We start from the raw sequence: 57671 nt of genomic DNA, 5'->3' as shown, positions 1-57671 counted from the left end.
CCTCTTTTACAGTAAATAGCGACAAACAGTTTTATCACTGTTTTGGTTGCGGTGCGCATGGCAATGCTATTGATTTTTTGATGAACTACGACAGACTTGATTTTGTCGAAACCATTGAAGAGTTAGCAGCAATGCATGGGTTAGAAGTTCCTTATGAATCAGGAACTGGCAGTAGCCCGATTGAGCGACATATAAGACAAAATCTCTATCAAGTGATGGAGAAATTGAATCAGTATTACAAAAGCACCCTCAATACCCCTGACGCTCAGGAAGCAAGAAATTATCTTGCGCATCGCGGGCTAAGTGAAGAGGTTATTACCCGCTTTTCTATCGGCTTTGTACCTACGGGTTGGGACAATATCCTAAAACGTTTTGGGCAAAATCCCGATAATCAAGCCCTGTTACTTGAAGCAGGAATGGTAATAACAAACGATAAAGGTCGCACTTATGACCGTTTTCGTCAGCGCGTTATGTTTCCGATTAGAGACAGACGAGGTCGTGTTATTGCATTTGGTGGACGTGTATTAGGTGATGATTTACCCAAATACTTAAACTCCCCAGAAACAGAGATTTTCCATAAAGGCCGCCAACTTTACGGGCTTTATGAAGCACAACAGACTCACCCTAACCCAGCTAAGTTATTAGTGGTTGAAGGTTATATGGATGTTGTGGCATTAGCGCAGTTTGGTATTGATTATGCTGTCGCCTCGTTGGGTACATCAACAACCGCAGAGCATATCCAGTTGCTGTTTAGAACTACGGATAACGTTATTTGCTGCTATGATGGTGATAGAGCAGGACGAGATGCCGCATGGCGAGCATTAGAAACTGCACTGCCTTTTTTAAACGATGGCCGTTCTTTACGTTTTATGTTTTTACCTGAAGGCGATGATCCTGATTCACTGGTTCGCCGCGAAGGGAAAGAGGCATTTGAAAAACGAATGGAACAAGCACACTCTTTATCTGAGTTTTTATTTGATTCGCTGGTTCCACAAGTGGATTTGAGCACCCAAGAAGGCAATGGCAAACTCTATAGTTTAGCGCGCCCATTAATTGATCAGATCCCAAGTGAGACTTTACGTCTATATTTATTAAGAGAGCTTGGAAATTTAACGGGAAATCCCGATATTGAGCAGATGGATCGTTTATTTGGTAGAAACTCGCTACATCACGAAACATCGTATCAACCGACAAAACTACGTACTACACCAATGCGTATTTTAATTGCCTTGTTGATACAAAATCCCGAGTTTTGCCAATTAGTGCCACCGCTTGAGGGGCTAAATACAGAAAAAATAGCGGGTTTATCGCTTTTTATTGAATTAGTTTCTCTTTGCCAAGCACAGCCAGGCTTGAATACAGGTCAGATTATCGAACTCTATCGAGAGAATAAATTCGGTAAACAACTTGAAAAACTGGCGATGTGGAACGATATAGATATAGATGAGATAGCTGAAAAAACATTTACAGATACGTTAGATCATCTCTTTTTAACCGCAATGGATGAACGTTTAAACGCCCTCATTGCCAAAGAGAGAACTGAAGGTCTAACACAAAATGAACGCGAAGAAGTCCAATTGATAATACAGGCTCGCGTTAAAAAGTAAAACCTAAATTAAGATTAAAAACACGGCTTAATTGCCGCTATCGGTAGGTATAAAAAATAACCTACATTTGCTACGCTGAGGGGATCGTAGCAATCGACAATGAAAATGCCCCTCCGTAGTTATTGTTGGCTGAACCGTTTATCGCCGACCGACACCAACCCAAATTACTTTGAAGTGTGGATACCGTCTTATGGAGCAAAACCCGCAGTCACAGCTGAAGCTACTTGTTACGAAAGGTAAGGAGCAAGGCTACCTGACCTATGCTGAGGTCAATGACCATCTGCCGGAAGATATCGTCGATTCAGATCAAATCGAAGACATCATCCAGATGATTAACGACATGGGCATTCAGGTCATGGAAGAAGCACCTGATGCCGATGATCTGATGTTGGCAGAAAATTCAAATGACACTGATGATGATGCTGTCGAAGCCGCTGCTCAGGTACTTTCTAGTGTAGAATCTGAAATTGGCCGTACAACCGATCCTGTGCGTATGTATATGCGCGAAATGGGAACCGTTGAACTGCTCACCCGGGAAGGTGAAATTGATATCGCAAAACGCATTGAAGATGGTATTAACCAAGTTCAATGCTCAGTTGCTGAATATCCTGAAGCAATCACTTATCTTCTTGAACAATATGATCGTGTTGAAGCCGGTGAAGCGCGTCTTTCTGATTTAATTACTGCCTTTATTGACCCTAATGCCGAAGAAGTGGCAGAAAGTGATGATGTCAATTTAGGCAAAGACGACGATGAAATCGACAACAGCGCCGATGACGAAGATGAAGACGAAGATGAAGATAGCGACACAGACAGCGATAGCGATGATGATAACAGCATCGATCCTGAACTTGCTCGCCAAAAATTCACCGAGCTTCGTGAACAGTACGAAAAAACGCGTCAATCTATTAAGGCCAAAGGTCGTAATCATAAAGATACCGAACTGGAAATTTTACAGTTATCAGAAATTTTCAAACAGTTCCGCTTAGTGCCAAAACAGTTTGATTATCTGGTTAACAACATGCGTGAAATGATGGACAGAGTCCGTGCTCAAGAGCGTCACATCATGCGTCTTTGTGTTGATCAGGTCAAAATGCCTAAGAAAAACTTCATTACTCTGTTTACAGGAAATGAAACTAACGACACATGGTTTACTGCCGCTCGTGCGATGAATAAACCTTGGTCTGAAAAACTGGCAGGTATTGAAGAAGAAGTACAACGTAGCTTACAAAAGTTACAGCAAATTGAAGTTGAAACAGGACTGACAATCGAACAGGTTAAAGATATTAACCGTCGTATGTCTATCGGTGAAGCAAAAGCACGCCGTGCGAAAAAAGAGATGGTCGAAGCGAACTTACGTTTAGTTATCTCTATCGCGAAAAAATATACCAACCGTGGCCTACAGTTCCTTGACCTGATCCAGGAAGGGAATATTGGTCTAATGAAAGCGGTTGATAAATTTGAATATCGTCGTGGTTATAAGTTCTCAACTTATGCAACATGGTGGATCCGTCAGGCTATTACTCGTTCAATCGCCGATCAGGCACGTACCATTCGTATTCCGGTACATATGATTGAAACGATTAATAAGCTAAACCGTATCTCGCGCCAAATGTTGCAAGAGATGGGACGTGAGCCTTCACCAGAAGAGCTTGCAGAACGTATGCTGATGCCTGAAGATAAAATCCGTAAGGTACTAAAAATCGCTAAAGAGCCTATCTCCATGGAAACCCCAATTGGTGACGATGAAGATTCACATTTAGGTGATTTTATCGAGGATACTACCCTCGAATTACCTCTGGATTCAGCAACATCAGAAAGCTTACGTTCAGCGACACACGAAGTATTAGGTGGTTTAACACTGCGTGAAGCTAAAGTCCTGCGTATGCGCTTTGGTATCGATATGAATACCGACCATACATTGGAAGAAGTGGGTAAACAATTTGATGTTACCCGTGAACGTATCCGTCAGATTGAAGCAAAAGCGTTGCGTAAATTACGCCACCCAAGCCGTTCTGAAGTGCTACGTAGCTTCCTTGATGAATAATCAATCTCTTTGATTTTGGTAGTAATACAAACGCCTGTGCCTCACAGGCGTTTTTTATTATCCGGTCTAAACCATATCTGTTTTCAGCGCTGATAATTTGCTTTTATCATCCCTATTCTCTTTTGGTCTATCTTAAGTAACCGCTATCGTCTTCGCTAAAAATTTGCTGATTTTTTCTACCTCTATTTACAAAAAATCACCCTTTTATTTTTACCCTTGTCGATTTTTTACTCATCAAGTCTTTCTTTTTAGACTATCTTATTGAAATAAAAGATTATTATTTAATTTATTTTTTCTGCTCTATATTGAACACAAATTGCGCATACAGTCACACAAAGGCTAGACCTCGCCTCAAATGGCACGTATAATCTCACACCATTAAGGCCCCTTAGCTCAGTTGGTTAGAGCAGTCGACTCATAATCGATTGGTCACTGGTTCAAGTCCAGTAGGGGCCACCAAATTTTAGCTGTTAAATCAGCATATTAAGCCACTTTGAGAAAAGTGGCTTTTTTGTATCTAAGGGTTATTGCCCCCTTTTTGCCCCCTGAGATTTTTTTACTGCCCTAATTTTTTTCATGACATGTTACGACGACTTTTATTTTCTCAAAGTATGTCATGCTAATTTTCCCCAATATATTTGTAATTCATTTCAGTTTCAAAAATCTATATAGCCACCAGCTTAACGGACAGTTCGCCAGCACGCGGAAGCGAATCACAAAACCGACCATGTAGTTTGGTGTATTTGTGACAAACTGTGCTCAGCATATACAGATCCCCTGTGGTTTATTACTCAGGACTTTCAGTATCCCCCTCCTTACTACTGACGAAATTTGATGGAGATGTAGGTAAATCGTCCCAATATAAAAACCAGATTTTTGTTTTTTTAACTACATAAAAAATATAATTAATTTAAGGTAAGTATTATTTTATTATAAAAAATTGTAATTATTATTTTATAAGGGTCGGTATGTATTTTTTTCTTGGTTTTTTGTTGTTTCTAATTGTTTTGATGGTTATTTGCAGGATTAGAGTTTTATGGTTGGCAAGAAAAAACACAATAACTGAAAAGGATTTTAAAACCTTCAAAGAGTATAACAATATTGAAGATTATGAAAAAGAAGCAAAGCAAGCTGTTTATGCAACAACAATAAGCAAAACTATTTTTGAAAAATGCCAATGTCTCATAACATTAAGAACAATGCTTGAATCCCTACACACTGATTATGAAAAATATGAAAAAGTAAATCCGTTATTAATGGAGCTATTACGCAAAAAATTTACTTTTACATACTCCGCTTTCATTACTATCTATCCAGAACCCATCGAAGAAAGCGGGCTAGAACGATTTAGTTTAATTAATACAAAAAAATACTGTCCAGAACATGTATGGAAACATATTCTCAAATCCGCTATTTATACCAATGAAGAATTGGATGACTATTTTGGGTCGCAGGAATTACCCCCACTGGAGCGGATGTGTACAGATATGGATTTATATAACGAGTTTAAAGGAACGGTTTTATTTGATGAAGTGATCGGGTGCTATGTTAATGAAGAAAACGAAGGATCTCAAATTTTTGATAATGAGGTTTATTCTGTTACCGAAGAACAGTTACGCCAGTGGCTAGATGAAGAGCTTGCATTTCTGAGTTATGTCACTGAAGGTCTTTTGAATATTTGTATTGAATACATAAGAAAAGAGAATGGAATTATAAGGGTTTGAAGTGATGGACAAAAACAAACTTAAAAATCTTAAGTTTTTTGAAAATACCCCATTGGTTCAGCATTTGAATTATTCCCTTTCTGAAGATGAGGAAAGAAATTAAGTGTATTATGAAAGTCTGAACTTTCAGGCTGGGCTATATCAATTATATTGTTGATATAACAACCTTAATCTTTCAATAGAATTAATTAGATTATTATTTATTTTATTGCGATAATAACTTAACAAACTTTCTTTTTATATCACTACTATTATGGTCATACGTCCTAATCAACACTGGTTTTTTCGGTTATTTGATTGGCACGGTTCAGTGCTATCAAAAATAATCTTTCGCTTATGTCTTAATATTGCAATGTCTATTATCGCTATTTTAGTTTATCAATGGTATGAGTTATTAGGTATTCATTTAACTGTTGCCCCATTTAGTTTATTAGGTATTGCTATCGCAATATTTCTTGGTTTTAGAAATAATGCAAGTTATAGCCGACTTGTGGAAGCAAGGACATTATGGGGAAATATGTTAATTACCCATCGCAACATATTAAGAAATATAAAAGCCTTATTACCGGAAGATAAACAATTTAATCGTGACTTTTCTAATCTACTTATTGCTTTTAGTTGGAGTCTAAAACATGAGCTAAGAAAAACAAACCCAATGGTCGATCTCTATCGCCTCTTACCCCGACCTTTATTTGATGAGATAATGAATAGCCCTTACCCCACTAATCGGATTTTATTGCATATTGGCCTAAAAATTGGCGAATTGCGAGATAACAAAGTAATAAGTGATGTTATCTTTCAATCAATTAATAAAGATATTAATAACTTATCTGATGTATTGGGTGGCTGTGAACGTATTTCAAATACTCCTGTACCTTTTGCCTATACGCTCATATTGCAACGTACGGTATATCTATTCTGTGCTCTGCTACCTTTTGCATTGGTTGCCGATCTCCACTATATGACGCCATTTGTTTCCGTATTTATCTCTTATACTTTTTTATCTTGGGACTCATTAGCTGAAGAGTTAGAAGATCCATTCGGTGTTTCTGCCAATGACTTACCATTAAATGCAATATGTAACACCATAGAAAGGAATTTATTAGAGATGCAAGATATCACCCCACTCCCCATCAAAGTTAAACCCGACCAATATTATAATTTATTGTAATTAATAAAATAAAAACAAATAAAAAAGGCAGTGTTAATTAATAACACTGCCTTTTTTATTAACAATACATTTTTTATGTTATTAATGCGTTCTCATTCCTGCGCTGTACATTAATAATTTAAATAATGAGGCGATAATTGCAAGACTTAATACACTTAAAGACCAAATAATTATCATCCATCCGATTTGTTGATACCAACGAGCTTTATTTTTCGTTGGTTTTATTGTTAAAAAATGACTAATGATAACTTTCATTGGCATTTACCTTTCCACGAAATACATAATAACTCCAACTGGTATAGGCTAATATCACAGGAATAATTATAACCGCTCCAACTAACATAAATTGCTGACTTAAAACAGGTGCTGCCGCCTGCCAAATCGAAATAGAAGGTGGAATAATATAAGGAAAGATACTGATCCCTAATCCTGCAAAACCAATAAGTACCAATAAAAGTGATAATAGAAAAGGCTGATAATGACCATAATTATAGGCACTACGAACAATGCCCCAAGCACAAGCCAATACGAGCAACGGAACAGGTAATAAAAAATATAAATTAGGTAAACTAAACCAGCGTTGTGCAATATCTGCATGTGTGAGTGGTGTCCATAAGCTTACTATTGCAATCACCACCAGCAATGTAATAGCCAGATACACCGTTATAGTGCACATTTTACGATGCAGTTGATGCTCTGTTTTCATAATCAACCATGAACTGCCTAACAATGCATAAGTGACTAACAAAGCAAAACCACAGAAAATAGGGAATGGTGTTAACCAATCCAATGCCGAGCCACTGAAATGGCGCCCTGTCACATTAAAACCATTAATAACTGCACCTACTGTGATCCCTTGGCAAAAAGTAGCAAGAAAAGAGCCACCAATAAAAGCTGAATCCCAAAATAGGCGATGTTTAGGAAGTGCGTTAACGCGAAATTCAAATGCCACACCACGGAAAATAAGCCCAATAAGCATCAATGTCAGTGGTATTGTTAACGCATCAATAATAACTGCATAGGCAAGAGGAAAAGCACCATAGAGCGCAGCCCCTCCTAATACTAACCATGTTTCATTGCCGTCCCAAACTGGTGCCACACTATTAATCATGGTATCTCTTTGTATTTTATCTCGGGTAAAAGGCAAAATAATGCCAATCCCCAGATCAAATCCATCTGCAATAATATACATAAGTGTGGCAAAAATAATGATCGCAAACCAAATCATCGAAAAATCAATATTCATTATTTTTCACCCTGTGTTAATTGGTCGGATTTAAGCACTACAGGGCCTTTCTTCATCAGATGCACCATATAAAAATACCCAATGCCAAATACTGAAAAATAAACCAAAATAAAGGCCAATAAGCTCAAACTCATTTGAATATCACCATGAGCAGAAACGGCATCTTTGGTACGTTGTAGACCATAAACAACCCAAGGCTGACGGCCAATTTCTGTGGTAAACCACCCCGCAAGGATCGCAATCAGTCCTGTAGGCCCCATTAATAAAGCAAAGCGTAAGAAAAGGGGTGAGTGATAGAGTCTTTTCTTCTTACGTAAAATAACGCTCAACAAACCTAAGCAAATCATCAGCATACCTAAACCTGCCATGACTCTAAATGACCAAAATATAATGCTAGAATTAGGTCTATCTTCCGGCGCAAAACTTTTTAATGCCGGAATTTGCTTATCTAAACTATGGGTAAGGATCAGGCTACCTAAATAAGGAATTTCAATCGCATATTTTGTTTTTTCTTCCGCCATATCTGGGATGCCAAATAAAATCAGCGGAGTCGCTTCTTTCGTTGCATTATCCCAATGCCCTTCTATAGCTGCGATTTTAGCCGGTTGATGTTCTAGTGTATTTAATCCATGAGCATCTCCTACAAACGCTTGTATGGGGGCAATAATTAGTACTAACCATAAGGCCATAGAAAACATTTTTCGTACAGGTGCTGTATTTTGTCCTTTTAATAATAACCATGCGGCACAAGAGGCGATAAATAAAGCACTGGCTAAAAAAGCCCCAATAGACATATGCAATAAACGGTAAGGGAAGGAAGGATTAAACACGACCTGTAGCCAATCAACAGGCACGACAACACCATTTTCAATAGTATAGCCTTGTGGTGTTTGCATCCAACTATTGGATGACAAGATCCAAAAAGTAGAAATTAATGTGCCAAGCGCTACCATACAAGTTGCAAAGAAGTGAAGTTTTCGCCCCACTTTATTCCAACCAAACAACATAATGCCAAGAAATCCCGCTTCTAAGAAAAAGGCGGTCAAGACTTCATAAGTTAGCATCGGCCCTGTGATACTACCGGCAAATTGTGAAAAACCACTCCAGTTAGTCCCGAATTGATATGCCATCACTAACCCTGATACCACCCCCATACCAAAGTTTACGGCAAAAATTTTTATCCAAAAATGATATAAAGAAAGGTAACTTGGTTCTTTTGTTTTTAACCATAAGCCTTCTAATAGGGCTAGAAAGCTAGCTAATCCTATGGTGATAGCAGGGAATATAATATGAAATGAAACGGTAAACGCGAATTGTATTCTTGCTAGGTGAAAAGCATCTAATCCAAACATAATGCCTCTCTCAATATAAATCTATATTCTATAAATTTATTCATTTTCTATTATCCTAATTATATTTTCTCACAAAAATCTTATTTGTTTTTTATTATGAATGCTGATTAATTTCACTTTATTTTCAGAAAGTAAAAACTGAAGATAGTGAGTTTATATAGATATACTATTTAAATTCCCCTATCTTAATTACTAAAAAAGAGAACAACAAAAAATCATTACGCAATAAATCACATAACGATGCCATAGTAGCCAACAAACTGTTATTTAGTCATTTTTTCAATAAATCAAGTTTAAAAAACTTGTCCATTAGCGTATTAACATTTTTAACCAAGTAATAACAGAGAGTCAAATAAATTGATTTTATCACACGATAGATATGCTCTATCATCATATAAAATAAAGTTATAAAGCGTCATTTAGCCTATTTTACTCATTGACAATATAATTACATTATTTTAACTTCTTAAGTAACAGAAGAATTGCAGATTATATAATTTTAATACCAATAACTTATTATTTATTGGTATTAACAAGTTTGAATATATCCTTTATTCCTAGTAAGAAATATATTTTAAATTATATAACCATATTGCTTTTTATATTCACCTGCCAACTATTCATCATTAAATATTATTATTAACGTTTTAGGAATGTCTATATGAGTAAGAAAAAATCACCTATTCCTGGAGTGAAACCCTATAATGGACCCGCAGGAGGATGGGGGGCATTAAAAGCAACAGCAATCGCGGTACGCACTCAAATGGATGCTTTTATTGCACCTAAAACATTGCTTAATACTAATCAGCCTGATGGTTTTGATTGCCCCGGCTGTGCATGGCCAGACAAAGAGCATCATTCTACTTTCCAATTTTGTGAAAATGGAGCTAAAGCGGTCACATGGGAAGCAACAAAAAAAAGAGTCACACCTGAATTTTTAGCACAACATACCGTAACAGAATTGCTGACAAAGTCAGACTTCGAATTAGAAGGCTACGGTCGTTTAACCCATCCTCTCGCTTATGATGCAGATACTGACACTCTTCGTCCTGTGACTTGGGAGCAAGCATTTACTCGTATTGGTGAGCTATTAAGAAATATGCCATCACCTGATAGTGTTGAATTCTACACCTCAGGTAGAGCTTCCAACGAAGCCGCGTATCTATTCCAACTGTTTGCGCGAGAATATGGCACCAATAATTTTCCTGATTGCTCAAATATGTGTCATGAACCGACTAGTGTAGGCTTACCTCAATCGATTGGCATAGGTAAAGGCACAGTTTCTTTAGATGACTTTGATAACACTCAACTCATTATTGCCATTGGACATAACCCTGGAACTAATCACCCAAGAATGATGGGAACACTGCATGAAGTAGCTCGTCGTGGTGTACCTATTGTTGTATTTAATCCATTGAAAGAACGTGCTTTAGAGCGATTTACCGACCCTCAAAGTGTTATTGAGATGGCGACTTATAGCTCAACCAATATCGCATCATCTTATTATCAAGTCAAAGCCGGTGGTGATGCTGCGGCGTTAAAAGGCATTATGAAAACCTTAATTGAGTGGGATAATGAGCGTGGAGACATTCTCGACCACGATTTTATTGCTGAGCATACACTAGGTTTTGAAGCCGTAGTTGAAGATCTTAAACAAACTTCTTGGCAAGATATTGAAAGTGAAAGTGGCCTTTCGCAAGCAGATATTGAGAGTGTCGCACTCCTTTATGCCAATTCTCCGGCCACCATTATTACCTATGGTATGGGGATCACCCAACATAACAAAGGTACAGCGAATGTGCGTCTGATTGCTGATTTGTTATTAATAAAAGGGAATATTGGTAAACCGGGTGCTGGCATATGTCCATTACGTGGGCACTCTAATGTGCAAGGTAACCGAACTGTTGGGATCACAGAAAAACCATCTGTCGAATTTTTACAAAAAATAGAACAAACTTTTGGTTTTAAACCACCTTATAAACATGGTCACGATGCAGTTAACGCAATGCAAGCGATGGTTGATGGCAAAGCAAAAGCGTTAATTTGTTTAGGGGGTAATTTTGCCGTAGCATTACCCGACCCTCAACAGTCATTTGCTGCAATGAGAAAGCTTGATTTAAGTGTACACATCGGCACTAAATTAAATCGCTCACATTTATTAACGGCAAAAAATACCTTTATATTACCTTGCTTGGGGAGAACAGAATTAGATGTACAAGCATTAGGTCGTCAATCCATCACGGTCGAAGACTCAATGTCAATGGTGCATGCCTCTTCTGGTAAATTAACACCCGCTTCACCATTATTAAAATCAGAGCCTGTCATTGTTGCAAAAATGGCTGCTGCAACACTGACAGATAGCAAAACCCCATGGCTAAGATTTACGGAAAGTTATGATCTTATTCGCGATATGATTGAAAAAACCATTCCCGGATTTGATAATTACAACCAACGAATTCGTGTCCCCGGGGGTTTCCGTATGCCACTCCCTGCCGTTGAGAGAGTTTGGAATACCCCCACAGGTAAAGCCATGTTCTCGGTATTTAAAGGTGTAAAAGAGAATAAAATGGTCATGGGTGATGATGTTCTTCGTTTAGTCACTATTCGTAGTCATGACCAATATAATACGACCATTTATGCACTTGATGATCGCTATCGTGGCATCTTTGGTAGACGCGATATACTGTTTATGAATAATGTCGATATGATAGCAAGAGGCTTAAACGAAGGTGATAAAATCACCATTGAAACGGTCAGTGAAAATAGAAAACTACAACTTGATAATATTACAGTTGTTTCATTTAGCATTGCCCCTGGCACAGTGGCCGCTTATTACCCAGAAGCCAATGTCCTTGTACCATTAGATTATATTGATAAAGAGAGTGGTACCCCCTCTTATAAAGCAATACCTGTCAGAATTTATGATAAAAAAACACAAGTCGCTTAATCATAATTCATACGCAAAACAAAAAACAAAGGCGAGCTATTTATTAATACTCGCCTTTTTATCTCTATCCATCTATAGACCTGTACTTTCTAAGTAAGTACGCATTTGTGCAAAGCATTTTTCAATTAATATAGAGCGCGGCTCTTCTTTGCGGATCACAATCCCCAATGGGGCATTAATGGTTGCATCAACAATAGGTACAACATCTAGATCTTGGCTGAGATTTTCCATACCTTTAGCAATAGGGACAATCGAGGCGCAAAACCCTGCATTAACTGATTGTATAAGATGTAATGTAGAACTACTTTCGACCAACACCTTGGGGTGTAAGTTATAACGCTGAAAAGCTAAATCCACGGATTGCCTAAAGTGATTCTCTTTATTTAATAAAGCCAATGGTTGTTTAACCGCTTCATGCCACGAGATAGTTCTTGTTGAAGGCATAAAGTGATTGCGATGAAATAAAAGCCCTAACTCCGTTTGTTTTAATGCATAAATTTCATGCTGTTGAGTATTCGCTTTTTCCAAATAGCAGATACCAATATCAAGACTATTACTATTAAGTCGATCTATAATATTTTCACTATTCGTTGAGAGCACTTGAAAACTTATCTCAGGGAATAGTGCCGATATTTTCTGCAACATCAGCATAGGATTTAAATTGGTTAAAGGCACAATACCTATACGCAGTTGCCCAAATAGTTGCTGTCGAAAGTTAGCGGCTTCTGCTTGTAATCCATCGTAAGCAGATTGCATAGTTTTCGCCCATTTTAATATTTTCTCGCCTTCTTCGGTAAATCCCTCAAAGCGAGAGCTACGCTTGATAAGAACCACATCAAGCTCTTTTTCTAAATTACGTAATCGCATTGATAAGGTAGGTTGCGTAACATGGCACATCTCGGCAGCTTGACCAAAATGTTGCGTTTTATCCAAAGCGATTAAATAAAATAACTGTTTAATATCGATACGCAATAACCTCGTCATTTGCAGGTGAAGGGAATAGTTATCTGTTTTTATATTGCACTATTAACAACACTAAAGTTTGCGCTGTCTATAATTATTTTTCAATAATAAACGAAGAGAAAAGAAATAGTCGCCTTATCGATTAGCCATAAAATAAAAAAAACTCACCCTAATATTGCAACTAAGGTGAGTTTATTTTTACTAGAATATTAGTGTATTAATTAAAGATAAGCTTATTCTTTGATTTGAAAAACTGATACTTTATCGGTCAGATTTTGTGCTTTTTCATCTAACATCATGGTTGAGGTGGCTCCTTGTTCTACTAAAGCCGCATTTTGCTGAACCACAGAATCCATTTGGTTTATCGCGACGGCTATTTGTTCAATTCCCACTTTTTGCTCTTCCGATGCAATGCTAATTCCCTGCATAATATCGCTTACTTTGGTAATTGAGGTGACAATTTCTTGTATATGCTCACCGGTTTTATTAACCAGTTCACGACCATGTGCGACATCCGCCACAGAAGCTCGAATAATCTGATTAATTTCACGAGCGGCTTCCGCACTTCTGGCCGCTAAATTGCGAACCTCTGTTGCAACAACTGTAAAACCCCGCCCTTGCTCCCCTGCACGAGCGGCTTCCACTGCCGCATTCAACGCAAGAATATTGGTTTGACTGGCAATATTGTTTACCACATCATTGATTTCAGCGACTTTTAACGTACCGACTTCAATTTTTTTCATCGAAGTAATAGCATCATTCATAATGCTAGCGCCATCGATAGCCAAATCACGCGTTTGTGCTGTGATAGAGTTTGCTAATACGGCATTATTAGTATTATTCACTACCGCAATTTTTATCTCTTCCATGCTGGCTGCGGTTTGTTGCAATGCACTCGCTTGCTCCTCTGTACGAGAAGAGAGATCTTGATTACCCGCTGCGATTTCTGCTGAACCGCTTTTGATCACTAATGCTTCTTCTTTCACCAAACCAATAGTCGATGTCAGTGCATTTTGCATATCACCGACATGAGAAAATAGTGTACCAAACTCATCTTTTCTATTTTTGGGTAACGAGAAGTTTAAATTCCCTTCTCCCACTTTTTGCAAAATGGCAGAGAGCGTATTGAGGTTAAAGAGAAAGGTTTTATTAACCCAACGGATCACTAAATAAAGCAGTCCAATCAGTATCACTAAAGCAATACATGTAGTGTAAATAAAGAGTTGAAACATCCATTTTTGTTCGTCTTCTATTTGATCATTAACATTTTGAGTTATCACTAAGTATTCATCAAACAACTCAGCAAGTTTGGAAAAATCTTTCGATAAATCAATATTTTCATAAGCTAGCGTATCAATAGGCGCAATAATAGTATCGACGAGTTTGATAAATAGTGCCGATAATTGTTCTGAGTTTCTTTGTGCGTCAGCACTGATTTTGCTTTCCCTTTCCCAAGCGTTAATTGTCGCTTTTGATTTAGCCGCTAATGTTTTAGCTTCAGAAACTAATCGAGCTTTGGTTTCTTGCATATCTAAATTTTCATGACCAATATTGACTAAAAAGTTAACATGAGAGCGTATGGTTGCTAGTTCATATCTTGCCTCTTGTACATTATTTAATCTCGTGGTTAACGAGTTTAATGAAGCAAAATTATCCTGCATTTGATAAATAAAAAACGATGATAAAGCTGATGTCACTAAGAAAATAGCTAATAGTATAATAGAGCCTACTTTCGCTGTTCTTTCAATACTCATGAAATAATCCACCCCGGTAATTAAATAACATAAATGTATTCATATATCGGCAGTGGATAGATTTTATTTACTCATTAATCAGAATTATCGACACAAATGTTTTACACACACCACCCTCAGTGATAAAAGATGATGTTTTATACTATTATCGTAGTTTATTCTTGTTCATTGATTAACTCTTGTTTCTGCTCTGGCTCTTTTTCAAGATCGTCAATATTAAAGACTGCGACATTATCCATCAGCACTTGTGCTTTATCGTTTAACATCATGGTAGAAGAGGCGGCGAGATCGACCAAAGAGGCATTTTGTTGTACTACCGTATCCATTTGATTAATTGCTACTGCAATTTGTTCGACACCAAGACGTTGCTCTTCCGACGCTAAACTAATCCCTTGCATGATCTTGTTTACTTTTGAAATGGAAGAGACAATCTCTTGCATGCACTCACCGCTTTTATTCACTAAATTTGTACCATAGGTAACATCATTGATAGATGCTTTAAGAACTTGGCTAATCTCTTTTGCTGCTTCAGCACTTTTTGCGGCTAAGTTCCGTACCTCAGCGGCCACAACGGTGAACCCACGCCCTTGCTCGCCAGCTCTTGCTGCTTCTACGGCAGCATTTAAGGCCAAAATATTAGTTTGATTGGCTAATTTATTAATAACATCATTAATTTCCCCAACTTTCACTGCACCTTGTTCTATTTTCTTCATCGATAATACAGCTTCTTTCATGACATTAGCGCCATCCATAACAATGTCAGTAGATTGATTAATAATATTATTTGCTTCAATTGTATTATCGGTATTGTTAGCAACGGCTATTTTGATCTGCTCCATACTGGCAGCGGTTTGTTGTAACGCACTGGATTGTTCTTCTGTACGAGATGAAAGCTCTTGATTACCAGAAGCAATTTTAAATGCGCCCCCTTTTATATCCATAGCCTCTTTTTTGACAGAAAAGATTGTCGAGGTTAATGCTTTTTGCATATCACTGACACGAGAAAAAAGTTTACCAAACTCATCATTTTTTACTTGTGGTACAGAAAAAACCAAGTCAGCATTACCTACTTTATTTAATATCTCAGACAATGTATTAAGATTAGAGACAAAGGTTTTATTGATCCAATGAAGCACAAAGTACAAAACAATTAATAAAATAATTAATGAGATAATTGTTGAGTAGATAGAAAACTCAACCATTGAATCTTGTTTATGAGTAAGGTAGAGACTATTTTTATTTCTAGTCTGAATATATTTTTCAAATAATTGATCAAGATGTTCAAAATCTTGATCAAATTGATTAGCTTTTATCTTTATTGTCGCTAATTTATTAGGATCTAAAACTAATTTATCTATCAGATTATAAAATAACGTCGAAATATCATCAGCATTTTTTTGTGCTGCAACAGTCATTTTCTTCTCTTTCACCCATGTTTCCATGGTGTTTTTAGCCATGATAGCTAGCTTTTTATTTTGCTGAATAATTTTGTTACGATCTGCGACACGACTATCTTTGTCTTGTAATAGATAATTGACATTAGAACGCATAATAGCCAGTTGATAACGAGCCATCAACACATCGTCATAACGTGCAGATAAGACATCAACTTGAGTAAAATTGTTTTGCATTTTATAAATAAAAAATGAAGATAAGGCAGACGATAGAATAAAAATCAATAACAGTAAAGAAGAGCCTAATTTTACGGTTCGTTTAATACTCATGATAAAAATACCTATATGCGCATATCGATAAGATTTATTTTTTATCGACACAATGATATTTTTATTTAATTATTAGAGATAACACTAGGTCATTGATTTTTATTTTAAATAAATTTTTATATCATAAACAAAATAAGTTATTTTTAATAACTGCTATAATTATTGGTATATTATAAAATAAAACAAACCAATTCTTTTAAAACATAATCCGCTATCAATTAGTGCATTCTTCTTTATGCTCAATATCAATTTTCATTTTATATGACTAATATCATCAACGATTAAAAATAAAAACCTTATTTTTTCAATAAGATACTGATGATACTATCTCATTTTGAGAACAATGATATAATAGGCGCTTTACCTCATAAACTCTGATGATTTACGGAGCTCAATATTTATGCAACCACAATTTGAAAACGCAAAAAACACCGTAAAAACATTATCAGTGTTTGATTTTGATGGTACTTTAACCTATCACGATAGCTTTATCCCTTTTCTAAAGTTTGCCTTTGGGCGTCGTAAATTTGCTCGTCGTATTATCAAAATGGTATTCCCCACATTACGTTGTTTTAGACGTAAACTGACTCGTGATGAATTAAAAGAAGTGCTGATTAAAACTTTTTTAACCGATATCAAAGAAGAATGGCTCAAAGAAAAAGCCGAAGCCTTTTGTAAAGCCTACTGGAGTAAGTTAATGCGTCCTGCAGGTTTATTAGCCGTTGCTGAAGAGATTAACCGTCATGCTGAAGTGACCATTTGTTCAGCTTCTCCAGCTATGGTGTTGCAACCTTTTGCGGATCGACTTGGTATAAAGTTAATAGGAACAACACTTGAAGTGGTTGATGGTGTGCTGACAGGAAAAATCATTGGCAATAACTGCCGTTGTGGCGAAAAAATCAAACGATTAGAGCGTGTCTATGGCGATCTTACTCAATACCACTTAAGGGCGTGGGGCGATTCACGTGGTGATCATGAATTACTCTATGCTGCACAAGATCCACATTGGCGCTATTTCCACACAGGAAGTAATAAGTCAAAAAAATCACCTATTAAAATAACGCTTAAAAAAGACTCATAAGTGATTATATAAAAATAAAGCGGGAAACGTATTTTCCCGCTTTATCCATAAACTAACTATTTATCTAGCCATCTTGGCGCTTTTATTAGCGAAAGATTAAATATTGACGCCATGTTGTGCGGCTAGTGCGCCTAAACCACCCGCAAAACCTTGGCCTACTGCTTTAAATTTCCAATCTGAACCATGACGATAGAGTTCACCAAAGATCATCGCCGTCTCCGTAGAGGCATCTTCAGAAAGATCAAAACGTGCAATTTCAGTGTTATTGTCGTTATTATAAACGCGCATAAAACTGTTGCTCACCATACCAAAGTTTTGTTTGCGGTTTTCAGCATCGTAAATAGTGACAGCAAAAACCAGTTTTTTCACTTCAGCAGGAACTTTGGATAAAGTGATTTTGACTTGTTCATCATCACCTTCGCCTTCTCCAGTACGATTATCGCCTTGGTGTTCAACACTACCACATTGGCTCACTTTATTATTAAAGAAGATAAAACTTGCATCTGAAAGCACTTTTCCATCTTCACCGACCATGAATACTGACGCATCTAAATCAAATTCAGCGCCATCTGTCACGCGGGCATCCCATCCTAAACCAACCATAGCCACCGTCATGGTTGGTGCTTCTTTAGTTAGCGAAACATTACCACCTTTAACAAGGGAAACAGCCATATCAAAGCTCCTACTGTGTTGAATAAACTGACAATTAGGAATAACTGCCAGTAATTTGTGATTTCATAACATACGATTAAGAGGCGTTAATACCATATTGCGCACATACTGAGCCTAAGCCCCCTGCATATCCTTGGCCTACAGCACGGAATTTCCACTCACCGTTATGACGATATAACTCACCAAATAACATCGCCGTTTCCGTTGATGCATCTTCCGTTAAATCATAACGAGCAACTTCAATTTGGTTGTCATCATTAACTAAACGAATAAACGCACCAGATACCTGACCAAAGCTTTGACGACGCGCTTGCGCTTCATGGATAGTCACTACAAAGATAATTTTTTCGACATCACTGGGGATGGTATCTAGTTTGATTTTTAGTGCTTCATCATCACCATCACCTTCACCTGTTCGGTTATCACCAGTGTGAACAACAGAGCCGTCGGCAGATCTTAAGTTGTTATAAAAAATGAAATCGGCATCGCTACGTACTTTTCCATTAGCGGCTAACAGAAATGCAGATGCATCTAAGTCAAAATCTTGACCATCTGTAGAACGGGCATCCCAACCAAGTCCGACTAGGACGTTTTTCATCGTTGGGGCTGCTTTGCTTAAAGAAACATTACCACCTTTAGAAAGAGAAACGCTCATCTTCAACCTCTTCAATTTATGTTGCGATATTCTAATTTCCCAAGAATATCGGTTATCATTATTTACCTTATTTATTCTTTTTTTCTGGGAATACAAAACTTGCCAGAATACCCAGAGCAAGAACACCAAGCACTACGAATAGGCTGGTTGTCGCGGAAATGCTATATCCATGCTGCCAAATATGATCTGTTGCATTAAGCCCCAGCTTTACAGCAATAAAGAACAGCAATGCAATAACCGCTTTTTCAAGGTGAATCAGATACTGTTTTAATGCCTCTAACACAAAGTAGAGAGTACGTAAGCCCAAAATAGCGAACATCATTGCACTATAAACAATCAGTGGCTCACGACTAACGGCAATGATTGCAGGCACCGAATCGAAAGCAAACATCACATCAGAAAGCTCTACCACCGCCACACACAACATAAGCGGTGTCGCATATAACGCAGCTTTTGTACCTCGCCCGATAGTTATGTCTTTGTTTTCCGGTTTTGCTAACTCTACATCAACCTCTTTTTGTGTTAATAAGAAGGCATGTCCAGTAATTTTTGGCCATATAGGGAAAAATCGTTTTACTAAGCGATAAGCAAGATGCTGTGAATAGTCTTCAATTTCTTCACTATCATTCCCACTTCTCAGCATCATTACGGCTGTCCAAGCAACAATCAGAGCAAAGACTATCTCAACGTAAGGCCCTAAACTTAATAAGCCGGTACCAATAGCAACAAAGATCGCACGGAATACAATGGCACCAATGATCCCCCAATACAGAATGCGGTGACGGAAACGATCAGGAACCGCAAACCAAGAGAAAATCGCCATCATGACAAATAGGTTATCGACAGACAGCACTTTCTCTAATGCATAACCCGTCACGAATAAGCTTGCAACTTCTGCACCATGGTGGACGTATAAAAAACCCGCGAATGCCATGGCAACGACTACCCAGAATATTGACCAAAAAACAGCATTCTTTAACGTTATCGGCTTATCTGCACGATGCATAAATAAATCGATAAAAATAGCGCCTATCGCAAGTACAACAAAAACAATGACAGTTTCTGTCGGAAAACCAATATGTGTGGATACCATAATTATTCCTAAACGGTTCCCTATATAAAATTAATTACAAATCAAACTCTGCGGGCTCAAAGCCTAATGCAACGGCAATAGCACGCACCGCCTCTTTTTCGTCATTGTCAAAATCACCATCACTTTTCGCAACAGCAATACCGACACGGATCGCTAATTGTGCAGCTTCTGGCTGATCTTTCATTGCCAGAATATACTTCATCGTTTCACCTTTACCGACTTCAGTATCAAATTCAAAACTGCTAATTAGCTTATTAAAGAATTCGATCACCTCGGAGGTATCAAAGACTTTAAGCTCTTCTGATGCTTTTAAAAAACCGAGCATCTTCTGCTTTTCTTCAGAACTCACACCATCGCTGGCAATAGCGATACGAGCACAAACTGCGACCGTACCTTGCATAAATTTTTTGTTTTTAAAACGACTGACTTGCTTAGTTAACTCCGCTCGCCCGGAATTAAAACCTTCTTTTAATTTATTGAAAAAACTCATTTTTATTCTCCTTATTTCGTGTATTCACTTAGATCCAGCAGTCCAGCGAAATCCCCATCCGTAGGCATTATCCATATCGCGATGGCCTTTAAAAAATTCATTGAGACGTTCAACTTTGATTGATCCGTTTTCATTAACAAGTCGTGCGATGGCACACATAGCTCGACCATTATTACCATCCGTTAAACGTGTTTCGATAGGTGGTTGCTCGGGAACATGAATAGTGACCACACCATCTGTTTTACTCCAGTTAGGAACCCCTTCATAAATAAAAGTAAAAATAAGCACTTGCTTGATATTTTTCCATTCACGTCCATTGATAAAAATCCACTCGCCACCCGCTACATCACCAGTGCGATCATCACCTTGTAACTCAACATAAGGCATGCGATTAAAATCACCGAATCCATTTCCTAAGGCTTGGATCACTGACTTATAACCATCTTGTAGTTCAACAAAGGCGCCAATATCTAAATCAATACCTTTGTTACCACCAAATAATCCACCTAATAACCCGGAACCACCGCTTTTACTTTCTCGATGCCAATCGAGGTTAATGCGGATTTTGCCGAAATCATCCTTTTTAGTTAAGCTAATTGCCGGTTTCTCTTTAGTTAGCGAAACCTTGCTTAAGTTCACTGAGCTCGGTGCTGGTGCTGGTGCTGGTTCAGGATCAGCAATATCAACACCAAAATATTCCGCCAATGGTTTTAATCCACCGTTAAATCCTTGTGCAATAAACCGAAATTTCCAGCTTCCATTGCGACGGTATAGCTCACCTAAAATTAATGCCGCTTCAGTGCGTCCATCGATATCAACATGGCCGTTCGCAACGACATTATTGTTAGCATCAACTTGAATAGACAAATGTTGTAGATGAGCAATGGTTTGTTGCCCCTCACAAGTAGCTGTAAAAGCAATTCTATCGACATCAGGACGTAAGCGAGTTAAGTCAACCGTAAACGACGTGCTATTACCTGCTGTTGCATAAATAATAGTACGATCATCATTAGTGGTTTGACCATAAAACACCATATCAGCATCACCGTTCACTTTTCCTGAGACATAAAGCCTAAATGCAGATACATCAACAAGTGAGCCTGAGTGAATACGCACCATTAACGTTTGATCAGGTACGGATATATTTCCGCCAGGTGTTAGGGTCATTTATCGCACCACCGTCGCCAAAATATCTGGCATCATCTCGTCAATGACAAGCCCTTTACAAGGTGAGCCAAAAGCCGTGAAATCCCATTGTCCGTGATTACGTTGTAAAGCGGCAATCACGATCCCTGTATGAGCGCCTTGTTCCGTTAATTTGTAATGAGCAAGCTCTTTATTGGTTGTTTTATCGACAACTCGACAAAACGCATTTTCAACTTCATTAAAAGTCTGCCCACGGAAACTATTGACAGTGAAAACCAAATATTCAACCAATGAAGGAAGACGATTTAAATCAACAAAAATAGTTTCATCATCACCATCACCCTCTCCTGTTAAGTTATCTCCTGAGTGAATAACGGACTGACAAGTTGATTTTAGTTTACGAAACCAAATAGTATCGATTTGTTTACCATTTACATCGAGTAATACACAACTTGCATCTAAATCTATCGAATTATTACCACCAAAGAGTCCACCGAGAAATCCCTTTTTCTTAATAGGATCCCAGCCTAAACCAAACATTAGGTGACTCAGTGCAGGGGCTTGTTTACTGAGAGAGACTGTCTGATCCTTGCGTAATGAAACCATAATTAACTCCCTTCAAAGGTAGAATGAAACAACAATATCACTTGCATATAAATACAAATTATAAATCATCATATCATGATGAAGTAGTTCGGCAAGTCTATTTTTATCAACTTACTTCAAGAGATTGTAAATATATTGAAATAAAAGAAATTTTTATAAAAAAACACAATTAAAACTTAAGTTAAAAACAAAAAATACCGCATTAACCTAATTATTTTAAATTAAAGTAAAATAGATCACATTATGATTGACATGATTAAATAGAAACTTCATGATGAGGAAACAGGTTTTAGCTTAAACATTCACAGTATGTGACGTTATGTTCAACACGGCTTAGCTTATACCCAGATAAATGCACTTAAAAAACTAATTAGTACGGATAATAAAGAATAATGAATAGTTTGATTGGCTCTTCTGTTTATCGTCGCCAACTCACTTGTGGCACATTAAGCGTAACGCCAAATTGCTCATTAGAACATCTTGATGAACTTTTTGATATTGCGGAAAGACGCAACCCTAAGCGCGCTTTTTTGTTTGTCAGTAAAGTATTAGGGCGCCATATTCCTGTTTCACCTAAGAAAATGCGTGAAACTTATCAACAAATGGCCAAACAATTTCCTCAATCACTCGAAGGCCCTATTCTTTTTATTGGTATGGCAGAAACTGCGGTCGGTTTAGGTGCGGGGATTTTTGATGAAGTAAGAGATCGCTATCCTCAAGCGCTCTATCTTACTTCAACACGCCATCCTATTGCTGATAGTGAATTATTCTGTAAATTTAAAGAAAATCACAGCCATGCAACTGATCACCTACTTTATTTGCCTCATAACCTAGAACAACGCCAATGGATCCAGCAAGCGAAAACCATTGTGTTAATTGATGATGAAGCAACCACAGGTAATACCTTTCTTAACTTGCTGTCTGCATTACGTGAAGAAGGTAAGTTAACACAAATTAAGCAGATTATTGCTGTCACATTAACCGATTGGAGTGGTGATGCTCTGCAAAAGCGTTCACCATTACCCATAACAACCTTCTCTTTAGTGCAGGGAAAATGGCAATGGCAAGCCAATCCCGATGCACCATTACCTGTTATGCCAAATGTCAATATTACTGCCTCAGGACAGGTTGCTATCACAGGAAAACAAAGCTGGGGACGCTTAGGTATGACAACCCCTGCTAATGATCTTGGCCTATTTATTCATGTTTCTGAGGGTGAAAAAATATTGGTTTTAGGCTCTGGTGAATTTGTCTGGGAACCCTTTTTATTAGCAGAACGCTTAGAAAAACAAGGGGCTATTGTAAAATATAGCTCGACGACTCGCTCACCTATTGCCACTAATTTTGCTATCCAATCAGCGATAACTTTTACTGATAATTACGGATTAGGCATTCCTAACTTTGTCTATAACGTGGCTCATCAGCAATTTGATCGCATTCTGCTTTGTTGTGAAACCCCTGCCGAAAGTATTGATAGTCAACTTATTGAGGCTCTCTATAAAGTTGCCCCTATTGTTGAAGTAATTAGCTATGACTAACCCCGTTATTTTAGCCGATCTTGACGATACCTTATTTCAAACTCGTCGCAAAATGGTGGATGAGTTAGCGCTTGCACCCTATAAAACTGGTGCGTTGGATAGAAGTTTAGCGCCACGTAGCTTTATGACTCAAGAGCAAGCTATGCTGGTTGATTGGATGCTAGAACATGCTGATTTAATTCCAGTCACAGCACGTGGAACGGAAGAAATGAGCCGTGTCACTATTCCTTTTCATTCATGGGCTATTACCACACACGGTGCTGTTGTCTTAACCCCAGAAAAAGTCGCAGATGAACAATGGCAACACCATATCACACAAAGCTTAACACCTTATAAGCAACCTTTACTTAGGTTACAGCAATCTATTACCCAATTAATGGCTGAACGTAATATTGATGGTTGGGCGAGAATTAACTATGAATATGATGATTTACCCATTTATTTGGTGATGAAGCATAACGACAGCGCTCGATTAGATGAGCTATATGCTATCGGTGATGAGATAGAAAAAATATTCTCAACCAAAGGTTTTTATATTCATCGTAACAGTAACAATATTGCTTGGTTACCTGAGCCAATTGAAAAAGGTAAAGCCGTCACTTATTTGCTTAATAAATTAAAAGCAGAACGTGGCGTTTTTCCTGTGATTGGTTTCGGCGATAGCCTAAGTGATCATCGCTTTATGAAATTATGCAATTGGTATGCTATCCCCCGCCAAAGCCAATTCGCGAATGCGATCAACACAAAAATTTTTGGAGAATAAACATGATGGATCATCAGCCTTTTTCAGGCTCTTATCTACTGGGTGATGTTGATTTTTTACTGCAACCCGTCAAGATTGAAATGACACCTGTTGAGTTAAAAGAAGAACTTATACAGTCTGGTAAACGTCACTATTCTGATATGTTAAGCCAAGAGCCAGAACCCACAACCTGGCATCTTGAACTGTTTGAAAAAGCACTGGCTGCTGGCGCAACACGTTTAGCAACACAAGTAATTATGCTAGCAAAATCACTTATTGCGCATTTTGGTGACACCCCTATTATTCTGACAAGTCTTGTGCGTGCGGGTGTTCCACTTGGCGTGATGTTACAACAGACCTTGCGCAAAATGGGAAAAACGTCTTATCACTATGGTATTAGCATTATTCGTGATAGGGGTATTGATAACGAAGCGCTTTCATGGATTGAGCAACGCCATGGGACAGAAGGTATTGTATTTGTTGATGGGTGGACAGGAAAAGGCGCTATCACAAATGAGTTAATTCGTTCATTGGCGGGACGTGAAGGTTTTCCTGCACAACCCCATCTTGTCGTCCTTGCTGATCCTTGTGGTTGCGCTTGGTTAAGTGCCAGTGATGAAGATTGGCTAATCCCTTTTGGGATTATGGGAGCGCCCGTTTCAGGATTAATTTCACGTTCAATTTGGACAGAGCAAGGCTTCCATGGTTTTGTCGATTGCCAACATTTAAAACAATATGAATGTAGTCGCTATCTTGTTGATACTGTGGGAAAAATAGTTGACGCCTTAATAGATAACGATATTCCACTCGCCACATTTAAACATCAACCGTCAGACTTAAAAAAACTGAGCGAAAATGTCGTTAGTTTACTTGCCAACAAATATGACATTTCAAATATCAATCGTATAAAACCCGGTATTGCTGAAGCAACTCGCGCCGTTTTACGCCGTGTACCTGAGCATATTCTGGTAAAAGAAATTGCAGATCCCGATGTTGCATTACTGATTTATCTTGCTAAACAAAAAAATATTACTGTAACCGAGGCAGGTAAAGCATTAGGACAATATCGTGCCGTTACTATCATTAAAAAGGTGCAATAATGATTGAACGATTATCCCCTTGGAATTTAGGGGCAACGCTGTATATGCCCGCAACACGAACCGATATCGCCGCAACAATTATTGATCAAAAAATTGATGGATTACGTTCATTAATTATTTGTTTAGAAGATGCCGTCAGTGATACTGATATTCCACAAGCATTACAAAATCTAGCAACATTATTAACCACATTATCAGACTATAAAAAGCATCATGATTGTACTGAATGGCCGTTGCTATTTATACGCCCCCGCCATACAGAAATGGCGCAATGGCTGGTTGAGCATGTAGATTTAACTGTGATTGACGGCTTAGTATTACCTAAATTTACCCAAGCTTCATTACCCCTTTGGTGGCGTATCATCAAACCCACCCATTTATGTATGATGCCAACATTGGAAACAGAAGAAGTGTTCGACGTTCTTCAAATGACCTCACTGGCAGACTTGCTACTAGCTCACCCTTGCCATAAGAGAATTATTGCCTTACGTATCGGTGGAAATGATTTAATGAATGTTATTTCTCTTAGACGTAATCGCCATTTAACACTCTATGATGGACCTATGGGATACGTGATAAAAATGTTGGTTGCTGTATTTGGTGCTCGTCAGTTTGCGCTTACCGCTCCTGTTTGTGAGCATATTGATGATCAACAAATTATGGATAGAGAATTAGCCCTCGATATTGCCAATGGTTTAGTGGGCAAAACCGCTATTCATCCCAAGCAGATAGACAAAATAGAACAGGCATTAATGGTATCTCAGTCTGATCATTCCGATGCGTTGCGCATCTTAAATTCAACACAAGCCGTATTTAAATCTCATGGTGCCATGTGTGAACCGGCAACACATCGCCGTTGGGCATTAAGTATTTTAACTAGAGCAAAACTGTATGGCATTATTCCCAATTCAAAAAATAGTGTTCAACGATTTAATACACCATAAGTTTAAATATTCGTTTTTATATTTACTATAAGCATTTTTTTATTTATTAATATTTTAAACTTAGTCTCTAGTTAAAGAATAATATCTTTAACTAGAACTCCTATTTATAAAACTTTAACATATTATTTAACAATATTTTTATTTCGGTTGTTATTTTATAAAATCTTTAATATTTGACATTATTTCAGATATACTTGTAGAAAAATAATACAGACACAATAAAAGCTGGGTCTAATTTCTTAACACACAATTGACAGATACGTGGTAACCAAACATGCAATTGAGCTCTCGCCAAATCAGAGTTTTTAAGCTGGCTATACTTTTAAGTACAGGGAAAAAAGTCCCCACGATTAAGATTATTTCTGCTCTTGAATGCTCGGAGCCAACGCTCACCCGTGTTTTAAAAGAAATAAGAGAGTCTTATAGTGCTGAAATTAAGTACAGTAAATCATCCAGATCGTATCAAATGACTGAACGAGGTCAGCTTGATAATAAAACATTACGTCGTATGCGAGAGGCATTATCTTCGAATGAAGAACTACAACATAGTGGCACAACGAGTCGTGTTTATTTAGATAAAGATAAGAAAAAATCAGTATCACTATCTTTAAAAATGTCAGCACTACGGAAAATAGATAAACTTTCGTTTTTAAGAAGTACAACCCGAAGTCAGACGGTTGAGTTTCTTGTTGATAATTATGTAGAACATTTAATTCAAGTTGCTCTCCAAGATAAAAAATAAATAGGGTAATTATATGAAATAACTTGGTATTTAATATCGAGTTATTTCATTGATATTTTTCAATAACCCTGTACGGATAATTGTCATTCCCCCTAATGGTAAAATAATTTTTATACGTTATTTATTTTATTCATTTAATGTGATTGATTAAATCCGTTATGTTTCACATTTTCTAATCTGAATTGTATAACCACTTTTAAATCTTTAGCCGGTTTACCTGATTCGTATCGCCAATGCTTCATCGCCAGTGAAACAGAGGGAGCAAATATCGCTGCAATAGGATCATCTGATATCCTAATATTTTGTACATTACCATTTTTATCCACATCAAACCTAACCTCTACATCGCCTTCAATATTAGCGGTTTTAGCGCCTGTAGGATAATAAGGAAATTGTCGTGATACTATTTTCGGTTTTTCGACAGAAACTACAGTAGCTTCTTTTTGCATATCCAAAGGTATCGTTTTTATTGCATGAGAAACAAACCCACTTAATAAAAGAATACCGCCAAATACCCCCAAAAGAATAAATTTTATTTTCATAATTGTTATCAGAGTAATTTTTAAGACATTAATAATTCTAATGATAATTTGCTAACTTAAAAAGAGTATAGCGATTTTAAAAAAATACTCTATATATTAAAATTCAAGATTACGAATAAAACGATAATCCGCAGACGACTTCTTAAGTCGATAGAGACTAGCAGGGCGTCCCTTCTCAGCACGTTTTTCTCCGGTATCAATTAATAAGTCGGCTTGTTCAATCCGTCGTCTAAAAGATTTTTTCTGGATCTCTTTACCTATCAATATCTCATGCACATGCTGTAATTCAGGCAAAGTAAACACTTCAGGTAACGCAAATCCCGGCACAATAGAATAAAGCGATTTTTGCTTTAATCGCTCTCTCGCTTGCGCAATCAGTTCATTATGATCAAATGCCAGATTTTTCTGTGCTACTTCATCAATAGGTAACCACATCACATGATCCACACTATCAATATGCGCTTTACATGCTTGGTGAGCAATTAACGCCGTGTAACATACAGTAACAGACCAACCTCTTACATCGCGCTGATTATTTCCCACTGAGCAGAGTTGTTCAATATACGGCGGGATCACCCCTGTTTTCTCTTTTAATTTTCTGAGCACAGTATCTTCTAGGCAGTTGTCTTGTGTTTCATCAACAAAGCCACCAGGTAATCCCCATTTTCCTTTTTCAGGATGATTAGCTCTTTCCACCAAGAGCACTTTTAACTGCCCTTCATGGTAAGTGAATAGTACTGAATCAACAGTAATAAGCGGCGATAGAAAATCACGGCGATTGTAATTTGCTAAAAAATTTTGTTCGTTCATGGTCTGCACTTTATAAAAAGATAATGAGTTTATTTTAATGTTAAACACATGAAAATCAAATTTTGTCATAAAGACACTAAATGACTTGACACCAATAGTGTCCATAAGACAATATATAGTTAATGTCATAAAGACACTAACTGGAGAAGACTATGTTTAACTTAAATTATTTCAAAGCAGACTCATCAACATTTATTATTAAATCGGTCAACGGGAAAGTGCGCCAACAAGGTAAAGGCTTAAGTTTTTGGTATAATTCGGCGACAACATCTATTGCAGCACTGCCGTTAAATGCACAAGAAGCCCCTTTTATCTTTAACTTCCAAACTGCTGATTTTCAGGCACTACGTATTCAAGGACAAATTTCATTCCAAGTCACATCACCTGAAAAAGCCGCTGAAGTCCTCAACTTTAATTTAAGTAAGAATGGCAAATCTTACGCCAGCGAAGATCCCCTAAAGCTCAACGATCGCGTGGTGCGTATTGCTCAAACCCTGATCCAAGCCAAGATCCAAAGCACCCCTTTACGAGAAGCACTACAACTTAGCCAATCCTTGGTTACTTTAGTGATGAAACAACTTACTGAACACCCTTCATTAGAGGCCTTAGGTATTACTATTTTAGATGTTTCTATTGCGGCCATCTCACCCTCTCCCGAAACGCTTAAAGCATTAGAAGCTGAGGCGCGGGAATCCTTACTCAAAGAGGCTGATGATGCAATTTATGCACGTCGTAAATTCTCAGTAGAGCAAGAGCGCACCATTAAAGAAGCTGAATTAGAAACAGACTTATCTATACAGCGTAAACGACAAGAAATTGAAGAAGCTCGTTTAGAAAATGAACGTACCCTATTACGTGAACAAGCCGAAATAGAAAAAGAGCGTCTTGAAGCCAAAGTCAATGCCGAAGCAAAACGTAAAGAATTAGTCGCGTTAAGTGCGGAAAATCAACGCATACAATCTGATGCTGATGCTTATGCTATTGAAGCAACTATGCGAGCTTACCGTGAGTTACCCGTTGAAAATCTCAAAGCAATGGCTCTAGCAAAAATGGACTCACAACAATTAATGGCAATGGCATTTGAAACTTTAGCGCTTAATTCAGGAAAAATTGGTGAATTAAATATTACTCCTGATTTATTTAGCCAATTTATGAAAAAAAGAGGATAACCTATGAAAAATAATACCGATTTTCGTTTCATATTAGTGATGCGAAAAAGTCGCTTACAAGAATTAATTGAGCGTTTTAACACTTGGTCACAAGCCAAATTCTATTTAGAACATAACCATGTTGAGGTAACAGATTATCTTAATGAACATAATCTCTATCAAAAACAACTCACAGAAGCTGAGCTTATTTTAAAATCATTTGGGCGTTTTCAGCTCTTGGAAAGAGGATTATTGCCTAGTTATCAATTTTCTTCTCATGATATTGTAGTGGTAATAGGTCAAGATGGCCTCGTCGCTAATACTCTGAAATATCTTAATCAACAACCCGTTATTGCTATCAATCCAGATCCTTCAAGATGGGATGGTAAGCTCTTGCCCTTTGAAATAGGGCAATTGAAAGAGATTATAATTAATACAATAAATCACAAAATGCCTTTTAATTCGGTCACTTTTGCACAAGCAAAAACCAATGATGGTCAATCACTGTTAGCGGTTAATGACTTATTTATTGGCCCTAAAAGCCACACTTCCGCACGTTATATCTTACAATGGGGAGACTCTCAAGAAGTGCAATCCTCATCAGGCATTATTGTATCAACGGGACTTGGCTCTACAGGGTGGTTTCAATCTATTCTTGCTGGAGCCATGGCCATCACCGGAAAAGCATCACACCCTCTTTTACAAGGGTTTAGCTGGAGTGATAAAAAATTACAATTTAGTGTAAGAGAGCCATTTCCTAGTAGAACAACAGGCACCGCTTTAACTTTTGGCACGATTGAGCTGGACTCTCCATTGCAATTAGGATCTTTAATGCCCGAAAATGGTGTTATTTTCTCAGACGGCATTGAAGAGGATTATTTACATTTTAATGCTGGCTGTATTGTGCAAATCAATATCGCAGATAGACAAGGGCAACTCATCGCCCCTAAGGGGCGTCAGCCTATTTAATGATGATTATTTAGCACTGTTTCTAGCCCTGAAATCATCACATCGAGCACAAAAAGGAATGCAGCTTCACCATTATCACTATCCATAATATCAATAGCTTGTGTTAATAATGGTGGGTAGTTTATCTCTGTTTTTGGTACTTTTTCTCGCTCTTTTTGGCTCTCTTGATGTTCTTGGGTTTCAAGCACTGAACCAAGTGTAAAATGCGCGATGGAACTTAATGCATAAACAGCTTGCGTTAACGTAAAGCCAGCATCGCACAAAAATTGCAATTGTTGCTCTGATGTCTCAAATTGATTGGCTGATGGTCGTGTGCCTGCATGGATCTTTCCACCATCACGATACATTAATAGCGCCTGACGAAAACTTTTTGCGTTATTACGCAAAAAATCCTGCCAACTTTCATTCGCTAATGGCAAAACATGATGATGATGCTTTTGTAAAATAGTCTCAGCTAAAGCATCTAATAACGCACGTTTATTCTTTACATGCCAATAAAGTGTCGGTTGCTCTACCCCTAATTTTTGCGCCAACTTACGTGTTGTTAACCCTTCCACACCGACTTCATTTAATAAAATCAATGCGTTATCAATAACCTGTTCTTTATCTAATTTTGCCATTTGCGTCCTCATAATAAAATATTCTTGACAATCTATCACTGATAGAGATATTTTTCACCCCTCTATCAGTGATAGATTTTTAGGATATTTATGAATAAATCAATTATTATCATACTGCTTGTCACAGTATTAGATGCCATTGGTATTGGCCTTATCATGCCAGTACTACCAACACTATTAAATGAGTTTGTGAGCGAAAACAGACTCGCCAATCATTACGGTATATTATTAGCACTCTATGCGACGATGCAGGTGATCTTCGCACCTATTTTAGGAAAATTATCAGATAAATATGGCAGAAAACCTATTTTATTATTTTCGCTATTGGGTGCGGCATTAGATTACCTATTAATGGCTTGCTCTACCTCATTATGGATGCTCTACATTGGACGCATTATTGCGGGTATAACAGGAGCCACAGGTGCTGTATGCGCATCAGCAATGACTGATGTTACTCATCCTCATGAAAGAACACGCTATTTCGGTTTTTTGGGTGGTGCATTTGGTGTGGGTTTAATTATTGGCCCCATGTTAGGGGGATTACTGGGTGAGATCAGCGCCCATACGCCATTTATCTTTGCGGCTATTTCTCATTCGTTATTATTTATATTTTCATTACTTTGTTTCCAAGAAACTCAAACCACAAAAATATCGACTGAAATATCCGCATTAAATCAGGATACAGCGCCTCACTCTGCCACTGGTTTTATTAAAAAGAGTCTCTGTTTTTGGCTTATTGCCTATTTTATTATTCAACTAATAGGGCAAATTCCGGCCACCATTTGGGTGCTATTCACACAAGTGCGTTTCGCTTGGCACACTACTGAAGTAGGTTTATCTCTTGCATTTCTTGGTGTATTACATATTTTTTTTCAAGCGGTTCTCGCAGGAAAACTGGCGCAAAAATGGGGAGAACGCAACACGGTTATCATTAGCATGTCTATTGATGCATTTGGTTGCTTATTATTAGCCTGGATAAGCCATGTTTGGGTTATGCTCCCCGCTTTAATCTGTTTAGCTGCGGGAGGAATGGGACAACCTGCTTTACAAGGATATTTATCAAAATCTGTTGATCATCATGTTCAAGGACAATTACAAGGAACGTTAGTCAGTCTAACGAATATAACTGGGATTGTCGGCCCGTTACTCTTCTCTTTTATTTATAGTTACAGCGTTGAATATTGGGATGGCTTATTGTGGTTTATTGGTGCAATGCTTTACAGTGGGTTACTTGTAGCCAGTTATTTTAAACAGAAATCACCAATATTAAAAAAATTTCCCTCATAACATACTTGTCATTAAACAGGTTAAAGATCAAGACTGGCTTCCTTGCAGACTTGATCTTCATTTATCGTGATAAACGTTCCTTGTCTCCACGTCGCGCAGTCTCGATACTCATCTTGAGCAACCCAATTTACGCTACTTGCAATCCATACCAATCAATAGCGCTATTGGATATCACTTAATTCCCTATGATGCGAAACCACACAAATATCATAAAATACAAATATAACGCTCAACTTATTGATTATTGATAATTAATCATTGGTCACTTAGTTTTTCTTCCGTGAAAATAGCTCATTTCCTTTTTTCCTTAGCCAAATTTCGACAAGTTGATAACCGGCGATCCCCAGGGCAGAGCCGATCCCCATAACCGCAATAGGATGAATACCCGGCCATAAAATCAACAGAGCACCTGCCACAACAGAAACCGCTGATCCTAGGATGATCCTGCCAATAAATAGTCGTAATGTGATAACTTCATTAGCAACTAGCATCTTCCCTAATGCAATAAAAGCGCCAACAACTACCAATGATACTAGTGTGTGATCATATTCATCCATGAATATACCTCGCATTCGCTTACAGTATTTAGCCGTAAAAAGAACCCTCACCTCCTAGTATCAATCAGATAATCTGTATGGAATATGCAAGATCCTTTTGCTCAAGGATAAATACAACGTCCTTTTGTACTATCCTTGCCCACTTCCTTGTTAATTTGTAATAGGTTATCCATTACCTATTTTTCTCCACATATTAGTCATTACAACAAATTAAATAATATTTAAATTCAATACGTTGCATCTCCACATGTAGGTTTAACGTGAAATCATTATCTATAAATTTTGTATTTTATACTAGTAACTTTGTTCGGTTATTGTCGGTTAATGGTGTTTAACCGAGGTTAACCGAATTATTTTTAGTCAAATAAACAAATAAACTTGTTTTTCATGATAAAAATCAGTTAACAACAAATTAAAATACAAAAAAACAATAATATTACTGGTGATTGTACAAACTTAGGCTAATATAGAAGGTGGTGATAGATTGATAATAAAGAGAAAATACCATGCGTGTTTTAACAATTTACTGTCCTGAATGTGGTGAAAAAGCGATGATAAAGAAAAGTAATCGCAAGCATAAAGAGTTAACAGATCTTTACTGTGCCTGCCGTGATCCGCTTTGTGGGCATACCTTTGTGCTAAATCTTACCTTTAGTCATACTCTAAGTCCCAGCGCCAAAAAACAAGATGCCCTTTTATTAGCAATGATAAAAAATCTCTCGCCACAGCAACGAGAAAAAGCCTTAACCTTGTTACAAGAGATATAACGCTTTTTTACTTACTCTATTTTGCCTTGATTTTATGATCCTGCTCCCATTCTGGCAGGTAAATAAGTTAACTGGTTCTTATATAACCATAAATGATGTAGATTTAATTTAATCCAACAGAAACATTCTTATATCGCTTATTAAAGCAACATAGCAATTCAACAACCACAGAACGCGGTTTTGATTAAAAAAGCCATAAAATGAGTCATTCCTTTAATCAGAATTTGTCGAAATCTTATGTAACAGCATTCTGTTACATAAAATTTCAATACAAGTTTCAAATGGAGTATATAGATGAAAAAGCTTATTAATCGTGTTGATGATGTTTTATCAGAACAACTGCAAGGTTTTGCTAAAGCCCACCCTGAAATCAATCTCCATCCCTCTTCTTTTTATGTCACCCGTCATGATGCCCCCGTAAAAGGTAAAGTAGCCCTTTTATCTGGAGGTGGCAGTGGACATGAGCCAATGCATGCCGGTTTTGTTGGAAAAGGCATGCTTGATGGGGCATGTCCTGGTGAGATCTTTACCTCACCAACCCCAGATAAAATGTACGATTGCGCAAAAGCAATTGATAGCGGTGAAGGTGTATTAATGATCGTTAAAAACTACACCGGTGACGTACTCAATTTTGAAACTGCGACAGAGCTACTACATGATGAAGGTGTAAAAATTGCTACGGTATTAGTTGATGATGATGTTGCGGTTAAAGATAGTCTGTATACCGCCGGTCGTCGTGGTGTAGCGAATACCGTATTAATGGAAAAATTACTAGGTGCGGCGGCTGAGCGTGGCGATACACTCGATGATTTGGTTAAGCTAGGTCATCAAATTAATAATAATGGTTTTTCTATTGGTATTGCACTACAGGCTTGCACCGTACCTGCTGCAGGAAAACCCTCTTTTACTCTCCCTGAAAATGAAATGGAATTTGGCGTTGGGATCCACGGAGAGCCAGGAATAGACCGTCGCCCATTTACTTCATTAAATGATACCGTTGATGCAATGTTTAATACTCTAATTGAAAATGGTCACTATCAGCGCACCATTCGCAGTTGGGATCGAGTCAATGGTGATTGGATTGAAGAGACACAAGAAAAACAGCCACTAAAATCAGGTGATCGTGTTATAGCCCTAGTCAATAATCTTGGCGCCACTCCCCTTTCTGAATTATATGGTGTTTATCATCGCCTTGCCCTGTGCTGTGAAAACTTTGGTCTTAACATCGAACGTTCGTTAATTGGATCTTATTGTACATCGCTCGATATGTCGGGGATCTCAATTACCTTATTAAAAGTAGATGACGCGCTACTTACTTTGTGGGATGCACCCGTTGCTACACCTGCGATGACAAAATAAGTTTTCCTATAACGATAACTAAGGATCAGAAAATGGTATTAACTCATCATCAAATTATTCTTTGGCTACAACAATGCGCTCAACTTTTTGAACAAAACAGTGACTATCTCACCGATCTTGACCGTGAAATTGGCGATGCTGACCACGGCTTAAATATGAATAGAGGCTTCAAAAAGGTAGCGGAGAAATTACCTGAATTTGCCGATAAAGATATTGGTTTTATCCTTAAAAATACCGGTATGACATTACTGTCTAATATTGGTGGTGCCAGCGGTCCTCTTTTTGGCACCTTCTTTATTCGTGCCGCTAAGCCCACCGCATCATTACAAAGTCTCGATGTAAATCAACTTTATGAAATGACTAAAGAAGGTGTTGATGGCATTGTCAGTCGCGGTAAAGCACAACCAAATGATAAAACTATGTGTGATGTTTGGTGGCCTGTGGTTGATAGTTTAAAGCATGCGAATGACCAAAGTTTATCTATAGAAGATGCTATTGATAATGCACTGAAAGTTGCAGAAAAAGCGGCGGAGGAAACTATTCCTATGCAAGCGAAAAAAGGCCGTGCCAGTTATCTTGGTGAGCGCAGTATAGGACATAAAGATCCCGGCAGTGCCTCTGTGGTATTGATCCTCCAAGCGCTGTCTAATGCTATCCACGCATAATCATTCACAATATAATCAAGAGAGGTCTGCCATGATTAATATCGTGATTGTTTCTCATAGTAAACATCTTGCTGAGGGTATTGAGGCGTTGGCGAATCAAATGCTTAACCCAACGCATTGCCGATTAGCCATTGCCGCAGGTGTTGATGATGAAGCGCACCCTATTGGTACTGACGCTGTTAAAATTATGACGGCGATTGAATCGCTCGCCGAAGCTGATGCCATTATTGTTATGATGGATTTAGGTAGTGCCATACTCAGTACAGAGACAGCAATTGAACTGCTTGATACAGAATTAGCGCAAAAAGTGACACTATGCTCAGCTCCGCTGGTAGAAGGAACATTAGCCGCTGTTGTCGCAGCGTCATCCGGAGCTAGCTTAGAAAAGGTTCTCGAAGAAGCCAACCATGCACTAACCCCTAAAAAGATGCAATTGGGTGAAAACATGGGTGGCTCAGAGCCAAATGATGTCACGCCTTCTATTCAAATGCACGGCAAAGAAGCTCATTGGGTGGTAAAAAACCCTCATGGTTTACACGTTAGACCTGCAGCGACACTGGTTGAGCTACTGTCAAAATTTCGTGCTGACTATCAATTAATTAAGGGAGATAGACGCATTAATCCCCTTAGTTTAAATCAACTTTCTCTTATTCAAATTCGTCAAGGTGATGAAATAACCTTAATTGCTTCAGGGGAACAAGAAAATGAGGCTATTGATGCCTTTTTAGCACTGGCTAAACAAGGTTTTGGCGAAGCATTACCGGATGAACTCACGGAGCAAAGTTTAACCGGTACTCTTGTACCCGCTTCCCCCATCAAGGGACCGGCTTTTATTTGGCATGAGCTAGAATTAGCCCCTATTGAAAATTTATCTGCACCACTCGATAGCACAATACAAATTGAGCAATTTAATCAAGCGATAAAAGATACACTCAATGATTTGAAGCACTATGCTGAAAAAGCCAATCACACATTAGGTGAACAAATAGGTGCTATTTTTAACGGCCATATCATGATGCTGGATGATGAAGAATTACTCACCAATGTTATCGATCGTATTAAAACAGATAACGTTAGCGCTCAGCAGAGTTGGACGAATGAAATGAAAGAACGTATCCAACTCTACCGTACTCTCAGTGATCCTTATTTGAGAGCACGGGAGTTAGATCTTCGTGATCTGCGCAATCAAGTTCTTTACCATTTACAACAGAAAACGCCTCCTAAATTTACCCCATCACAACCCTCTATTTTAGTGGCTAAAGAGTTATTCCCCTCGACATTAATTCAGTTTGATGCGACTCAATTATTAGCCATTACCTTAGCTGAAGGGGATAGTTGTTCTCACAGTGCCATTATCGCCACGCAGATGGGGCTACCTATGTTAGTTCATTTAGGTGATGGATTATTAAAAATAAAAGAAGCACAAGAATTAACCCTTGATCTCAAGAGTAGTGAATTAATTATTGGATCAATAAATTAATGTGCTAATGCAATAAGCGCCAAATGGCGCTTATTGATAACTATCAAACCTTAGGTTTATAACTCTCTTTATCCAGTTCATGCTTTTTCATGCGTAAATAGAGTTTTTTACGTGGGATACCTAAATAATCAGCCACATCGCTCACACGGCCAGCAAATAAATAGAGTGCATCTTCAATTAAGCGACGCTCATAATCATCAACTAAGTTATCTAAAGGCCCTTCAGGGGGGATAATGGCACGATGTTGCTCACTATCAACCATTTTCACAATACCAACAGCATAGAGTTCAGCGACATTCCGTAGCTCACGAATGTTTCCAGGCCAATCATAACGTTTTAATATATCGAGATAATTACGATCAATTTTTGGTACGGCGATCCCAAGCCGCTGAGCACTTTGCCGTAAAAAGGCTCTAAATAGAGGAATAATATCTGGGCGTCTTGCGCTTAATGGTGGCAAAGAAAAAGTTATTTGCGAAAAGTAGTAATAGAACTCAGGTATCAATCGCCCTTCAGTGACCAATTGCTGGGTATTATTTTCTAAAATCGCGATCGTTCTAAATTGACGCTTACCCTGCCTTTCCATATCTAATAGGTAAGCACTTAACCAACGTTGTGCACCAGAAGGTAAATCATAAGGGGAGCGTAAAATAAGTGTGCCGACTTCCTCTTGCTCTATTTGAGCAATCAGTGGCTTAATATCTACTAAATTTTGACAATCTACCGTAGTCACCGCTTTATCGCTGTGAGGACTTAATTCATGTAATAACTGAGCGAGTAGATGTCGCCCTGTCCCCATCTCACCTTCAATCATTAAGTCTTTATCAATATCAGCAATTTGCTGTACTTGCTGTCTAATGGCGGTAATTTGTGCACTATCGCCAACTAAACGCTCTTGAGTGGTGGTGATCATCGTTTTTCTAAGTGAAAGAAGTGATTTTCGCTCTTTATGCGCTTTAGCAACTAACTCTAAAAATAGCGGTGGATTAATGGGCTTTTCAATAAAATCATAAGCGCCTTTTTTAACGGCCTCTACAGCAAGGGGTATATCACCGTGGCCGGTGATCATAATCACCGGAATACGAGGATCAATTTGTTGAATACGCGCTAAGACTTCCATGCCATTCATCGCAGGCATGTAAATATCTAACACTACCGCACCTTCATATTCTGGTGTCAGCAGACTCAATGCTTTTTCTGGCGAATCAGTCACCCTGGCAACCATTCCGGCAAGATTAAGCAAATGACGATAAGATTCGAGAATATCCTCATCATCATCAATTAATAGTACATCAATATCAGACAGCAGTGACTGTGTCATGAGTAAACTCCAAAACAACCATTGCACCGCCATTTAATGCCGATGCTAAGTAAATTTCATAACCAAACCGTTGCATAATAGAACGGCAAATCGATAGCCCTAACCCTAGTCCAACATCTTTGGTGGTGGTAAAAGGGGTGAATAATTTTGGTAAAACATCAGCATTAAATCCTTTGCCACTATCGGTAATGGCCACTCGTTGATATTTAGCTTCATCCGATAATAGGTCGACGCTGATCTGACTTTCGCCCATTCCTGCGACCGCATCCATTGCATTAACAAACAGGTTAACTAAGACCTGCTCTATTTGTGTTGGATCGGCACAAATATTCAGTTCACTGGGGATATTATTGATAATGGTGCACTGCTCTCGTTTAGAGCGCGATTCCACTAATACCATGGCACTTTCCACCAGCCCCTGTAACGGCGCTGAAACATAACTGACTTCAGATGAGGATTTTTTAGAAAAATTACGTAATGCCGTAATGATCCTATTCATACGAGCACATAATTTTTCAATACGCTCAATGGGATCAGGAAGTTGGTCATATTTCTCCATCTGTAGTGTTAATTTAACGCTATATAAGTAGGTATTAATGGCTGAAAGCGGTTGATTTAATTCATGTGCAAGACTGGTCATTGCTTGTCCTACTACAGCCATTTTGGCCGCTTGCACTAACTCTTCTTGTGTCTGAATTAAGTGTTTTTGTGCTTGTTCACGACGCACAATTTCTTCATTTAATTGTTGGTTCTTTTCTTGTAAATCTTGGGTTTTTAATGCCACAAGATGTTTTAATTCTAATCGACTTAATTCTTGGCGAGTAATATCCGTGATCGTCACAATATATTTATGCTCGTCTTTATGAGGATATTCGCGAATATTAAATTGCAGAAAATGAGGCTTTCCTTGTTTTACCATGCTCACAATAGACTCACTTTGCCCAAACAAATAAAGCGGACTTGTGGGACTAAACTGCGCTCTTAATGTCGTATTGGCTTCACCACTAAATAATAACCATAATGGTTTATTGCTCTGTTCATGACCAATACCTAATAAAGTAGCAGCACTGGGATTGACGGTTTCCATACGTCCATCATGATGACAAGTAATTAAACTGGCATCGGTATTATTAATCAGATTCAGGGCATTCGTGGCTTCAACTTCTTTCATTTGACGCCAAAAGCGTCGCAAACGGCGACTTAATAATCCAATTTCATCTTGCCCTTCAATTAATACAGGCTCTGTTAAATGACCTTTAGCAACATGGGCGAGATCATCACTCAACTTATTTAATCTAGCAATCAGTCGCCTATCTATTAAGATTTTCATGACAATAATGCTGAGCAATAGTGAAGCAACGACAATTAAGATAATGACAATTTTTCCCGTTGCCATCAGTTGTCGCGTATTATCATTGAGCTTATTCAATGCTTCACTGGTGGCAAGCACATTACTTCTTACTGCATTATCAAACTGAGATAATTTTTCATTTAATTTAGGGGTAAGTGCTTTAAGTTTTTTTTCGGTTTCGACATCATCAATCAATGTTTGATAGATATCACCGTCAAAACGAGTGATCGCAATAATTTCTTGCAATACTTGGCGATGAGCAATGGTAGAAGGATAGCTTTTTAATTTTTGATTTAAAGCGATAATTTCATCAATTTTGACACTTATATAGTGAAATGCGACATCAATATCACGGCTATAGCGTTGATGTGCAATTTCTTCCACTAAGCTAATTAATTCATTTTCTGTAGTGAATAACTCTTGAAGTAACGTTGATTCTAAAAGCAGTTGTAAGCTATTTTCCTGTACATTTTTTTCATTAAGCATTTGGCTGACATGCCACTCAATTTCATTAAGTAGAGGCTTAATATCTTCACCTACCGCATCATGCATCCAAGCCAATTGACCTAAAAGCTGTGCTAACCTATTTTCGAGTTCACGACGTTTATCTAATAAAATATCTTGCTGCTCAATTAAGTTTGATAAGTCATCCACTAATTGATTATAAAAAGTGCGTTGTGATTGTTGCTCAATCGGAAACTCGCGCAGATTATCTAATAGTTGATAAATCTGCTGTTTTTGTTGTTCTGAAACTGATTTACGTTGTGTTTGCTCACGCTCTTTTAATAGCATCTGTAAATTAGTGCTGTAACGCTCCATATTATAGCTGGTGGTTAACATAGGTAAGGAGTCACCAACAGACGCATTGATTTGAGTGGCTAATTTTCCCCACATAAAAAATATCACCCCACCAATCAATAAAGTGAGTAACGAACTAAAGATAAACGCCAAATAAAGGCGTCTACCGAGTTTGCCCGATTGCTTAGGCATTAATATCTGCATCCATCATACCTTTCAAAAAAACAGTATTTTCAACTGTATATCTGAACCACAAGGCGGTTAGGGAGATTTAGTTTCTTTCAATAAAACTAATGCTTGTTCAAGTTTTTCCGCTTCTAATGTACGCCATTGGTACAATACGGCTAACGCTTGATCTGAATATTCCCGCTGATCGGCTTCTTTCATAAATAAGGCTTGTAATGTCGGTGAATTAGCTTCTTTTTCGCTAATTAGTACTGAACTGGCTATTTTTCGGGCTTGATTGGTTGCTGCGATCCGTTCTGGTGATCGATTTTGTTGTTTTTCTGCCTCGTGGATCTCATTCCAAACTTGGCGCATTAATGGAAAATTATGGGTGATCATTTGATCAAAAAGAACATTGACCACTTCGCTACGGCGATAAGCTTCATTACTGTTTAAAATAAACTCAGTATTATTAGCAAGCTCATCATTATTACGTAAAATTTCTTTGCTGAGGGGGATCTTCGCCATGTCACTTTTATAGATAATCTCTTGTCCTTCATCCGATAAAAGAAAGGCGATAAATTTGGCCGCAGTATCTCTTTTACTGCTTTCAGCCACAATAGCGACATAAGCAGGTAAAATAATTGATTTATCAAAATAACTAAAATCAACAAAATCAAAGCGTTTTTGGTGGTTAAAAGCGTAATTATCAATAATAGGCCCCGCCCCCACAATACCTCTGGCAATAGCGTCACTCACTCGTGAACTACGTGCCGATATCGAAGAAAGGTTACCACTGGTTTCTAGTAAAATTTGCCATCCGCGCTCCCAACCATACTCTTGCAGCACATTTTCAACCATCAGTTGCATCGTGCCAGAGTTGGCTGGTGTCGTCATAGTTAAGTGCCCTTGGTAAATCGGATCACTTAAATCAATCCAACTTTTAGGTGCCGGAATACCTAACTTTTGCAAGTATTGTCTGTTACTCATGATCCCAATACCTGAATAACCCACCGTGGTTATTTTGTCATTTAAGATATCACTATGACGAGTTAGCCATTTTGGTGTTTCATAGTTAATCGGTAAGCGCGCGAGTAGTCCTTCTCTATCTAAATGATGAAAAAAATTAGCCGAAGAGGACATCACTATATCAACAGGTTGCGTAGGATACTGCTTCATCATCCGTGTAGCGATCGCAACACGCCGATAAACCACTTGTACCTTAGTTTCAGGATAACGAGCACTAAAAGCTTCGGTAAGTGGTCGCATAGGTGTATCTGAAAGTGTCGTCAGTATAACCAATGGCTGCTCATCACTTTTTGCTGGAGTGATAAACAGCCAACTAAATAATAGTATGAGGCTAAAGATTATTTTTATTCTCATGACATACCCCTGATTTTGTGTTGAATAAACCTAAAAATGTGTTGAGCATCAAATTTCTGATATTTAGCAATATTTATTATTTTCAGTGAATGAGTCCTTAATGACCCATTTTCGATGATGATACGACGATATATTCACTCATTTTTAGTCCAACACCTAATAGCAATGTTACAAATTTGACTCACCGATTCAGCAGAATGTGTCAGCTCTGACTCAAATTAGCGCTTTTGCCCTCTGATGGCCTAAATGAATAGCATCTGCCCTGAAAAACAAAATCAGCTTCAGGCATGAATAATATTCGGAGTCATCTCTATGTTAAGTTTCTTTAAAACCAGAAAGGATCTGCCGCTAATCGAAGCGTCCAATGAAAAGATCCGCTCAATATATAAAAAATATCAGTGGCAGGTTTTTCTTGGGCTAGTACTAGGTTATGCCATGTTCTATGTGGTACGTATGGCACTTGGTGTCGTTAAAAAGCCGATGCTAGATGCCGGTATTGTGACCACTGCAGAACTGGGTTTAATGGGGTCGGCGTTCTTCTTTACCTATGCCTTTGGTAAGTTTTCCAATGGCTTCTTGTCGGATTATGCCAATATTGGCCGCTTTATGTCCATCTCGCTGATTGCGTCCTCTTTTGTTTGTATCTTTATGGGAATGTCGACTGCGAGCCTATTCTTCATCTTATTGTGGGGAATTAATGGTTGGTTCCAATCGGTAGGATCTGCCCCTTCTTGTGTGTCTATTTTCCAATGGTTTTCTCCGAAACAGCGCGGTACAGTCTATTCTATCTGGGGTGGCTCACGTAATATCGGTGAAGCAATCACTTGGATATTAACTGCGACCATAGTGAGTTTCTTTGGCTGGCGTGCCGGTTTTATCGGTGCAGGTATTGCGGGTATTGCAGCAGGTATCATCTTACTGATGATCTTAAAAGATCGTCCTCGTACTTATGGTCTACCTGATCCTGCCAGTGCATATGGTGAAGAGTCAGAAGCCGTTAAATCAAGTGATCCAAAAGAAACTCGCCGTGCTCAATTATTTGTCCTAAAACAACCTACCGTATGGATCATCGCTGCAGCTTGCGCTGCTATGTATATCTCACGCTACGCAATCAGTTCATGGGCGGTGCTTTATCTGCAAGGCTCAAAAGGCTATTCACTGATTGATGCTGGCTTTGCTATGTCAACTTACCCTATTGCGGGCTTCTTTGGCGCCATCTTAGCCGGTATGGCATCTGACAAACTATTTAATGCCAATCGTCATATCCCAACACTTATTTATGGTATCGCCAATATTGCCGGTTTCGCCCTCATGTTCTGGGGACCACAAAGCCGTGTTATGGATGCCATTGCATTAAGTATGATTGGTTTTGCTATGGGCGGACTGGTGGTGTTCTTGGCGGGCTTAACGGCTTGCGACCTGATGCCAAAAAACGCAGTAGGTGCAGTAAAAGGCTTTATCGGACTTTTTGCTTATATTGCCGCATCCGCTCAAGAGCTTGTTTCTGCCTCGCTGATCAAAGTCACGCAAGTCGGTGATATCACTCACTATGATTTCACAACGGTACAGTATTTCTGGATTGGTTCTGCCATCGTGTCCATGATCTTAGCTACGCTGGTCTGGAATGCGAAAAAAGTCACCATGGATTAATAAATTAAGTTGTTATCAAGGGATACTTTTCAGTATCCCTCTTTAAAAAAGAGAATGTCACTATGCGTAAGACAAAAATTGTTGCGACTCTTGGCCCTGCTAGTTGCTCAGAACAGATGATTGAAAAACTGATTTTAGCTGGCGCTAATGTATTTCGTTTAAATTTTTCACATGGTACTCGCGAACAGCATCAGTCCACAGCCGCAACTATCCGTCAGGTCGCAAAAAAACATCGTGTATTTATCGGCATTTTAGCTGATCTGCAAGGCCCTAAGATCCGTATAGCGAGTTTTAAAAATAATGCTATTCAATTAACACAAGGGGATAGTTTTATCCTCAATGCAGATTTAGACAGCACACAAGGCGATGAACAACAAGTGGGGTTAGATTACCCACAACTTGTACAAGAAGTCACACCAGGGAATATTCTGTTACTTGACGACGGTAATATCCAATTAAAAGTCCGTGCAGTAAATAATAATAATATTGAGACAGTGGTCACTGTCGGTGGAAAATTATCTAACCGTAAGGGAATTAATTTACTCGGCGGCGGTTTATCCGCACCAGCCTTAACGGACAAAGATAAGCAAGACATACACACAGCAGCCGCTATTCAAGCAGATTATATAGCCGTTTCTTTCCCTCGTAATGGTGCAGATATTGAATATGCCCGTCGTTTAATTGTTGCTGCTGGCAGTCAGGCAAAAATTGTTGCCAAAGTAGAGCGTGCAGAAGTCGTTTCATGTCAAGCCAATATGGATGACATTATTCAAGCATCGGATGTCATTATGGTAGCGCGAGGGGACTTGGCGGTTGAAATTGGCGATGCCTGTCTTCCTGGTGCACAAAAACAGTTAATTGCTCGTTGTCGTGCTCTAGGCTGCCCGGTTATTACAGCCACCCAAATGATGGAATCCATGATTGAAAATCCCATGCCTACCCGTGCGGAGGTGATGGATATCGCTAATGCAGTAGGTGATGGCACAGATGCGGTGATGCTTTCTGCAGAAACAGCTGCAGGTAAATATCCTGAAGAAGCCGTTCGTGCAATGGCTCGTGTTGCAGAAGGTGCAGAGCGCTCTTTTGCCGCCAATGCCGAAAACCCATGGCAATCCCCTTCTTACTATTCACAAACAGGCCGTTGGATTGCTTTAGCGGCGACCACAGCAGCTTTTCATAATGATAAACATCTGAGCGTTGCTGCTTTAACTGACAATGGTCAATCAGTCACGCTTCTATCGCGCTTTATGCCAAATAACAATATCTATGCATTAACAGATAACCCCGCACTTGCTGGTCAGTTGACTGTATTACGTGGTGTAACGCCTGTCACTTATCAACGTCAAAATAATAATGATGGTGATGAAAACATCATGCAAAAACTGCAAACAGAGGGATTATTAACAGATATTCACTCACTCTTAATCACCCGTTTATCGACCTTTGAAAAAACCGGTGAAAGTGACTGTTGTCATCTGGTTCCGGTAAAACAAGTTACAACAGCTTTAACTTAATTGTCTGTTATCAAATAGCTTATGAGAGAGGCAACCTGAAGAGGCCAATAACAAGAAAAACAGTATAGCCAATTATTTTAGCCACATGGAACGTGGCTATTTTTCTTTTTAATGCACCTAACCATCATTATCTATTAAAAAATAGTGCTCCTAGCTGTTGTTTTTTTCGACAGCATCCCAATATTAATTCCTATATTCACTGTATTAATAGGAGAATATGATGGCAAGTGGATGGGCAAATGATAGTGCTGTTCAAGAACAAATTGATGCCACTATTGATGATGCCATTGCAAGAGCGCGTAACCAAATGACTCAGGGAGAAAGTGCTGAGTTTTGTGATGAGTGTGGTGAAGCAATTCCATTAGCTCGGCAAAAAGCGATTCGAGGGGTTCGCTATTGTATTAACTGCCAAGAGGCGATAGATAAAAAATATAATACCTTTAGTGGCTATAATCGCCGTGGTAGTAAAGATAGCCAACTCAGATAATGAGCACACTTCTTATACAAAAAACTGTACCTTATGTAAGCTTACTCAATCAAGGTACAGTTTATTTTATTCAATCAACTCACGAGTTAAATTTTGCTGACTTTCTTAGCACTTAAACTATGGCTCATTTCAGTAATTATCTTTAAGAAATTATCAATATGGGAACGTTCCGTATTCGGGTTCATAAAGACAGCTTTTTCTCCCGGAATATAAACATAGCGATTATTTTTTGCATACTTAGAGCAAGCAATAGAATCAACCCAGTTGGTAAATAATCCCTTTTTACCCCGTTGTAAGAATAATTTTCTATGCCATTGTGCATTATGTACCATAAAGTCATAGGCTTCTTTATCTGTCGCACAGGTTGATTCTAGATCAAAGGCAACATTAGGATCAGAGACTAAGTTTGGATCATATAATTTAAACCCAACGCTTGGGCCTTGGTTTTGAGGCACTATGACTTTGGCATTCCCCATAGCAAGTAATTGATGGCGCATATAGTTCGCGTTTTGTAGGCAATGGGCAATGATGGTTTGATAGCCTTCAATCCCCATATAATGCATCGCAGAATAAGCACCAAAAATACCAACCCCACTACGTGTACATTCAATAGTTGATTGTAAATGGGTTTGACCTTCTAATTCATGTTCAAAGTAAGTGAAGTTTTCCGGATCATTTTCAAGGGCAACAAAGTCATTGCCATTTTTCACTAACACTAAACTTGAGGTATAAGGTACATATCCCCACTTATGGAAATCGATAGTAATTGAATCAGCATATTTTAGATGTTTAAATTTCGCCACATTTTGGCGTAAACCTTCTAAAGTAATATCGTTGATAGCCAGAGGGTTGCTATTAAAATCATAATCTAAGAAGAAAATAATTGGCCAACCTACTGCTGCATCGACGTGAATATGTGGTTTAACCGCGATTTCAAATTCTTCACACAGACGATCTCTTAATTCGCAAACTCCTTTAACATCATCAACGCCAAAGGTGTCCGTCGTCCCTGTCGTCAGCATAATAGTTGGTACTTTACACTTAACAGTAAAACAAGCTCTTAATTCACGCTCTAAGTGTTCTAAATTAATCGTATTATCTTCGGACACCTTAATGCGGATAGTCTTGTTATTAACATCAACCCCTAATAGCGCCAAGTTGGTCATATTAGAATAATGACCCCCTTGAGAGTTAATAATACGATAATCCTGATCGGCTGCCATGCCTAAATGTTTAGAATTAGGCATTGATTTACGTAAACCAAATAGATAACCATATAAGTTACACATGGTGCCACCCTGGGTGAAAACCCCAGAGGCAACTTCGGGATCGTACCCTACTAATTTAGCTACTTTTTTAATGGTGACTTTTTCTAAAACGTCAGCAACACCTGAGTATTCACAATAAACCATATTAGGATTGCCCATTAATCCTAATATTGAGCCATAAACACCCGGATCGCTTGGCATCGCAATGACATTTTCAACCGCTAATGGATTTTCCCAGTTTTTGCATAACGTCGACACTAACATGAGTAACTCGTTAGGATCATTCTCTGGGTAATTAATATGTTGCTGGATCTGCCCATCAGCCATTAAACGGTCAAATAACGCCTGCCCATTCTCATAACGCTGTAATTGATCCTTATCATTCGTCATGGTCTTTCTAAACTGTGTAATAGACTGAATGGTTTTATCCTGAAATATCGGCCAATACTGCGGATCACGGCTGAAAAAGTGAGCAATAACATCACGGTACTTCTTCTCAAATTCAGCATTTAGAATGTTAGCAGAAGATAAACCCAACAAATCTTGACTTTTCACTATATTCTCCAAATAAAAACCGACAATAGCTTAAATAAACTGAATAGCAATACTATACATTTTCTTATTAAAATAGTTAGTGATCTATATATAACAGTTGTTATTTAAATAGTTAACTAATAATTTATTTTATTTAAAATATATCAATAAGATAGGGATAAATGGCAAGCTATATTGACAGTCATTGCACTCCTACCCTTGCTTTTATGTGACTGACATCACAATAAAAATAGTCTCACTATTAGCATTATCGCCGGAATTAACTGTAATAATTTGATATATAATGAAAAAATATTAAAACCAAATAACTTATTGAAATTATTAGAATAGATATTTAATTAAATTAATTAATCTATTTTTAATGAAATTAATGCAATTAAAATTGAATTTAATGTAACTACAATACTCAAAATAAGAATAAAAAACTACATTATGCTTTATTAATAGATAATTTATTTTTTACTTAACTTTTACGTGACATTAAATATTAAAATAATAGTTAATGATGCTAAAGAGGCTTAATAAAAACAATCAAGTCAATAACATTAGTTATTTATACTAAAAATAATTAAAAAATTAGCATAAGTTAAAAACTTAATATATTAAACTGTTAGGGCAAATAGTATTGGTAAGCGATGATAACGAACTTTACCAATAAACTGATAATAATGATGATACAGCTGAAATAGCTGATAGAAGATTGAGTAGGAAAATCAAATTGAGATGGGGATTAATACATAAAGCGGGAACAGTATTTCTTCCCGCTTTATTAATTAGAATTCGACCTTAATGTACAAAAATTAAAACAGTCCCAATAATGTGCCAACACCTAGGGTAAAGAAGCTAAATAGCCAAATCCAACCGAATGAGTAACGTAAATGTTTACCCATATCAGTGCCTGCAAGCCCCATAGCAAGCCAAGCGGCTGGTGAGAATGGACTTACAAAGGTTCCGGCATTATTACCTATGGCCATAGCATACACAACATCAGCAACATGGACACCACCACTAGCAGTGACCTCCTGCACAATAGGCAATAGCGCAAAATAATAAGCATCAGTGCTGGTAAAGATATCCATGGGAACACCTAATATACCTACAACAATATGCAAATTATCGACCCAATGAGAAGGTAATACTGCTGCTAAATCAAGGGCAATAGCTTCCAGCATCTTCCCATTAGACATGATGCCTAAAAAAGCACCTGCCGCTAAAATAATTGCTACCATAGAGAGTGCTTGAGGAGCATGATGATTAATTATCGCTATTTGATCTTTCGGCTTAGGATAGTTGATCACTAGGGCGGCTGATAATGCAACCATAAAAATATAAGGCGCCGAAAATAATCCTAAGGCTAAACACGTAATTGAGCCGATAATTAACAGAAGGTTGATCAAAAATTTTTGTGGTTTTTCTGTTCCTGTTTCTGGCTGATCTTCATCAAATTGTCTTAATAAAGAATCTTGCTCATAAGGCGTAGTCCCTTTTAGTTTTGCTTTAGCAATACGTTTGGTTTCTCGCACCCCCATAACCGCGGCAAAGAGCATCGAGCCAAAAATACCAATTATCTGTACTGGGATGATCTTTTGCCACAATTCCGCAGCCGAAATACCGGTTACAGCCGAGGCTCTACCTAAAGGCCCTCCCCAAGGTACCATATTCATCACCCCCATACTAGTGCACATAATTAGCAACATAAGATAAGGGCTCATACCTAAACGGCGATATAGCGGTAAAAAAGCAGGAATAATAATTAAGAATGTCGCCGCACCCGAACCATCTAAATGTACAACAGCCGCGACTAACGCTGTGACAATACACACTATAATGACATTGCCACGGGTGATACTGATCATCATACGGATCAGAGGGTTAAAAATATGCAGATCTTTCATTATGCTAAAAAAAAGTATCGCAAATAAAAACATCGTTGCGACACTACTCACCTTTTTAATACCTAATTCAAAAAAAGTAGATATTTCAGTAAATGAATAACCTGCGACAAGCGCACCAATTAATGGTATGACCGACATTGCAATAATTGGGCTTGTTTTCCCCATCATTAGTAATGTCACAATAGAAATAATAATGAGTAATCCGATAATCGTTAGCACATGAGGATCCTTGTAGTCGTTATTATATTTGCACTTTATGTTACAAAAATGCTAACCACTCATGTAAAAACAGTTTCAATGATGTGAAGTTAATCACCGATTATTTTCTATATAAATATACTTAGTAAAAATCCTAATTATATTAAATAAAGTTAAAAATCAAATGAATAAAAAGAAAAATAGACATAAAAAAACCCAATGCAACATTGGGTTTCAATTCAATTTAAGCAACGAAATGTATCAATTAGTCTTCTAATAACAGAACAGATTCTAATGCAATTTCAATCATTTCATTAAAGGTAGTTTGGCGCTCTTCTGAGGTTGTTTGTGTACCTTTCTTAATGTGATCAGAAACAGTACAAATTGTCAGGGCACGTGCACCATATTCCGCAGCTACACCATAAATACCTGCTGCTTCCATTTCAACACCTAAGATGCCGTATTTTTCCATCACATCAAACATTTCTGGATCAGGCGAGTAGAAAAGATCCGCTGAGAAAATATTACCCACACGAACTTTAATATCTTTTGCTTTCGCAGCAGATACAGCATTTTGTACTAATTCAAAATCAGCAATAGCCGCAAAATCTTGGTCTTTAAAGCGTAAGCGGTTAACTTTAGAATCTGTACATGCTCCCATACCGATCACAACATCACGTAATTCAACATCTGGTAATACCGCACCACATGAACCCACGCGAATAATCACTTTTACACCAAAATCAGTAATTAGCTCTTTAGCATAAATTGAGCAGGAAGGAATACCCATACCGTGGCCCATTACAGAAATTTTACGGCCTTTATACGTACCAGTAAAACCTAACATGCCACGAACATTATTTACTTGACGTACGTCTTGTAAAAAAGTTTCAGCAATGTATTTAGCACGAAGCGGGTCGCCCGGCATTAAAACGACATCAGCAAAATCGCCCATTTCTGCGTTAATATGAGGGGTAGCCATAATTCTTCCTTTTAATATTGATCTTTCACTATTCAAATATAATTCGGTAGACATATTGCTATGCCTACCGAAGTAAAATTAAAACATTGCTTTACCGTATTCTACTGGTGATAAACCGAAGTATTTCACAACAGTTTGTCCGATATCAGCAAAAGTTTCACGGTGACCTAATGAACCTGGTTTAACTTTTGGCCCATAAACCAGAACCGGAATGTGTTCACGGGTGTGATCTGAACCTTGCCAAGTTGGGTCACAACCATGGTCTGCGGTTAAGATCAAAATATCATCTTCTTTCACTAATTCCATCAGCTCAGGTAAGCGACGGTCGAATAATTCGAGTGCTTCACCATAACCGACAACATCACGACGGTGACCATAAGATGAATCGAAATCAACAAAGTTAGTGAAAACGATAGTGTTATCACCTGCTAATTTCATCTCTTCAATCGTTGCATCGAACAGAGCATCAATACCTGTTGCTTTCACTTTCTTAGTAATACCTACATTTGCATAGATATCAGCAATTTTACCGATAGAGACAACGTGGCCTTGTTTTTCATCAACCAGTTTTTTCAACATAGTTGGTGCTGGTGGCTCAACAGCTAAATCATGACGATTACCTGTACGTGAGAAATTACCTGGTTTGTCGCCAATAAATGGACGAGCAATGACACGACCGATGTTGTAATCACCTTTGTTTAGTTCATCACGAGCAATTTCACATAGCTCATATAATTTATCTAAACCGAAGGTCTCTTCATGACAAGCAATTTGGAAAACGGAGTCAGCAGAAGTATAGAAAATAGGTTTCCCAGTTTTCATATGCTCTTCACCCAGTTCATCCAGAATAACCGTACCAGAAGCGTGACAGTTACCTAAATAACCCGGCAAATTGGCACGTTTAACAATGTTGTCTAGCAACTCTTGAGGGAAAGAGTTTTTCAAATCTTTAAAGTATCCCCAATCAAATAATACAGGGACACCCGCGATTTCCCAGTGGCCTGACGGTGTATCTTTACCAGAAGAGATCTCACTCGCGTAGCCATAAGCACCAATAATTTCCGCATCTTTGTCTAAACCAACAGGGAATTTACCTGTTGATTCTTCAGCCGCTTTACCTAAACCTAAACGACAAAGATTAGGTAGGTGAAGAGGACCTTTACGACCATCTTTATCCGCTTTACCTTCTGCAAATGCTTGTGCGATATGTCCTAAAGTGTCTGCGCCTTGGTCACCGAATTTCTCCGCATCACCAGCAGCACCGATACCAAAGGAATCTAATACCATGATATGTACACGTTTCATAATTCTCTCTCCTGTGTCATTTTCCGTAGACCACGGATATGTCACTTATAAATCATCATTGAGTTCTTATTCGCTGACTTGGCGATACACCATTGGTGACGTTTCACGTTTTGTCTCACCAATTACCATCGCTTTACGGACTTCTGCCGCAGCTTCTTGCCATGATTTTTCACTATTGGCATGGATCATCGCGAGTGGTGTATCTGTATTGATTTCTGTTCCTAGTGCCGCGATTTCACTTAATCCAACACTGTAATCAATAGCATCAGTTGCTTTACGGCGACCACCGCCTAAAGTCACAACTGACATACCTAAAGCACGGGTATCCATTTCTGTGACAAAACCGGCTTTCTCAGCAAATACAGGCTTACTTAATACCGCCGTTGGCAGGTATTTATTGTAGTTTTCAACAAAATCTGTAGGACCATTTTGGGCTGCAACCATACGAGCAAAGACTTCCGCTGCTTTACCGTTATCCAGCACATCTTGCAGTTTTTGGCGAGCTTGTTGACGTGAGTCAGCTAAACGACCTGACACTAACATTTCTACACACAGTGCCATCGTAACTTCAAATAAGCGTGGATTACGGTATTCACCCGTTAAGAATTGTACTGCTTCACGGACTTCCACTGCATTACCTGCACTTGATGCTAATACTTCATTCATATCAGTCAGTAGTGCTGTAGTTTGGCATCCTGCGCCATTTGCTACTTGTACAATTGATTCTGCTAGCTCTTCCGATTTCTGATATGTTGGCATAAAGGCACCTGAGCCAACTTTAACGTCCATCACTAATGCATCCAAACCTTCAGCTAATTTTTTACCTAAAATAGATGCAGTGATAAGCGGGATTGAATCAACGGTAGCAGTAATATCACGTGTAGCGTAAAAGCGTTTATCAGCAGGTGCTAATGAATTGGTTTGCCCAATAATTGCTACACCAACATGACGAATAATATCGCGGAATTTTTCATCATCAGGGAAAATATCAAAGCCGGGAATAGCCTCAAGCTTATCAAGAGTTCCACCAGTATGACCTAATCCACGACCAGAAATCATCGGAACATAACCACCACAAGCAGCGACCATTGGCCCTAACATCAGTGATGTAACATCGCCAACACCGCCTGTTGAGTGTTTATCAACAATAGGACCATTTAAGTTTAGACTCTTCCAGTTTAGTACAGTACCGGAATCACGCATGGCTAATGTCAAAGCCACACGTTCAGGCATGGTCATATCATGAAAATAAATTGTCATTGCAAGTGCTGCAATTTGACCTTCAGAAACAGTATTATCTCTGACGCCATTAATGAAAAAACGGATCTCTTCTTCAGTTAAAGGATGACCATCACGCTTTTTACGAATAATTTCTTGGGCAAGAAACACTGCAACCTCCTGGTATTATAGCATTGATAACGCCCACCCATTGTAGGGTAGGCATACTTCATAAATGAATTAATAACCACTAGACGATTTTTGTTCGCCATGACCGAGTGTGGCTAATAAATTACCTAACAGACTTGATGCACCAAAACGGAAGTGGCGAGCATCAACCCAGTTATCGCCCATAATACGGTTTGCTAATGCAAGGTATTGCGCAGCTTCTTCAGCTGTACGTACCCCACCCGCTGGTTTAAAACCAACTTCTTTGCCAACACCCATATCGTGGATCACTTGAAGCATTAATTCAGCGCTTTCCAGTGTTGCATTAACAGGCACTTTACCTGTGGATGTTTTGATAAAATCAGCACCTGCTTTAATTGAGATTTCAGATGCTTTACGAATGAGCGCAGCATCTTTCAACTCACCCGTTTCAATAATAACTTTCAGTAAAGCACCCGCTTTAGCGCAAGCGTCTTTACATGCTTTAACGATATCAAAACCGATTTGTTCATTACCTGCCATTAATGCGCGGTAAGGAAAAACAACATCAACCTCATCAGCACCATAAGCTAATGCTGCATTAGTTTCAGCTAATGCGATATCTAAATCATCATTACCATGAGGGAAGTTAGTTACGGTTGCAATACGAATTTCTGGTGTTCCCTGTTCACGTAATACTTTACGAGCCAGTGGAATAAAGCGTGGGTAGATACAGATTGCGGCTGTATTACCTTCTGGGCTTTTCGCCTGATGACATAGTTTTGTCACTTTTTCATCAGTGTCGTCATCATTTAAGGTGGTTAAATCCATCAAAGACAGCGCAAGGCGCGCTGCAGCGGTTAAATCTGTCATAAAACTCTCCAACGATGTTTCTCAAGCCCTCTATGGGCATACGCTTTAAGGTTAGCGATTAATTTTGTTGGCGAGCGGACTTGGTTCCTTGAAGATGTGGTTGTAACAAGTGCTACAACGACAGCTGAGCTCCCTCTCACCGCGCTATGCTCACTTCGGCGACCCGTCATTGAGCTTTCGCCATTCCATGAAGTTTCAGCACATCTTATTTGAACACGCTAGAGAACAATTAGATGTGCTTTCTGTCACAATAATAAAATGAAACTTGCAACTAAAGACATTAATTTGTGATTAGAATCACAAAAATTTTATTTTCTGGTTTAATGTTACTCGAATAAAGTCAGTAAGTCGTCTTTATAACGTAAAAACTTTTACTTTTAATGAAATGACTCATTAATTGGCTAACTTCTCTACAAGTTGCGAAGTAACTCACATATATATAAAGGTAGTTAACATTACAACAGAAAACAAACAAAAAGAGCAGATAAGCAATTACCTATCTGCTCTGTAAATACTTTCTTATTTAAGCAGCAACCACAGCCATTGCGGTTAATGCAAAAAAGAAGCCGGCGATGGTTGCACTCATTAAGTTAGAGAGTGTACCCGCTAAAACGGCTTTCATACCTAAGCGTGCGACATCTTTACGACGGTTTGGTGCCATTCCCCCTAAACCACCCAGTAATACCGCAACAGAGGAAAGGTTAGCAAATCCACACAGCGCAAAAGAGATAATCACTTTTGTTTGTTCAGACAAGGCCATTAAACCCGCTGCTGCTAATTGTGATTCATCTTGCAGATATTTACTAAACTCCGAGTAAGCATAGAATTCGTTGATCACCAGTTTTTGACCAATAAAAGAGCCAGCAATGGTTGCCTCACTCCAAGGCACACCAATTAAGAAGGCGATTGGTGCAAATACCCAGCCTAAGATTAATTCTAGCGAGAAGTCTTCATAACCGAACCAGCCACCAATTCCGCCAAGAATACCATTAATTAAGGCAATTAATGCGACAAAAGCGAGTAGCATTGCACCTACGTTTAACGCAAGTTGTAATCCTGAAGAAGCTCCTGATGCCGCAGCATCAATAATATTAGCGGGTTTTTCTTCATCACTTAAGTTATCAAAAGCATCTTTTTGATCATCAGGTGTTTCTGTTTCAGGAACCAAGAGTTTTGCGAAGAGTAAACCACCTGGTGCCGCCATAAATGAAGCGGTGATCAAATACTCCAATGGCACACCCATACTTGCATAACCTGCCAATACCGAACCTGCCACTGATGCTAATCCACCACACATCACCGCAAAAAGTTCTGAGGTTGTCATTCTAGCAATATAGGGGCGAACCACCAGTGGTGCTTCTGTTTGTCCAACGAAGATATTGGCTGTTGCAGACATTGATTCAGTACGAGAAGTGCCTAATACTTTTTGTAATCCGCCACCTAAAATCTTAATGACAAATTGCATGATACCTAAGTAATAAAGTACTGCTATCAATGAAGAGAAGAACACAATAACAGGTAAAACACGCAAAGCAAAAACAAAGCCACCGCTGCCAAATAGCTCAAACATTTTGTCGGAAACTAAGCCAGCAAAAAGGAAGCTCATGCCGTTTTCACCATAATCGATGACATTTTTAACGGCATCAGAAATAGCCAATAACACTTTACGGCCACTTTCTGAATAAAGTACAAATGCGCCTAAACCAATTTGAATAAGGAATGCGCCACCGACCGTGCGTAATTTTATTGCACGTCGGTTGCTGGAGAAAAGAATGGCTATCAATATCAATGTGGCCATTCCGACCAAGCTCATAATGAGGTGCATTGAAGGATCCCTGTTCATATAAAAATTTAATGGATTATCAATAAGCTTGTTACTAAGTTTATTGACTCTTTTTTTGCCAGATAATTATACCTAGTCCCAGAAAAGAACCCTCTATATCCATCACAATTAGCATCTTAAAAAAGTAACATAAAAGTCACAAATGAGATCTAAATCACACTAAAAAGCAAAAAACGCACTTAATGGATAAAGTTCATTTGGAAAAGTGGTTAGCAGTTTAATAAAAAACGGTAATACGAATGGCAGAATAATTACTAATTTACTTAAAACTAGGCATCATCTGTTAACTGAAATAATTGTAGACTATTTAGGTAAAGTTGGTTTGCAATAACCTCTGCTGACTCTTGACGCAATTCACAAAGAGAAGAAAAAACAGCGAGAATTCGCTCAGGGCGGTTAGGCTCGCCTTGAAAACCACTTACAGGCATATCAGGCGCATCCGTTTCTAATAACAAGCGCTCTAAGGGTAGAGAGGCAATTGCACGACGTGTTTTTTGTGCACGTGGATAAGTGATAGTGCCCCCTACCCCAATGAAATAGCCTTGTTGAACAAAACGTTCTGCTTGTTGCAGACTGCCGGAAAAACCATGGATCACACCTTTACGAGGAACTGAATAACGGCGCAAAATAGCACTTAGGTTATCATGAGTTTTACGTGAATGAAGGATCACTGGTAAATCAAATTCTATCGCCAATTTAAGTTGTGCTATTAAAAATTGTTGCTGTTTTTCCGGATGTGGATTTGTCATATAGTTATCCAAACCCATCTCCCCCATTGCAACACAACGTGGCGTCGTTTTTAGGCGTGTTTTAAGTTCAATCAAGTGCTGCTCTGTATGCGCTTCAATATATAAAGGATGCAAACCTAGTGCACAATATAGTGCATTGTTATAACGAGACAATTCCGTTACCGCGTCCCAATTCCACTGAGCAACCGCAGGAATAATAATTTTTTTTACCTGAGCCTGTTGTGCTAAAGCAAGGCTATTCTCAAGGTCGTGATAAAAGACGGGAAAATCAAAATGACAATGCGTATCAATAAATCGACTCATTCTTGAACACTCCTTACTTCAGGGTGCACACTCCGAGTTCCTTTTTGAATGATTTCGGCATCTTCCGCTTTATCTGCTTTTGCTTCATTTTCAAATAGGCTAAATATTTTTTTATCGT

The 57671-nt window shown here is 38.4% G+C and carries 49 protein-coding genes and 1 tRNA gene (2 of these 50 cut by a window edge); 22 read left to right on the top strand and 28 right to left on the bottom strand.

Going from position 1 to position 57671, the window contains the following annotated elements; translation table 11 throughout:
• From dnaG to AACV00_RS02610, 5 genes are all read left to right on the top strand, one after another.
• A protein-coding gene (dnaG, locus tag AACV00_RS02630; protein WP_004249459.1) for a DNA primase crosses the window boundary here: on the top strand, nucleotides 1-1607 show its 3' portion. It extends 142 nt beyond the left edge of the window; only the last 1607 of its 1749 coding nucleotides appear in the window; the start codon falls outside the window, past its left edge; its stop codon occupies nucleotides 1605-1607.
• Nucleotides 1608-1797: 190 nt separating this feature from the next.
• On the top strand, nucleotides 1798-3654 hold the full coding sequence (rpoD, locus tag AACV00_RS02625; RefSeq protein ID WP_004245586.1) for an RNA polymerase sigma factor RpoD: 1857 nt from the start codon (nucleotides 1798-1800) through the stop codon (nucleotides 3652-3654).
• 382 nt (nucleotides 3655-4036) lie between these two features.
• Nucleotides 4037-4113, top strand: a tRNA-Ile gene (locus AACV00_RS02620).
• A gap of 581 nt (nucleotides 4114-4694) precedes the next feature.
• Nucleotides 4695-5378, top strand: coding sequence for a DNA-binding protein (locus AACV00_RS02615; RefSeq protein ID WP_223878643.1), 684 nt, complete (start codon nucleotides 4695-4697; stop codon nucleotides 5376-5378).
• Nucleotides 5379-5631: 253 nt separating this feature from the next.
• Entirely contained in the window at nucleotides 5632-6549 is a 918-nt protein-coding gene (locus tag AACV00_RS02610) for a bestrophin family protein (protein ID WP_004245589.1), read from the top strand.
• Between the two features lie 81 nt (nucleotides 6550-6630).
• Here the strand turns inward: AACV00_RS02610 and AACV00_RS02605 are convergent, their stop codons facing one another.
• From AACV00_RS02605 to AACV00_RS02595, 3 genes are read right to left on the bottom strand one after another with little or no spacing between them, the layout of a single operon-like run.
• Nucleotides 6631-6810 (bottom strand): DUF2474 domain-containing protein, encoded by a 180-nt coding sequence (locus AACV00_RS02605; protein ID WP_012368332.1) that lies wholly within the window; start codon nucleotides 6808-6810, stop codon nucleotides 6631-6633.
• On the bottom strand, nucleotides 6788-7795 hold the full coding sequence (cydB, locus tag AACV00_RS02600) for a cytochrome d ubiquinol oxidase subunit II (protein WP_046334929.1): 1008 nt from the start codon (nucleotides 7793-7795) through the stop codon (nucleotides 6788-6790). Before cydB ends, AACV00_RS02605 begins: the two co-directional genes overlap by 23 nt.
• A complete protein-coding gene (locus AACV00_RS02595) occupies nucleotides 7795-9147 on the bottom strand; it encodes a cytochrome ubiquinol oxidase subunit I (RefSeq protein WP_004249451.1) in 1353 nt (450 codons plus the stop codon). Before AACV00_RS02595 ends, cydB begins: the two co-directional genes overlap by 1 nt.
• Before the next feature lie 661 nt (nucleotides 9148-9808).
• Here AACV00_RS02595 and AACV00_RS02590 point away from each other — a divergent pair.
• Nucleotides 9809-12094 (top strand): FdhF/YdeP family oxidoreductase, encoded by a 2286-nt coding sequence (locus AACV00_RS02590; protein ID WP_004249450.1) that lies wholly within the window; start codon nucleotides 9809-9811, stop codon nucleotides 12092-12094.
• A gap of 72 nt (nucleotides 12095-12166) precedes the next feature.
• Here the strand turns inward: AACV00_RS02590 and AACV00_RS02585 are convergent, their stop codons facing one another.
• The 3 genes from AACV00_RS02585 to AACV00_RS02575 all read right to left on the bottom strand — a co-directional run bounded on the left by AACV00_RS02585 (nucleotide 12167) and on the right by AACV00_RS02575 (nucleotide 16535).
• Nucleotides 12167-13066, bottom strand: coding sequence for a LysR family transcriptional regulator (locus AACV00_RS02585; protein WP_020946213.1), 900 nt, complete (start codon nucleotides 13064-13066; stop codon nucleotides 12167-12169).
• A gap of 224 nt (nucleotides 13067-13290) precedes the next feature.
• Nucleotides 13291-14811, bottom strand: a complete 1521-nt coding sequence (locus AACV00_RS02580) for a methyl-accepting chemotaxis protein (protein ID WP_004249448.1) — start codon at nucleotides 14809-14811, stop codon at nucleotides 13291-13293.
• 155 nt (nucleotides 14812-14966) lie between these two features.
• Nucleotides 14967-16535 (bottom strand): methyl-accepting chemotaxis protein, encoded by a 1569-nt coding sequence (locus AACV00_RS02575; protein WP_004245601.1) that lies wholly within the window; start codon nucleotides 16533-16535, stop codon nucleotides 14967-14969.
• A 400-nt stretch (nucleotides 16536-16935) separates the two neighbouring features.
• Here AACV00_RS02575 and AACV00_RS02570 point away from each other — a divergent pair, with 400 nt between their 5' ends.
• Nucleotides 16936-17616, top strand: coding sequence for an HAD family hydrolase (locus tag AACV00_RS02570; RefSeq protein WP_012368337.1), 681 nt, complete (start codon nucleotides 16936-16938; stop codon nucleotides 17614-17616).
• A gap of 96 nt (nucleotides 17617-17712) precedes the next feature.
• Here AACV00_RS02570 and AACV00_RS02565 read toward each other — a convergent pair whose 3' ends face one another.
• From AACV00_RS02565 to AACV00_RS02540, 6 genes are all read right to left on the bottom strand, one after another.
• On the bottom strand, nucleotides 17713-18288 hold the full coding sequence (locus AACV00_RS02565) for a TerD family protein (protein WP_004245603.1): 576 nt from the start codon (nucleotides 18286-18288) through the stop codon (nucleotides 17713-17715).
• 76 nt (nucleotides 18289-18364) lie between these two features.
• Nucleotides 18365-18943 (bottom strand): tellurium resistance membrane protein TerD, encoded by a 579-nt coding sequence (gene terD / locus AACV00_RS02560; protein WP_004249446.1) that lies wholly within the window; start codon nucleotides 18941-18943, stop codon nucleotides 18365-18367.
• A gap of 67 nt (nucleotides 18944-19010) precedes the next feature.
• Complete coding sequence (locus tag AACV00_RS02555; RefSeq protein ID WP_004245605.1) at nucleotides 19011-20036, bottom strand: TerC/Alx family metal homeostasis membrane protein; 1026 nt, start codon at nucleotides 20034-20036, stop codon at nucleotides 19011-19013.
• Nucleotides 20037-20070: 34 nt separating this feature from the next.
• Nucleotides 20071-20526: a tellurite resistance TerB family protein gene (locus AACV00_RS02550; RefSeq protein ID WP_004245607.1), complete on the bottom strand. Its 456-nt coding sequence runs from the start codon at nucleotides 20524-20526 to the stop codon at nucleotides 20071-20073.
• 24 nt (nucleotides 20527-20550) lie between these two features.
• Nucleotides 20551-21693, bottom strand: coding sequence for a TerD family protein (locus AACV00_RS02545; protein ID WP_161680200.1), 1143 nt, complete (start codon nucleotides 21691-21693; stop codon nucleotides 20551-20553).
• Nucleotides 21694-22278, bottom strand: coding sequence for a TerD family protein (locus tag AACV00_RS02540; RefSeq protein ID WP_004245609.1), 585 nt, complete (start codon nucleotides 22276-22278; stop codon nucleotides 21694-21696). It lies immediately after the preceding gene.
• A 392-nt stretch (nucleotides 22279-22670) separates the two neighbouring features.
• On the opposite strand from AACV00_RS02540, the gene AACV00_RS02535 reads away from it, so the two are divergent.
• The 5 genes from AACV00_RS02535 (at nucleotide 22671) to AACV00_RS02515 (ending at nucleotide 27344) form a co-directional block, all read left to right on the top strand.
• Nucleotides 22671-23816: a phosphoribosyltransferase domain-containing protein gene (locus AACV00_RS02535; protein WP_049199390.1), complete on the top strand. Its 1146-nt coding sequence runs from the start codon at nucleotides 22671-22673 to the stop codon at nucleotides 23814-23816.
• Complete coding sequence (locus tag AACV00_RS02530) at nucleotides 23809-24579, top strand: HAD family hydrolase (RefSeq protein WP_004245612.1); 771 nt, start codon at nucleotides 23809-23811, stop codon at nucleotides 24577-24579. The genes AACV00_RS02535 and AACV00_RS02530 overlap by 8 nt, the downstream gene beginning before the upstream one ends.
• A gap of 2 nt (nucleotides 24580-24581) precedes the next feature.
• Complete coding sequence (locus AACV00_RS02525) at nucleotides 24582-25658, top strand: cysteine protease StiP family protein (protein WP_004245613.1); 1077 nt, start codon at nucleotides 24582-24584, stop codon at nucleotides 25656-25658.
• Nucleotides 25658-26602, top strand: a complete 945-nt coding sequence (locus AACV00_RS02520) for an HpcH/HpaI aldolase/citrate lyase family protein (protein ID WP_004245614.1) — start codon at nucleotides 25658-25660, stop codon at nucleotides 26600-26602. Before AACV00_RS02525 ends, AACV00_RS02520 begins: the two co-directional genes overlap by 1 nt.
• 274 nt (nucleotides 26603-26876) lie before the next feature.
• Complete coding sequence (locus AACV00_RS02515; protein WP_004245615.1) at nucleotides 26877-27344, top strand: hypothetical protein; 468 nt, start codon at nucleotides 26877-26879, stop codon at nucleotides 27342-27344.
• A gap of 134 nt (nucleotides 27345-27478) precedes the next feature.
• Here AACV00_RS02515 and AACV00_RS02510 read toward each other — a convergent pair whose 3' ends face one another.
• Complete coding sequence (locus AACV00_RS02510) at nucleotides 27479-27886, bottom strand: TonB family protein (RefSeq protein WP_017628545.1); 408 nt, start codon at nucleotides 27884-27886, stop codon at nucleotides 27479-27481.
• Between the two features lie 96 nt (nucleotides 27887-27982).
• Nucleotides 27983-28696, bottom strand: a complete 714-nt coding sequence (locus AACV00_RS02505; protein ID WP_012368340.1) for an NUDIX hydrolase — start codon at nucleotides 28694-28696, stop codon at nucleotides 27983-27985.
• A 152-nt stretch (nucleotides 28697-28848) separates the two neighbouring features.
• Between AACV00_RS02505 and AACV00_RS02500 the strand changes: the two genes are divergently transcribed.
• Both AACV00_RS02500 and AACV00_RS02495 read left to right on the top strand, forming a co-directional pair.
• On the top strand, nucleotides 28849-29865 hold the full coding sequence (locus tag AACV00_RS02500) for an SPFH domain-containing protein (RefSeq protein WP_004245618.1): 1017 nt from the start codon (nucleotides 28849-28851) through the stop codon (nucleotides 29863-29865).
• A 3-nt stretch (nucleotides 29866-29868) separates the two neighbouring features.
• Complete coding sequence (locus tag AACV00_RS02495) at nucleotides 29869-30813, top strand: sugar kinase (protein WP_161680202.1); 945 nt, start codon at nucleotides 29869-29871, stop codon at nucleotides 30811-30813.
• On the opposite strand, the gene tetR(J) is transcribed toward AACV00_RS02495, so the two are convergent.
• A complete protein-coding gene (gene tetR(J) / locus AACV00_RS02490) occupies nucleotides 30810-31433 on the bottom strand; it encodes a tetracycline resistance transcriptional repressor TetR(J) (protein ID WP_161680204.1) in 624 nt (207 codons plus the stop codon). The two genes, AACV00_RS02495 and tetR(J), sit on opposite strands and share 4 nt — an antisense overlap.
• 90 nt (nucleotides 31434-31523) lie before the next feature.
• Between tetR(J) and tet(J) the strand changes: the two genes are divergently transcribed.
• The gene (tet(J), locus tag AACV00_RS02485; RefSeq protein ID WP_004245621.1) at nucleotides 31524-32720 is read left to right on the top strand and encodes a tetracycline efflux MFS transporter Tet(J); all 1197 of its coding nucleotides are present in this window, start codon (nucleotides 31524-31526) and stop codon (nucleotides 32718-32720) included.
• A 266-nt stretch (nucleotides 32721-32986) separates the two neighbouring features.
• On the opposite strand, the gene AACV00_RS02480 is transcribed toward tet(J), so the two are convergent.
• Nucleotides 32987-33277, bottom strand: a complete 291-nt coding sequence (locus tag AACV00_RS02480; RefSeq protein WP_004249433.1) for a phage holin family protein — start codon at nucleotides 33275-33277, stop codon at nucleotides 32987-32989.
• Nucleotides 33278-33783: 506 nt separating this feature from the next.
• On the opposite strand from AACV00_RS02480, the gene AACV00_RS02475 reads away from it, so the two are divergent.
• The 4 genes from AACV00_RS02475 to dhaM all read left to right on the top strand — a co-directional run bounded on the left by AACV00_RS02475 (nucleotide 33784) and on the right by dhaM (nucleotide 37548).
• Complete coding sequence (locus tag AACV00_RS02475; protein WP_004245624.1) at nucleotides 33784-34044, top strand: ogr/Delta-like zinc finger family protein; 261 nt, start codon at nucleotides 33784-33786, stop codon at nucleotides 34042-34044.
• 294 nt (nucleotides 34045-34338) lie between these two features.
• Complete coding sequence (gene dhaK / locus AACV00_RS02470) at nucleotides 34339-35403, top strand: dihydroxyacetone kinase subunit DhaK (RefSeq protein WP_004245625.1); 1065 nt, start codon at nucleotides 34339-34341, stop codon at nucleotides 35401-35403.
• Between the two features lie 32 nt (nucleotides 35404-35435).
• Nucleotides 35436-36068, top strand: a complete 633-nt coding sequence (gene dhaL, locus AACV00_RS02465; protein ID WP_004249430.1) for a dihydroxyacetone kinase subunit DhaL — start codon at nucleotides 35436-35438, stop codon at nucleotides 36066-36068.
• 31 nt (nucleotides 36069-36099) lie between these two features.
• A complete protein-coding gene (gene dhaM / locus AACV00_RS02460; protein ID WP_004250192.1) occupies nucleotides 36100-37548 on the top strand; it encodes a dihydroxyacetone kinase phosphoryl donor subunit DhaM in 1449 nt (482 codons plus the stop codon).
• 43 nt (nucleotides 37549-37591) lie between these two features.
• On the opposite strand, the gene AACV00_RS02455 is transcribed toward dhaM, so the two are convergent.
• The 3 genes from AACV00_RS02455 to AACV00_RS02445 are packed head-to-tail and all read right to left on the bottom strand — an operon-like array spanning nucleotide 37592 to nucleotide 42566.
• The gene (locus AACV00_RS02455; RefSeq protein WP_004245628.1) at nucleotides 37592-38869 is read right to left on the bottom strand and encodes a sigma-54-dependent transcriptional regulator; all 1278 of its coding nucleotides are present in this window, start codon (nucleotides 38867-38869) and stop codon (nucleotides 37592-37594) included.
• Nucleotides 38847-41222 (bottom strand): ATP-binding protein, encoded by a 2376-nt coding sequence (locus tag AACV00_RS02450; RefSeq protein WP_004249428.1) that lies wholly within the window; start codon nucleotides 41220-41222, stop codon nucleotides 38847-38849. Before AACV00_RS02450 ends, AACV00_RS02455 begins: the two co-directional genes overlap by 23 nt.
• Nucleotides 41223-41279: 57 nt before the next feature.
• Nucleotides 41280-42566, bottom strand: a complete 1287-nt coding sequence (locus AACV00_RS02445) for an ABC transporter substrate-binding protein (protein ID WP_004245630.1) — start codon at nucleotides 42564-42566, stop codon at nucleotides 41280-41282.
• A 312-nt stretch (nucleotides 42567-42878) separates the two neighbouring features.
• Between AACV00_RS02445 and AACV00_RS02440 the strand changes: the two genes are divergently transcribed.
• The 3 genes from AACV00_RS02440 to AACV00_RS02430 all read left to right on the top strand — a co-directional run bounded on the left by AACV00_RS02440 (nucleotide 42879) and on the right by AACV00_RS02430 (nucleotide 46217).
• Complete coding sequence (locus tag AACV00_RS02440) at nucleotides 42879-44216, top strand: MFS transporter (protein ID WP_004245631.1); 1338 nt, start codon at nucleotides 42879-42881, stop codon at nucleotides 44214-44216.
• 62 nt (nucleotides 44217-44278) lie between these two features.
• Complete coding sequence (pyk, locus tag AACV00_RS02435) at nucleotides 44279-45730, top strand: pyruvate kinase (protein ID WP_004245632.1); 1452 nt, start codon at nucleotides 44279-44281, stop codon at nucleotides 45728-45730.
• Nucleotides 45731-45950: 220 nt separating this feature from the next.
• The gene (locus AACV00_RS02430; protein WP_004249427.1) at nucleotides 45951-46217 is read left to right on the top strand and encodes a DksA/TraR family C4-type zinc finger protein; all 267 of its coding nucleotides are present in this window, start codon (nucleotides 45951-45953) and stop codon (nucleotides 46215-46217) included.
• 86 nt (nucleotides 46218-46303) lie between these two features.
• On the opposite strand, the gene AACV00_RS02425 is transcribed toward AACV00_RS02430, so the two are convergent.
• From AACV00_RS02425 to AACV00_RS02385, 9 genes are all read right to left on the bottom strand, one after another.
• Entirely contained in the window at nucleotides 46304-48040 is a 1737-nt protein-coding gene (locus tag AACV00_RS02425) for a pyridoxal phosphate-dependent decarboxylase family protein (protein WP_004245634.1), read from the bottom strand.
• Between the two features lie 800 nt (nucleotides 48041-48840).
• Complete coding sequence (locus tag AACV00_RS02420; RefSeq protein WP_020946230.1) at nucleotides 48841-50154, bottom strand: CitMHS family transporter; 1314 nt, start codon at nucleotides 50152-50154, stop codon at nucleotides 48841-48843.
• A gap of 244 nt (nucleotides 50155-50398) precedes the next feature.
• Nucleotides 50399-51115 carry a purine-nucleoside phosphorylase gene (gene deoD, locus AACV00_RS02415; protein WP_004249423.1) on the bottom strand — a complete coding sequence of 239 codons (717 nt, stop codon included), beginning with the start codon at nucleotides 51113-51115 and terminating at the stop codon, nucleotides 50399-50401.
• A gap of 78 nt (nucleotides 51116-51193) precedes the next feature.
• On the bottom strand, nucleotides 51194-52420 hold the full coding sequence (gene deoB, locus AACV00_RS02410) for a phosphopentomutase (RefSeq protein WP_004245637.1): 1227 nt from the start codon (nucleotides 52418-52420) through the stop codon (nucleotides 51194-51196).
• A 66-nt stretch (nucleotides 52421-52486) separates the two neighbouring features.
• Nucleotides 52487-53809 (bottom strand): thymidine phosphorylase, encoded by a 1323-nt coding sequence (deoA, locus tag AACV00_RS02405; protein ID WP_004245639.1) that lies wholly within the window; start codon nucleotides 53807-53809, stop codon nucleotides 52487-52489.
• A 69-nt stretch (nucleotides 53810-53878) separates the two neighbouring features.
• On the bottom strand, nucleotides 53879-54658 hold the full coding sequence (gene deoC, locus AACV00_RS02400) for a deoxyribose-phosphate aldolase (protein WP_004249420.1): 780 nt from the start codon (nucleotides 54656-54658) through the stop codon (nucleotides 53879-53881).
• A 523-nt stretch (nucleotides 54659-55181) separates the two neighbouring features.
• Nucleotides 55182-56483 carry a NupC/NupG family nucleoside CNT transporter gene (locus AACV00_RS02395; protein ID WP_004250187.1) on the bottom strand — a complete coding sequence of 434 codons (1302 nt, stop codon included), beginning with the start codon at nucleotides 56481-56483 and terminating at the stop codon, nucleotides 55182-55184.
• Between the two features lie 287 nt (nucleotides 56484-56770).
• The gene (locus AACV00_RS02390) at nucleotides 56771-57553 is read right to left on the bottom strand and encodes a metal-dependent hydrolase (protein WP_004249416.1); all 783 of its coding nucleotides are present in this window, start codon (nucleotides 57551-57553) and stop codon (nucleotides 56771-56773) included.
• Nucleotides 57550-57671, bottom strand: partial view of a patatin-like phospholipase family protein gene (locus AACV00_RS02385; protein WP_004245643.1) — the final stretch only. It continues 940 nt past the right edge of the window; 122 of the gene's 1062 nt are visible here — the last part of the coding sequence; its start codon lies off the right edge, out of view; its stop codon occupies nucleotides 57550-57552. The genes AACV00_RS02390 and AACV00_RS02385 overlap by 4 nt, the downstream gene beginning before the upstream one ends.

The sequence above is a fragment of the Proteus sp. G3927 genome (genome assembly GCF_963894685.1).
Taxonomy (GTDB): Bacteria; Pseudomonadota; Gammaproteobacteria; order Enterobacterales; family Enterobacteriaceae; genus Proteus; species Proteus mirabilis.
This window is presented reverse-complemented; position numbering and strand designations above follow the sequence as displayed.

Coding starts and splice junctions, on each gene's coding strand:
- rpoD (WP_004245586.1), top strand. CDS start 1,798: ATGGAGCAAAACCCGCAGTCACAGCTGAAGCTACTTGTTACGAAAGGT.
- AACV00_RS02610 (WP_004245589.1), top strand. CDS start 5,632: ATGGTCATACGTCCTAATCAACACTGGTTTTTTCGGTTATTTGATTGG.
- AACV00_RS02605 (WP_012368332.1), bottom strand. CDS start 6,810: ATGCCAATGAAAGTTATCATTAGTCATTTTTTAACAATAAAACCAACG.
- cydB (WP_046334929.1), bottom strand. CDS start 7,795: ATGAATATTGATTTTTCGATGATTTGGTTTGCGATCATTATTTTTGCC.
- AACV00_RS02595 (WP_004249451.1), bottom strand. CDS start 9,147: ATGTTTGGATTAGATGCTTTTCACCTAGCAAGAATACAATTCGCGTTT.
- AACV00_RS02590 (WP_004249450.1), top strand. CDS start 9,809: ATGAGTAAGAAAAAATCACCTATTCCTGGAGTGAAACCCTATAATGGA.
- AACV00_RS02580 (WP_004249448.1), bottom strand. CDS start 14,811: ATGAGTATTGAAAGAACAGCGAAAGTAGGCTCTATTATACTATTAGCT.
- AACV00_RS02575 (WP_004245601.1), bottom strand. CDS start 16,535: ATGAGTATTAAACGAACCGTAAAATTAGGCTCTTCTTTACTGTTATTG.
- AACV00_RS02570 (WP_012368337.1), top strand. CDS start 16,936: ATGCAACCACAATTTGAAAACGCAAAAAACACCGTAAAAACATTATCA.
- AACV00_RS02565 (WP_004245603.1), bottom strand. CDS start 18,288: ATGGCTGTTTCCCTTGTTAAAGGTGGTAATGTTTCGCTAACTAAAGAA.
- terD (WP_004249446.1), bottom strand. CDS start 18,943: ATGAGCGTTTCTCTTTCTAAAGGTGGTAATGTTTCTTTAAGCAAAGCA.
- AACV00_RS02555 (WP_004245605.1), bottom strand. CDS start 20,036: ATGGTATCCACACATATTGGTTTTCCGACAGAAACTGTCATTGTTTTT.
- AACV00_RS02550 (WP_004245607.1), bottom strand. CDS start 20,526: ATGAGTTTTTTCAATAAATTAAAAGAAGGTTTTAATTCCGGGCGAGCG.
- AACV00_RS02545 (WP_161680200.1), bottom strand. CDS start 21,693: ATGACCCTAACACCTGGCGGAAATATATCCGTACCTGATCAAACGTTA.
- AACV00_RS02540 (WP_004245609.1), bottom strand. CDS start 22,278: ATGGTTTCATTACGCAAGGATCAGACAGTCTCTCTCAGTAAACAAGCC.
- AACV00_RS02535 (WP_049199390.1), top strand. CDS start 22,671: ATGAATAGTTTGATTGGCTCTTCTGTTTATCGTCGCCAACTCACTTGT.
- AACV00_RS02530 (WP_004245612.1), top strand. CDS start 23,809: ATGACTAACCCCGTTATTTTAGCCGATCTTGACGATACCTTATTTCAA.
- AACV00_RS02525 (WP_004245613.1), top strand. CDS start 24,582: ATGATGGATCATCAGCCTTTTTCAGGCTCTTATCTACTGGGTGATGTT.
- AACV00_RS02520 (WP_004245614.1), top strand. CDS start 25,658: ATGATTGAACGATTATCCCCTTGGAATTTAGGGGCAACGCTGTATATG.
- AACV00_RS02515 (WP_004245615.1), top strand. CDS start 26,877: ATGCAATTGAGCTCTCGCCAAATCAGAGTTTTTAAGCTGGCTATACTT.
- AACV00_RS02510 (WP_017628545.1), bottom strand. CDS start 27,886: ATGAAAATAAAATTTATTCTTTTGGGGGTATTTGGCGGTATTCTTTTA.
- AACV00_RS02505 (WP_012368340.1), bottom strand. CDS start 28,696: ATGAACGAACAAAATTTTTTAGCAAATTACAATCGCCGTGATTTTCTA.
- AACV00_RS02500 (WP_004245618.1), top strand. CDS start 28,849: ATGTTTAACTTAAATTATTTCAAAGCAGACTCATCAACATTTATTATT.
- AACV00_RS02495 (WP_161680202.1), top strand. CDS start 29,869: ATGAAAAATAATACCGATTTTCGTTTCATATTAGTGATGCGAAAAAGT.
- AACV00_RS02480 (WP_004249433.1), bottom strand. CDS start 33,277: ATGGATGAATATGATCACACACTAGTATCATTGGTAGTTGTTGGCGCT.
- AACV00_RS02475 (WP_004245624.1), top strand. CDS start 33,784: ATGCGTGTTTTAACAATTTACTGTCCTGAATGTGGTGAAAAAGCGATG.
- dhaK (WP_004245625.1), top strand. CDS start 34,339: ATGAAAAAGCTTATTAATCGTGTTGATGATGTTTTATCAGAACAACTG.
- dhaL (WP_004249430.1), top strand. CDS start 35,436: ATGGTATTAACTCATCATCAAATTATTCTTTGGCTACAACAATGCGCT.
- dhaM (WP_004250192.1), top strand. CDS start 36,100: ATGATTAATATCGTGATTGTTTCTCATAGTAAACATCTTGCTGAGGGT.
- AACV00_RS02455 (WP_004245628.1), bottom strand. CDS start 38,869: ATGACACAGTCACTGCTGTCTGATATTGATGTACTATTAATTGATGAT.
- AACV00_RS02450 (WP_004249428.1), bottom strand. CDS start 41,222: ATGCAGATATTAATGCCTAAGCAATCGGGCAAACTCGGTAGACGCCTT.
- AACV00_RS02445 (WP_004245630.1), bottom strand. CDS start 42,566: ATGAGAATAAAAATAATCTTTAGCCTCATACTATTATTTAGTTGGCTG.
- AACV00_RS02440 (WP_004245631.1), top strand. CDS start 42,879: ATGTTAAGTTTCTTTAAAACCAGAAAGGATCTGCCGCTAATCGAAGCG.
- pyk (WP_004245632.1), top strand. CDS start 44,279: ATGCGTAAGACAAAAATTGTTGCGACTCTTGGCCCTGCTAGTTGCTCA.
- AACV00_RS02430 (WP_004249427.1), top strand. CDS start 45,951: ATGGCAAGTGGATGGGCAAATGATAGTGCTGTTCAAGAACAAATTGAT.
- deoD (WP_004249423.1), bottom strand. CDS start 51,115: ATGGCTACCCCTCATATTAACGCAGAAATGGGCGATTTTGCTGATGTC.
- deoB (WP_004245637.1), bottom strand. CDS start 52,420: ATGAAACGTGTACATATCATGGTATTAGATTCCTTTGGTATCGGTGCT.
- deoC (WP_004249420.1), bottom strand. CDS start 54,658: ATGACAGATTTAACCGCTGCAGCGCGCCTTGCGCTGTCTTTGATGGAT.
- AACV00_RS02395 (WP_004250187.1), bottom strand. CDS start 56,483: ATGCACCTCATTATGAGCTTGGTCGGAATGGCCACATTGATATTGATA.
- AACV00_RS02390 (WP_004249416.1), bottom strand. CDS start 57,553: ATGAGTCGATTTATTGATACGCATTGTCATTTTGATTTTCCCGTCTTT.